Source organism: Roseburia sp. AF02-12 (genome assembly GCF_003461765.1).
Taxonomy (GTDB): Bacteria; Bacillota; Clostridia; order Lachnospirales; family Lachnospiraceae; genus Roseburia_C; species Roseburia_C amylophila.
In genome coordinates this window covers 94,968-152,638 of sequence record NZ_QTXS01000001.1, presented here as the reverse complement: position 1 = coordinate 152,638, position 57,671 = coordinate 94,968, and the positions used below count along the sequence as shown (strand labels likewise).

General features: G+C 42.3%; 50 protein-coding genes and 1 tRNA gene (1 of these 51 only partly in view). 6 read left to right on the top strand and 45 right to left on the bottom strand.

What is annotated here, in order from left to right; all coding sequences use genetic code 11:
- The 19 genes from rnr to gap form a co-directional block, all read right to left on the bottom strand.
- Positions 1-1,512, bottom strand: the 5' portion of a protein-coding gene (gene rnr, locus DV740_RS00685; protein ID WP_118087259.1) for a ribonuclease R. Its footprint begins 654 nt before the window's first position; only the first 1,512 of its 2,166 coding nucleotides appear in the window; its start codon is at positions 1,510-1,512; the stop codon falls past the left edge of the window.
- A 198-nt stretch (positions 1,513-1,710) separates the two neighbouring features.
- On the bottom strand, positions 1,711-1,950 hold the full coding sequence (gene secG / locus DV740_RS00680) for a preprotein translocase subunit SecG (RefSeq protein ID WP_117696942.1): 240 nt from the start codon (positions 1,948-1,950) through the stop codon (positions 1,711-1,713).
- A 112-nt stretch (positions 1,951-2,062) separates the two neighbouring features.
- Positions 2,063-3,328, bottom strand: a complete 1,266-nt coding sequence (gene eno / locus DV740_RS00675) for a phosphopyruvate hydratase (protein ID WP_118087258.1) — start codon at positions 3,326-3,328, stop codon at positions 2,063-2,065.
- A gap of 84 nt (positions 3,329-3,412) precedes the next feature.
- A complete protein-coding gene (purB, locus tag DV740_RS00670) occupies positions 3,413-4,846 on the bottom strand; it encodes an adenylosuccinate lyase (RefSeq protein WP_118087257.1) in 1,434 nt (477 codons plus the stop codon).
- A gap of 198 nt (positions 4,847-5,044) precedes the next feature.
- The gene (gene purF / locus DV740_RS00665) at positions 5,045-6,490 is read right to left on the bottom strand and encodes an amidophosphoribosyltransferase (protein ID WP_118087256.1); all 1,446 of its coding nucleotides are present in this window, start codon (positions 6,488-6,490) and stop codon (positions 5,045-5,047) included.
- Between the two features lie 21 nt (positions 6,491-6,511).
- The gene (locus DV740_RS00660; RefSeq protein ID WP_022242394.1) at positions 6,512-7,384 is read right to left on the bottom strand and encodes a phosphoribosylaminoimidazolesuccinocarboxamide synthase; all 873 of its coding nucleotides are present in this window, start codon (positions 7,382-7,384) and stop codon (positions 6,512-6,514) included.
- A 417-nt stretch (positions 7,385-7,801) separates the two neighbouring features.
- Positions 7,802-9,343, bottom strand: coding sequence for a 2,3-bisphosphoglycerate-independent phosphoglycerate mutase (gene gpmI, locus DV740_RS00655; RefSeq protein ID WP_117696935.1), 1,542 nt, complete (start codon positions 9,341-9,343; stop codon positions 7,802-7,804).
- 40 nt (positions 9,344-9,383) lie between these two features.
- Positions 9,384-10,811 carry a CapA family protein gene (locus tag DV740_RS00650; RefSeq protein WP_158561486.1) on the bottom strand — a complete coding sequence of 476 codons (1,428 nt, stop codon included), beginning with the start codon at positions 10,809-10,811 and terminating at the stop codon, positions 9,384-9,386.
- A gap of 406 nt (positions 10,812-11,217) precedes the next feature.
- Positions 11,218-12,042 (bottom strand): class I SAM-dependent methyltransferase, encoded by an 825-nt coding sequence (locus DV740_RS00645; protein WP_118087254.1) that lies wholly within the window; start codon positions 12,040-12,042, stop codon positions 11,218-11,220.
- Entirely contained in the window at positions 12,039-12,407 is a 369-nt protein-coding gene (locus DV740_RS00640) for a TetR/AcrR family transcriptional regulator (protein WP_118087253.1), read from the bottom strand. Before DV740_RS00640 ends, DV740_RS00645 begins: the two co-directional genes overlap by 4 nt.
- A gap of 35 nt (positions 12,408-12,442) precedes the next feature.
- The gene (sufU, locus tag DV740_RS00635; protein WP_117696924.1) at positions 12,443-12,871 is read right to left on the bottom strand and encodes a Fe-S cluster assembly sulfur transfer protein SufU; all 429 of its coding nucleotides are present in this window, start codon (positions 12,869-12,871) and stop codon (positions 12,443-12,445) included.
- Entirely contained in the window at positions 12,861-14,072 is a 1,212-nt protein-coding gene (locus DV740_RS00630) for an aminotransferase class V-fold PLP-dependent enzyme (protein ID WP_118087252.1), read from the bottom strand. The genes sufU and DV740_RS00630 overlap by 11 nt, the downstream gene beginning before the upstream one ends.
- 1 nt (position 14,073) lies before the next feature.
- Positions 14,074-15,150, bottom strand: coding sequence for a SufB/SufD family protein (locus DV740_RS00625; RefSeq protein WP_118087251.1), 1,077 nt, complete (start codon positions 15,148-15,150; stop codon positions 14,074-14,076).
- Positions 15,151-15,171: 21 nt separating this feature from the next.
- Positions 15,172-16,578 carry a Fe-S cluster assembly protein SufB gene (sufB, locus tag DV740_RS00620; protein WP_118087250.1) on the bottom strand — a complete coding sequence of 469 codons (1,407 nt, stop codon included), beginning with the start codon at positions 16,576-16,578 and terminating at the stop codon, positions 15,172-15,174.
- Positions 16,579-16,590: 12 nt separating this feature from the next.
- The gene (gene sufC, locus DV740_RS00615) at positions 16,591-17,334 is read right to left on the bottom strand and encodes a Fe-S cluster assembly ATPase SufC (protein ID WP_118087249.1); all 744 of its coding nucleotides are present in this window, start codon (positions 17,332-17,334) and stop codon (positions 16,591-16,593) included.
- A 17-nt stretch (positions 17,335-17,351) separates the two neighbouring features.
- On the bottom strand, positions 17,352-17,792 hold the full coding sequence (locus DV740_RS00610; protein ID WP_117696912.1) for an RrF2 family transcriptional regulator: 441 nt from the start codon (positions 17,790-17,792) through the stop codon (positions 17,352-17,354).
- Between the two features lie 202 nt (positions 17,793-17,994).
- Positions 17,995-18,747 (bottom strand): triose-phosphate isomerase, encoded by a 753-nt coding sequence (gene tpiA, locus DV740_RS00605; RefSeq protein WP_022242403.1) that lies wholly within the window; start codon positions 18,745-18,747, stop codon positions 17,995-17,997.
- Positions 18,748-18,813: 66 nt separating this feature from the next.
- On the bottom strand, positions 18,814-20,025 hold the full coding sequence (locus tag DV740_RS00600; RefSeq protein ID WP_022242404.1) for a phosphoglycerate kinase: 1,212 nt from the start codon (positions 20,023-20,025) through the stop codon (positions 18,814-18,816).
- 181 nt (positions 20,026-20,206) lie between these two features.
- Positions 20,207-21,223: a type I glyceraldehyde-3-phosphate dehydrogenase gene (gene gap / locus DV740_RS00595; RefSeq protein ID WP_022242405.1), complete on the bottom strand. Its 1,017-nt coding sequence runs from the start codon at positions 21,221-21,223 to the stop codon at positions 20,207-20,209.
- Positions 21,224-22,071: 848 nt separating this feature from the next.
- Here gap and DV740_RS00590 point away from each other — a divergent pair.
- The gene (locus DV740_RS00590; protein WP_118056916.1) at positions 22,072-22,884 is read left to right on the top strand and encodes a histidinol-phosphatase HisJ family protein; all 813 of its coding nucleotides are present in this window, start codon (positions 22,072-22,074) and stop codon (positions 22,882-22,884) included.
- 217 nt (positions 22,885-23,101) lie between these two features.
- Here DV740_RS00590 and DV740_RS00585 read toward each other — a convergent pair whose 3' ends face one another.
- The 7 genes from DV740_RS00585 to DV740_RS00555 form a co-directional block, all read right to left on the bottom strand.
- Positions 23,102-23,914 carry an HAD family hydrolase gene (locus DV740_RS00585; RefSeq protein WP_118056917.1) on the bottom strand — a complete coding sequence of 271 codons (813 nt, stop codon included), beginning with the start codon at positions 23,912-23,914 and terminating at the stop codon, positions 23,102-23,104.
- Positions 23,914-25,527, bottom strand: a complete 1,614-nt coding sequence (gene ptsP, locus DV740_RS00580; protein WP_118056952.1) for a phosphoenolpyruvate--protein phosphotransferase — start codon at positions 25,525-25,527, stop codon at positions 23,914-23,916. Before ptsP ends, DV740_RS00585 begins: the two co-directional genes overlap by 1 nt.
- Before the next feature lie 19 nt (positions 25,528-25,546).
- Positions 25,547-26,983 carry a glycoside hydrolase family 1 protein gene (locus tag DV740_RS00575; RefSeq protein WP_022242409.1) on the bottom strand — a complete coding sequence of 479 codons (1,437 nt, stop codon included), beginning with the start codon at positions 26,981-26,983 and terminating at the stop codon, positions 25,547-25,549.
- Between the two features lie 173 nt (positions 26,984-27,156).
- Complete coding sequence (locus DV740_RS00570) at positions 27,157-29,097, bottom strand: beta-glucoside-specific PTS transporter subunit IIABC (protein ID WP_118056918.1); 1,941 nt, start codon at positions 29,095-29,097, stop codon at positions 27,157-27,159.
- A 297-nt stretch (positions 29,098-29,394) separates the two neighbouring features.
- Positions 29,395-30,231, bottom strand: coding sequence for a BglG family transcription antiterminator LicT (gene licT, locus DV740_RS00565; RefSeq protein WP_022242411.1), 837 nt, complete (start codon positions 30,229-30,231; stop codon positions 29,395-29,397).
- A 230-nt stretch (positions 30,232-30,461) separates the two neighbouring features.
- Positions 30,462-31,541: a tRNA 2-thiouridine(34) synthase MnmA gene (gene mnmA, locus DV740_RS00560; protein ID WP_118056919.1), complete on the bottom strand. Its 1,080-nt coding sequence runs from the start codon at positions 31,539-31,541 to the stop codon at positions 30,462-30,464.
- 68 nt (positions 31,542-31,609) lie between these two features.
- A complete protein-coding gene (locus DV740_RS00555) occupies positions 31,610-32,776 on the bottom strand; it encodes a cysteine desulfurase family protein (protein WP_118056920.1) in 1,167 nt (388 codons plus the stop codon).
- 84 nt (positions 32,777-32,860) lie between these two features.
- Here DV740_RS00555 and DV740_RS00550 point away from each other — a divergent pair, with 84 nt between their 5' ends.
- Positions 32,861-34,183 (top strand): polysaccharide biosynthesis protein, encoded by a 1,323-nt coding sequence (locus DV740_RS00550; protein WP_118056921.1) that lies wholly within the window; start codon positions 32,861-32,863, stop codon positions 34,181-34,183.
- Here DV740_RS00550 and DV740_RS00545 read toward each other — a convergent pair.
- From DV740_RS00545 to DV740_RS00490, 12 genes are all read right to left on the bottom strand, one after another.
- Positions 34,180-37,380 carry an ABC transporter permease gene (locus DV740_RS00545; protein ID WP_242988739.1) on the bottom strand — a complete coding sequence of 1,067 codons (3,201 nt, stop codon included), beginning with the start codon at positions 37,378-37,380 and terminating at the stop codon, positions 34,180-34,182. The genes DV740_RS00550 and DV740_RS00545 overlap by 4 nt on opposite strands.
- A 28-nt stretch (positions 37,381-37,408) precedes the next feature.
- The gene (locus tag DV740_RS00540) at positions 37,409-38,110 is read right to left on the bottom strand and encodes an ABC transporter ATP-binding protein (protein ID WP_118056922.1); all 702 of its coding nucleotides are present in this window, start codon (positions 38,108-38,110) and stop codon (positions 37,409-37,411) included.
- 775 nt (positions 38,111-38,885) lie between these two features.
- Positions 38,886-39,284, bottom strand: a complete 399-nt coding sequence (locus tag DV740_RS00535; protein ID WP_022242417.1) for a hypothetical protein — start codon at positions 39,282-39,284, stop codon at positions 38,886-38,888.
- 17 nt (positions 39,285-39,301) lie between these two features.
- On the bottom strand, positions 39,302-39,592 hold the full coding sequence (locus DV740_RS00530; protein WP_022242418.1) for a hypothetical protein: 291 nt from the start codon (positions 39,590-39,592) through the stop codon (positions 39,302-39,304).
- Positions 39,593-39,611: 19 nt separating this feature from the next.
- Positions 39,612-39,845, bottom strand: a complete 234-nt coding sequence (locus DV740_RS00525; protein WP_022242419.1) for a helix-turn-helix domain-containing protein — start codon at positions 39,843-39,845, stop codon at positions 39,612-39,614.
- Positions 39,846-39,930: 85 nt separating this feature from the next.
- The gene (locus DV740_RS00520; RefSeq protein ID WP_117696893.1) at positions 39,931-41,301 is read right to left on the bottom strand and encodes an MATE family efflux transporter; all 1,371 of its coding nucleotides are present in this window, start codon (positions 41,299-41,301) and stop codon (positions 39,931-39,933) included.
- Between the two features lie 199 nt (positions 41,302-41,500).
- Positions 41,501-41,583: transfer RNA gene (locus DV740_RS00515), tRNA-Leu, on the bottom strand.
- 64 nt (positions 41,584-41,647) lie between these two features.
- Positions 41,648-42,928, bottom strand: coding sequence for a diaminopimelate decarboxylase (locus tag DV740_RS00510; protein ID WP_117696774.1), 1,281 nt, complete (start codon positions 42,926-42,928; stop codon positions 41,648-41,650).
- Between the two features lie 138 nt (positions 42,929-43,066).
- Entirely contained in the window at positions 43,067-45,040 is a 1,974-nt protein-coding gene (locus DV740_RS00505; protein WP_118087248.1) for a sensor histidine kinase, read from the bottom strand.
- Positions 45,037-45,735 (bottom strand): response regulator transcription factor, encoded by a 699-nt coding sequence (locus tag DV740_RS00500; protein ID WP_022242694.1) that lies wholly within the window; start codon positions 45,733-45,735, stop codon positions 45,037-45,039. The genes DV740_RS00505 and DV740_RS00500 overlap by 4 nt, the downstream gene beginning before the upstream one ends.
- An 87-nt stretch (positions 45,736-45,822) precedes the next feature.
- Positions 45,823-46,158 carry a branched-chain amino acid transporter permease gene (locus DV740_RS00495; RefSeq protein ID WP_022242693.1) on the bottom strand — a complete coding sequence of 112 codons (336 nt, stop codon included), beginning with the start codon at positions 46,156-46,158 and terminating at the stop codon, positions 45,823-45,825.
- A complete protein-coding gene (locus tag DV740_RS00490; protein WP_118056923.1) occupies positions 46,148-46,864 on the bottom strand; it encodes an AzlC family ABC transporter permease in 717 nt (238 codons plus the stop codon). The genes DV740_RS00495 and DV740_RS00490 overlap by 11 nt, the downstream gene beginning before the upstream one ends.
- A gap of 179 nt (positions 46,865-47,043) precedes the next feature.
- Between DV740_RS00490 and DV740_RS00485 the strand changes: the two genes are divergently transcribed.
- Entirely contained in the window at positions 47,044-47,721 is a 678-nt protein-coding gene (locus DV740_RS00485; protein ID WP_022242691.1) for a lytic transglycosylase domain-containing protein, read from the top strand.
- A 186-nt stretch (positions 47,722-47,907) separates the two neighbouring features.
- Here DV740_RS00485 and DV740_RS00480 read toward each other — a convergent pair whose 3' ends face one another.
- From DV740_RS00480 to DV740_RS00450, 7 genes are all read right to left on the bottom strand, one after another.
- A complete protein-coding gene (locus tag DV740_RS00480; protein ID WP_118087246.1) occupies positions 47,908-48,606 on the bottom strand; it encodes a 5'-methylthioadenosine/adenosylhomocysteine nucleosidase in 699 nt (232 codons plus the stop codon).
- Positions 48,607-48,696: 90 nt separating this feature from the next.
- The gene (locus DV740_RS00475; RefSeq protein ID WP_117946762.1) at positions 48,697-49,176 is read right to left on the bottom strand and encodes an S-ribosylhomocysteine lyase; all 480 of its coding nucleotides are present in this window, start codon (positions 49,174-49,176) and stop codon (positions 48,697-48,699) included.
- Between the two features lie 207 nt (positions 49,177-49,383).
- A complete protein-coding gene (locus DV740_RS00470) occupies positions 49,384-50,841 on the bottom strand; it encodes a glycoside hydrolase family 1 protein (RefSeq protein WP_118087245.1) in 1,458 nt (485 codons plus the stop codon).
- A gap of 11 nt (positions 50,842-50,852) precedes the next feature.
- The gene (locus tag DV740_RS00465) at positions 50,853-51,704 is read right to left on the bottom strand and encodes an MBL fold metallo-hydrolase (protein WP_118087244.1); all 852 of its coding nucleotides are present in this window, start codon (positions 51,702-51,704) and stop codon (positions 50,853-50,855) included.
- Positions 51,704-53,104 (bottom strand): PTS transporter subunit EIIC, encoded by a 1,401-nt coding sequence (locus tag DV740_RS00460; RefSeq protein WP_158561485.1) that lies wholly within the window; start codon positions 53,102-53,104, stop codon positions 51,704-51,706. The genes DV740_RS00465 and DV740_RS00460 overlap by 1 nt, the downstream gene beginning before the upstream one ends.
- A 112-nt stretch (positions 53,105-53,216) precedes the next feature.
- Positions 53,217-54,974 carry a BglG family transcription antiterminator gene (locus DV740_RS00455; RefSeq protein WP_118087243.1) on the bottom strand — a complete coding sequence of 586 codons (1,758 nt, stop codon included), beginning with the start codon at positions 54,972-54,974 and terminating at the stop codon, positions 53,217-53,219.
- Positions 54,975-54,980: 6 nt separating this feature from the next.
- Entirely contained in the window at positions 54,981-55,469 is a 489-nt protein-coding gene (locus DV740_RS00450; protein ID WP_117696752.1) for a DNA-deoxyinosine glycosylase, read from the bottom strand.
- Positions 55,470-55,569: 100 nt separating this feature from the next.
- Between DV740_RS00450 and DV740_RS00445 the strand changes: the two genes are divergently transcribed.
- The 3 genes from DV740_RS00445 to DV740_RS00435 form a co-directional block, all read left to right on the top strand.
- Positions 55,570-56,229 (top strand): alpha/beta fold hydrolase, encoded by a 660-nt coding sequence (locus DV740_RS00445; protein ID WP_022242683.1) that lies wholly within the window; start codon positions 55,570-55,572, stop codon positions 56,227-56,229.
- Positions 56,230-56,292: 63 nt separating this feature from the next.
- Positions 56,293-57,303, top strand: a complete 1,011-nt coding sequence (gene asnA / locus DV740_RS00440) for an aspartate--ammonia ligase (protein WP_117696745.1) — start codon at positions 56,293-56,295, stop codon at positions 57,301-57,303.
- 88 nt (positions 57,304-57,391) lie between these two features.
- Positions 57,392-57,671: hypothetical protein (locus DV740_RS00435; RefSeq protein ID WP_330415566.1), on the top strand; the 280-nt coding region annotated here is incomplete at its 3' end.

The following is a 57,671-nucleotide window of genomic DNA, read 5'->3' as shown; positions in this document are numbered from 1 at the left end:
GTGAATTTCCTCCTGGCTGATATGCAGTGTATATCCGAAATTTCCAATTAGTGTTGCAAGTTTTCGGATTTTTTCTTCGTCCGGTGTCTCATGGGTACGATAGAGAAACGGTATCTCCTGCCAGAAAAATTCCTGTGCCACCGTCTCATTAGCAATCAGCATGAAATCTTCAATTAATTTCGTAGCTGTATTTCTGTCATATGGCTTGATTTCCAATGGTCTTCCATTTTTATCCAGAAGGATTTTCGTTTCCGGGAAATCAAAATCAATCGAGCCGCGTTTCATACGATTCTTACGAAGCAGTGCTGCCAGCTCTCCCATTTTTTCAAACATCGGAACCAGTTCCCGATACTCTGCAATTGTTTCTTCGTTATGGTCTTCTAAAATTTCTTTTACCGCTGTATAAGTCATTCTGCGGTCAATTTTTACCACAGACTCTACAATTTTATGGTCAATGACTTTGCCCTTGGGGTTAATGGTCATGATGCAGCTCAATGCCAGCCGGTTCTCTCCTGCATTAAGGGAACAGATTCCATTGGACAATGCATGGGGCAGCATCGGAATCACGCGGTCAACGAGATATACACTGGTTCCGCGGTTCAGTGCCTCTACATCCAATGCGCTGTGCTCCTGCACATAATTGGACACATCTGCAATGTGAACGCCCAGAATATAATTTTCTCCATCCATGGTAAGGGATACCGCATCATCCAAATCTTTGGAGTCTTCTCCATCAATTGTCACCATCTGCCAGTCCCGCAAATCTTCCCTGCCTGCCATATCAGCCTCACTGACTTCTTTAGCTACATTTTCCACCTGTTTCATAATCTTCGGTGCAAATTCTGTCGGCAGGTCAAAGCCTCTTACAATGGATAAAATATCTGTTCCCGGGTCATTGATATGACCAAGTATTTCAACAATTTTTCCTTCCGGTTTCTTACCGTTTTTACCATAATCAGTAATCTCAACGACAACTTTGTGTCCATCTACTGCTCCTTTGGAGCGTTCGATTGGAATAAAAATATCCTGTGCCAGCTTCTGGTTATCCGGCACCACAAATCCGAAGTTCTTACTGCTCTGATAAGTTCCGACAATCTGATGCAGACCTCTGGATATAATTTTTATAATTCTGCCTTCCCGGCGTTTTCCGGTCTTCTGCGGATTTACTGCAACAGATACGGTGTCCATATGCATGGCTCCGTTGGTATTCTCCTCCGGGATATAGATATCTTCCTCTTCGCCCTCTACCGTCACAAAGCCAAATCCTCTGCTGTTTCCGGTATAAACACCGGTTAAGAATCTTCCGGAAGCCTTTACATATTTGCCCTTCTGGGTCAGCTCTACCTTGCCTTCTTCCAGCAAAGCATCCAAAACCGCATGCAGCTCTTCCCGCTGCTCTTTGGATACCTGCAGAATCATTGCAATCTCTTTGGCTTTCATCGGGACATATAAGTCATCACAGATAAACTCATATACAATTTTCTTTCTTTTTTCCAGTGCTTCTCTATCCATTCTTTTCTTTCCTATTTTTTCTTGCTGCTCACATAACTTCAAGAAACTGTTTTACACTTTTCTTGCGCCTGCGGCAGTCACTTGTGGCATCTACCTTATACACCGCAGTGTGCATCCTCGCGGAGCTTTTTTACTTTACAGGAAAGCAATTCCTGTAAAGTAAAAAAAGCTGTCGTTCACACGACAGCTCTTTGGTTCTTAGAAACTTCCAATATTCAGTACGATGGAAATTAACAGGAATAAGATTACCAGTACTCTAGTTACCTTTACCAACATTCCTTCCATAGAACGACCTTTATTCTTGCCCCAATAAGTATCAGCTGCTCCGCTGATTGCTCCAAGTCCTGCAGACTTACCTTCCTGAAGAAGAATAATTACTGTCAATGCGATAGATATAATAATAAATACAACTGTTAAAACCGTTTTTAAAACTGCCACGAATGACACCTCCTGTGGATTTATAATACTCGTAACTTTGACAGTATATCATACACACGGACAAATTACAACCACTTATTTCGCATTTATATTGAAATTTTGCTGAAATCTATTACGATTCTTCAATCCGAATCAGACGATTATATTTTGCCGTCCGCTCGCCACGGCACGGTGCTCCGGTTTTAATCAGGTCACTGCCAAGCCCTACTGACAAATCCGCTATAGTCGTATCCTCTGTCTCGCCGCTCCGGTGGGACATGATGGTCTCATAGCCATGTTCTTTTGCCATGCGGATGGCTTCCATAGTTTCTGAGAGAGTTCCAATCTGGTTTGGCTTAATCAGAATCGCATTACCGCATCCCATGGAAATTCCTTTATTCAGGCGCACCGGATTCGTGACAAATAAATCATCGCCTACCAGAATCACTTTATCTCCCACTTTTTCTGTCAGACGTTTCCAGCCATCCCAATCCTCTTCGTCCAGCGGGTCTTCAATGGAATAAATCGGAAAACGGCGAAGCATCTTTTCCCAGTGCACAATCAGTTCATCCGTGGTATAACGTTTGCCGGATTTTGGCAGATAATATTCTCCCAGTGCATTACCTTTCCATTCGCTGGCAGCCGCATCCAGAGAAATCATAAACTGTTTGCCTCTGCCACAGCTGTACCCTGCTTTGGTAATGGCTTCCATGATAAGCTGGATGGCTTCTTCCTCATTTGCAATGTTTGGGGCAAAACCGCCTTCATCTCCCACTGCCACAGACAACCCACGGTTCTTTAATAATTTTTTCAAATGATGATAGACTTCTGCACACCAGCGGATTCCTTCGGTAATGCTGTCAGCACCAATTGGAAGTATCATAAATTCCTGAACATCCAGATTGTTATCGGAATGTGCACCGCCATTTAAAATATTCATCATCGGCACCGGAATTGTTACTGCATTTACGCCGCCCACATAGCGGTAAAGCGGCATCTGCAATGCTTTTGCTGCTGCTTTGGCACAAGCTAAGGACACACTTAAGATTGCATTGGCACCAAGCTTTCCTTTATTTTCTGTTCCATCCAGTTCCAGCATCAGCGCATCCAAATTTTCCTGCCGCAATACGTTTCTGCCTATCAGTGCTTTTGCAATTCTTGTATTTACATTTTCTACCGCCTGCTGCACACCATTTCCACCATAACGCTCGCCGCCGTCTCTTAATTCAATGGCTTCAAATTCTCCGGTGCTGGCTCCGGAAGGTGCTGCCGCCCGGGCAGTCGACTTCTTTCCGGTTGTCTCCGTCTCCACAGTTACTTCTGTTTCTATTGTGGGATTTCCTCTGGAATCTAATATTTCTCTTGCATGAATTCGTGTAATCGTCATTTTTACAGCCATAAAAAAATCTCCTTTTGAAAATATTCTGAATTAATAGTTCAGTATCTCCAAAAGAAGATTTTTTATTCTTTCGAAATAATTCGATTATACGTTAATCTCGGCTGTCATACCAAGAATCTCTTTGTTGTCATCCAAAATCGGCTGTACCACATTCTTTAAGAAGGCATCTACCTGAATTGGTGCTCTTCCCACATATTTTGCAGGGTCCATATTCTGCTTCAACTCTTCTAAGGTTGTATGGAATGCAGGTTCTGCTGCAATCAGCTCAAGAAGATTGTTCTCTTTACCCTCCTGTTTTACATTTTTGCCTGCTTCCATGGAAAGTACACGAATCTTCTCATGTAATTCCTGACGGTCACCACCAGCTTTTACAGCATCCATCATAATATTCTCTGTTGCCATAAACGGAAGTTCGCTCATCATATGTTTGTAAATAACTTTCTCATATACTACAAGTCCATCTACCACATTTAAGCAAAGGTCTAAGATTCCGTCGATTGCAAGGAAGCCTTCCGGAATGGAAAGACGCTTGTTTGCAGAGTCATCAAGAGTTCTCTCAAACCACTGGGTTGCGGATGTAATTGCCGGGTTTAATGCATCAATCATGACATAGCGGGAAAGGGATGCAATACGTTCACTACGCATTGGATTTCTCTTATATGCCATTGCAGAGGAACCGATCTGGCTCTTCTCAAACGGTTCTTCCACTTCTTTCAGGTGCTGCAGAAGACGGATGTCATTGGACATCTTATGTGCACTTGCTGCGATGCCTGCTAAAATGTTGGCAACTCTGGTATCTACTTTTCTGGAATAGGTCTGTCCGGATACTGCATAGCACTCCTTGAAGCCCATTTTCTGTGCAATCATCGGATCAATCTTATCGATGGTTTCCTGATCTCCGTCAAAAAGCTCCTGAAAGCTTGCCTGTGTTCCTGTGGTTCCCTTGGAACCTAAAAGTTTCAGGCTGCCTAAGACATAATCTAAGTCTTCCAAATCCATAATAAATTCCTGGCACCACAGTGTTGCACGTTTTCCAACGGTAGTTGGCTGTGCCGGCTGGAAATGGGTAAATGCCAGTGTCGGCTGATTCTTATATTTATCTGCAAATTTTGCCAGTTCTGCAATGACATTTACTAATTTCTTACGAACCAGTTTTAATGCCTCTGACATAATGATGATATCGGTATTATCTCCAACGTAGCAGGAGGTTGCTCCTAAATGGATGATTCCTTTTGCTTTCGGACACTGTACGCCATAAGCATATACATGGGACATAACATCATGACGGACTTCTTTTTCTCTTGCCCTTGCCACATCATAGTTGATATCATCCTTATGTGCCTTTAATTCATCAATCTGTTCCTGTGTAATATCAAGTCCAAGTTCTTTCTCGGTTTCTGCCAGTGCAATCCAAAGTCTTCTCCAGGTACGGAATTTCATATCCGGGGAAAAGATGTACTGCATTTCTTTGCTGGCATAACGCTCTGATAATGGGCTGTTATATCTATCGGTACTCATATGTGTGCTCCTTTTTATTTTTTATATTTATAATTGCAGACTCAGCTCCACTCAAAAGTTTTGCTCCACTCGGAAGCTTCGCTTCCTCGTTGTCCGTTGCACCTTCGTGCACCGTACAATCCTTACAACCATACCGGCTGGTTCATACAAGCATGACAGCCGGTACGGTTATAAGGATTAGCCGCTGTGTCAGTCTGCTTACCGCTCATATTCGCCACGGATATCCTCTTTTGGCGGCTCCATCGGATATTTTCCGGTAAAGCATCCTTTACAGATTGGAAGTCCTCCTACCAGCTGTTCCAGACGCTCTATTTTTAAGTATCCCAAAGAATCTGCACCTATTATTTTCCGGATATCTTCGATGGTTCTGTTATAGGCAATCAACTGCTCCCGCTCCGGAATATCGGTTCCAAAATAACATGGCCATAAGAATGGAGGGGAACTGATTCTTACATGCACTTCTGTGGCACCGGCTTCTTTTAACATATTTACAATACGGTCAGATGTGGTTCCACGCACGATGGAATCGTCAATCATAATAACACGCTTGCCACGGACTGATTCTGCCAGTACATTTAATTTTACTCTTACGCTGGATTCTCTGCTGCTCTGCTTTGGTTTGATGAAGGTTCGTCCCACATAACCATTTTTTACAAAAGCAGTTCCATATGGAATTCCGGACTGCAGGGCATAACCCTGAGCTGCTGCATTTCCGGACTCCGGTACTCCTACTACCAGGTCTGCATCTACCGGTGAATCCATTGCAAGGAAACGTCCTGCCTGGATACGAGATGCATAAACGCTGACCCCGTCAATATGGCTGTCCGGTCTCGCAAAATATATGTATTCAAAAATACAACGTGCTTCCTGTTCTTTTGGAAGACACATGGTCATATCAGACTGAATGCCGCCTTCCGGTGAAATTGTTACCACTTCTCCCGGCAATACGTCTCTGACATACTCTGCATCAATGGTCTCCAAGGCACAGGTCTCAGAAGTAATGATATAAGCATTGTCACGTTTTCCGATTACAAGGGGTTTGAAGCCATATGGGTCTCTTGCGCCAATCAGCTTACGAGGGCTGGCTACAACCAAAGCATAAGCTCCTTTTAACTTCTGGCAGGCTCTGCGTACTGCTTCCTCGGCTGTCTTGGAATTCAGACGCTCTCTTGCAATGTGGTAAGCAATTACCTCTGAATCAATGGTGGTCTGGAAAATTGCTCCGGTATATTCCAAATCTTTGCGAAGCTCCTTCGCATTGATGAGGTTTCCGTTGTGTGCCAATGCCAGCGTACCTTTTACATAATTCAATACCAGCGGCTGTGCATTCTCACGGGTGGAAGAACCTGCAGTGGAATAGCGGACATGACCGACTCCGATATCACCTTTCATTGCTTCTAACTGTTTTCCGGTAAATACTTCGTTTACCAGTCCCATATCTTTATAGGAAGTAACTTTTCCCTTCGGTCCGTTTGTCTCACTTACTGCAATACCACAGCTCTCCTGTCCTCTGTGCTGTAATGCAAACAGACCATAATAAATACTGGAAGCCACATCATTTCCGTCAAAATCATACATGCCGAAGACGCCACATTCTTCATGCAGTCCGTCCCATGGGCCTTCCTTTAATTCATTGTTATTCATAGGGTTCTCCTGACTATATTTTTAAGCAAATTTCTTACCGGTCAGTAATTCAAATGCTTCTTCGTATTTCTCAATTGTCTTCTTAATTACTTCATCCGGAAGGAGATAATCACTGTCTGGATTTGCTTTTAACCAGTCTCTTACAAACTGTTTGTCATAAGAAGGCTGTCCCTGTCCCGGTTTATATCCTTCTAATGGCCAGAAACGGGAGCTGTCCGGTGTCAGCATCTCATCACCTAAAACTACATTTCCATTCTCATCGAGACCAAATTCAAACTTGGTATCTGCAATGATGATTCCTTTGCTTAATGCGTATTCTGCACATTTCTTGTAAAGTGCGATGGTATATTCTTTAATCTTTTCTGCGTACTCAGCACCCTTGCCCGGGAATGCTTTCTCTAATACGTCAATACTCTGTTCAAAAGAAATATTCTCGTCATGGTCACCAATCTCAGCTTTGGTACTTGGTGTGTAAATCGGCTCAGGTAATTTATCGGATTCTACAAGTCCTTCCGGTAATTTGATTCCGCAGACGGTTCCGTTCTCTTTGTAGCTTGCCCAGCCACTTCCGGTAATATATCCACGAACAATACATTCGATTGGAATCATTTCCAGTTTCTTGCACATCATGCTGTTGCCATCATATTTCTCATTCTGGAAAAATTCCGGCATATCTTTTACATCAACGGAAAGCATATGGTTTGGCACGATATCCTTTGTAAAATCGAACCAGAATCTGGACATCTGTGTCAGAATTGCGCCCTTATTGGTAACCTTGTTCTTTAAAATATGGTCAAACGCTGAAATTCTGTCTGTTGCAACAATGATAAGGCTTTCTCCATTATCATATACTTCTCTTACTTTTCCTTCTTTAAATGGTTTAAATTCCTGCATACTGCTTTTGTCCTCCATTTTATGCTTTCGCAAATTTTTGTTGTGATAAAAAACACTACTGGAAAATTATAATACAGTGCCTTTTAGAAAGTCAATGAATTTGGGCGAAGTGCGCCTTTTGCCCCATATAGAAAAATGAGCGAAATTTATTAGTTTTTTTGTCTAATATTTTCTATTTATAAGTATTATTAATATATGTGCCGGAAAATACTTATCTATAGCAAAAGATTCTGTACCTTACACTTGAGATACAGAATCTTTCTATTTACGCGAGTAGCGAGAAAAAATCTGCGAGAAAAGAAGGAGCCAGGCTTGCCTGAGCGAGCTTCTTTTCTCAGCAGATTTTGGCGAGCACCGCGATAACTCGAGAAACTCGCAAAGCGTGTTTCTCGTAGTTAGTATTTCGCCCTTACGGTCTTATTTTTTGATTAACAAAGATTTCCCTGTCATTTCTTTTGGCTGTTCCATTCCCATCAGCTCGATTAATGTAGGAGCGATATCTGCAAGACATCCACCCTCTCTTAAACCGTATGCTGGGTCTGCATTTACCAGAATGAATGGTACCGGATTGGTAGTATGTGCTGTAAATGGTTCGCCTGTTTCATAATCGATTAACTGCTCTGCATTTCCGTGGTCTGCGCAGATGAACATCTGTCCGTCAACCTCTTTTAATGCTGCAACAGCTTTGCCTACGCACTCATCAACTGCTTCTACTGCCTTGATTGCTGCAGCCTGAACTCCGGTATGTCCAACCATATCCGGGTTAGCAAAGTTGATTATGATTACATCATATTTTTCAGATTTGATAGCATCTACTAATTTATCACATACTTCGTATGCACTCATTTCCGGTTTCAAATCATAGGTTGCTACCTTTGGAGATTTTACCAGAATTCTTTCTTCGCCTTTGTTTGGCTCCTCTACACCGCCGTTGAAGAAGAAGGTTACATGAGCATATTTCTCAGTCTCAGCGATTCTTGCCTGAGTCTTGCCATTGTCTGCAAGAAACTGTCCAAATGTATTGGTAAGTTCTACCTTGTGGAATGCAACGGTTTTGTTTGGAATGGTTCCATCGTATTCTGTGAAACATACATAAGTTACGTTCTTTCTTGCGCCTCTGTCAAATCCGTCGAACTCATCTGCACAGAATGCTCTGGTAATCTCTCTTGCACGGTCAGGGCGGAAGTTAAAGAAGATAATGGTATCGTTATCCTGTACGGTTGCAGTTGGAGCACCATTTTTCATAATTACAGTCGGAACTACGAACTCGTCTGTTACATCTTTTGCATAAGATGCATCAATTGCTGCAACAGCGCTGTCTGCTGTCTCGCCAACACCTTCTGTAATTGCTTTATATGCTTTTTCTACACGATCCCAACGGTTGTCACGGTCCATTGCATAGTAACGTCCGTTGATGGTTGCAATTTCACCAACACCGATTTCTTTCATTTTTGCTTCCAGCTCTTCGATAAATCCTTTTCCGGAAGTAGGTGCGGTATCACGGCCGTCTAAGAAGCAGTGTACATATACTTTGTCTAAACCTTCTTTTTTTGCCATTTCCAGAAGTCCAAACAAATGTGTAATGTGGCTGTGAACTCCACCATCGGATAATAATCCATATAAATGAAGTGCAGAACCGTTGTCTTTTACATTTTTCATGCCGGCAAGCAATACTTCGTTTTTAAAGAAATCTCCATCTTCGATTTCTTTGGTAATTCTGGTTAATTCCTGGTATACAATTCTTCCTGCACCCATGTTCATATGTCCTACTTCGGAGTTACCCATCTGTCCATCCGGAAGTCCTACGGCAAGTCCGCTGGCATTTCCCTTTACCCATGGATAATCTTTCATCAGTGCATCAATGTTTGGCTTGTTTGCCTGGGCTACTGCATTACCCTCAGTTTTGTCATTCAGACCAAAACCATCTAAAATCATCAATACGGTTGGTTTTTTACTCATGTTTTTTCCTCTTTTCTTTAAAATCTTCTATTGAAACGGATTACTCCGTTGCTGTCACATAACCATCATCATCTATGGTAATTCCCACGGAAAGGGATTCCATAAAATCAAAAATACGTCTTTTCTCACTTTCATCTGTCACCAGTGAGGTCTTGTAATTCTTCTGTATACACGGCAGAAACCGAAAATCAATAGTTCCTTCATCCCGGATGATTACCTGGGATAAGCCGGTATCTAATGTTGACGCCGAAAACCAGAAATTGCCAAGACTGTAGATAATCGGCACGCCATCCATATATTCCATGCCCTGCAGGCAATGGGTATGTCCGCCGATAATGACATCCACACCGGCTTCCACAAACTGTTTTGCAAGAGCCACCTGGTCGGAACCAAAATAGTTATTTCCTTCTGTTCCCCAGTGTACAAAAGCAATCACATAATCGCTGTTGTCTCTTGCTTCTTCTATTACTTTCAGAAACTTGTCCGGATTTAAGGTCTTTAACACGCCCGGTGTCGTCTCAGTTGCTTCCTTCGTATAATTTAAAGAGCGTTCAATCTGTGTAGCTGATACAATTGCTATTTTCTTTCCATTTGCCACAAAATATACCGGACGCATGGCATCCTTTAAATCTTTTCCTGCTCCTACATACGGAATTCCTGCCTCTTCCAGTGTATCTATGGTATCAATCAATGCAGCTTCGCCATAGTCATAGACATGATTATTGGCAAGACTGACAATATCTGTTCCAAATGTTTCTAACAAGTAGACACGCTTTGGATCTGCCCGGAAAGTATAATCCTTGCCAGCTAAAGGTTCCCCTCTTGTACTGTAGGTGAACTCATTGTTTATCATCATAATGTCTGCATTATTCATTTCCTGCAATAAATCTTTGGAAAAGCAGTCATTGATTCCATTTGGCTGTCCATCCATGTGTTCCGTTGTGCCCCAGCCTTCTGCAAAATTAATATCGCCGGTAAAATCCAGCACAATCTCATCCTCAGAGCTGCATGTCTTCCAGTAAACCTGCTGCAGATCCTCTTCATTCATTCCTGTTGCCTGACAATAAAGAAGCCACAACACATGAATCGAATTTCCGGTCTCTTTATACCAGATATTTACATCCTGTTCTTCCTGGGACTCTTTTGCAATATTAAGCACTGCATCTTTTCCGTAGTTGGCATAAATCCAGTTCAGAAAGCTCTCATCAATCCGGTAATCCCCGATAAACTCTTTACTGCAGGAATCTAATAATGCCTCGTATGCATCATCCAGATCTTCTATTACCAGCTTCTTCGTCTCCTGCTTCTCTGATTCCGAAGCTGTTTCTGTAGATTCTGTTGCTGCATATTCTATTTGTTCACTGTCTTTCTGTTCTGCATTTACTGCCGTCTTCTGCCGGCATCCGCTGCAAATCATTCCAAACAATAATATTGTCAGCCCTGCTATCTGCAAAGTTTTTCTTCTCAAACCGGTATCCTCGCCCAACTCCTCTTTTCTCTCTTGTATGCCCTGCTTTATTGCCGATAACATTATACACTATCTTTCTTTTTCTAACAATCCTTATTTTGCAAGCGTATTCTGGTATAGACTAAATTATCTGTGCAGGTCGTTCGTCGACAATGCCACGTAAGGGCAGAAAGGGGTACTAAGAATTTCCTCTATACGCCTTTTCTTCCCGCAACCGGTGCATATTCGCATCCATGCTCAGATGCACCTCGCAGGTACATCCCTGTGCCTGCGTTGCTAAATTGTATAGGAAATTCCAAGTACCCCTAACAGCCCTTACAAGGCTTGCCGACGAATGACCCGCACAGATAGTTTGCTGTATACCAGAATTCGATTTTCAAAATTCTACTATTAGGCTTCAAAAATATCACACTTCTTTTAACTCTATGATTTGGTTCGATATGTTGCGGACTGCCGGTATTTTCCCAATTATTCCATAGATTGGATAGAGCTTTTTCATACCCTCCACCAGGCTTACGTCCTTTACCGGTTCAAAACCCGGCAATTCTTTTGCCAGTATGCGTCCGTTCTTTACACCCCAGGTAAATTTCGCTTTGCTGGCTTCTATGGATTTTTCTTTGATGTGTTTTACTACAAATGGAGACATGGTTTCCACCAGTACAGTTGCATCGGTAAAATGTTTTCGGATAATTGTAAATATCTTCTGCACATTCTCCTTGGAAAGATACATGGTCAGCCCTTCGATAATCACAAGAGTCGGACGTGTTTCATTGTGTAAATCGGTCTCAGCATCAAGTGTCTTATGAACCTCTTCTGCCCACGCCTCATTCATCGCAGAATAAGGAAGGACGGATACCCGCCCAGTTTCTTCTAAGAATTTTTTACGCACTTCTATGGTCACTGGCAAGTCCAGATTAAACCAGCGTAATTTCCCGTTATCTACCCGATAAAATCTGGTATCCAGACCACAGGCAATATTAATTACAACAGCATTCGGATGTGCTGTGACATAGTTTTGTACCAGTTCATCCAATACAATGGTTCGTGCCACAACGCCATTTCGCATCATGGCATCTTCCTTTGCCTTTGTGAAATCATAGTCCATCTCTTTTACGATTTCCATTGCCTTCTTATCATAGATAAGATGTCCCTCTCTTTCAGACTCCATGGCTCTTGCATAGAGTGTCTGAATCATGGTTTCCGGTACTCCGGTCATTTCAATTTTCTTCATGTGTGCTCTCCTTTCGCAACATAACAAAAGTTATATTCTGTTATGGTAAAGAAAAAAGGACACCCTCCAGATTTACATCCAGAAGGCATCCTGTCATTTTCGATTGCTGTCTCAGGATTTGCTGCCTCTCTTACATATAATTCCTGCATCAGCTTCTGATACTGTTCCACTGCCGGTCCTAAGATTGCATGAAGCAATGCTTCCTTATTGGCAAAGGAAAAGTAAAAGGCTCCGGTGGTCACATTTGCCCGCTTGCAGATGTCCCTAAGACACGCCTGCGTATAACCCTTTTCTAAAAATTCTGCTTTTCCTGCTTTGATGAAACATAATCTTGTCTGTTCTCTATTTCTTTCATTCTCACCCATAACACTCGCTATGTTAGTATAGACTAACCATTTTGTCAAGCTTCATCATTTAACATTTCTTCTAAGGTATGCCAGCCTAATACGGCACATTTTACCCGGGCAGGCATATGGGAAATATCCTTTAATGCCGAAGCTTCTTCCAGCTCGTCGATTTCTTCATCCGAAGCTTCTCCTTTAATCATTTTTAAGAATAATTCTCCTAAATGCAGTGCTTCCTCTTTCTTCTTTCCGACAATCATGCCCAGCATAATATCGGCAGATGCCTGGGAAATAGCGCAACCATCTCCTACAAATGCACCGTCTACGATTTCATCACCATCTAATTTTAATTTTAAAAAGATATCATCTCCGCAGTTTGGATTCACGCCCTCTAATACCAGGTCGGCATCCGGAAGGTCATGCTTGAACTCCGGGTGAATATTGTGTTCGGTAAGGATTTCATTATAAAAACTTCTACTCTCCATATCCCATTCTCCTTCTGACTCCTGCCACGCTTTTTACCAGCGCATCGACTTCTTCTTCTGTATTGTAGAACATCAGGCTTGCTCTTGTAGCGGAGCGGACGCCCAGATACTCTAACAATGGCTGTGCACAATGATGACCTGCACGGACAGCCACACCGTCGGATTCCAATACCGCACTGACATCATGCGGATGCACGTCTTCAATGGTAAATGTCAGGATTCCGGTATGCTCTTCTGCCAGTTCCGAACCCAGCACATGAACCTTTGGAATTGCTTTCAGTCCTTCCAAGGCTCTTTTCGTAAGTGTAAGTTCCCGCTCCTGCATGGTTTCAAAACCGATTTTGTTAATATAATCAATGGCGGCAGCCAGTCCCACTGCGCCTGCTGCATTGACGGTTCCTGCCTCAAACTTATGCGGAAGCTCTGCATATTTTGCACCGTCTCTTGTTACAGAATCTATCATTTCTCCGCCGGTAAGGAATGGTGGCATTGCCTTTAAAAGTTTTTTCTTTCCATATAAGACACCGATTCCCATCGGTCCCATTAACTTGTGACCGGAAAATGCCAGAAAATCCACATCCAGCTTCTGCACATCAATCGGCATATGTGGGGAGCTCTGGGCGGCATCCAGCACGACTACCGCATTGCTCTTTCTTGCTCTTCGCACAATTTCCTCTACCGGAGTCGGACGTCCCAGCACATTGGACACCTGTGTGATTGCCACCAGTCTTGTTTTATCAGAAAAAGCTTCGTCTAACTTTGCTTCGCTTAAACTACCGTCCTTTTCACATTCCAGATAAATAAGCTTTGCGCCGGTCTGTCTTGCCACCATCTGCCACGGCAGCATATTGCTGTGATGTTCCATAATGGAAACCACAATTTCGTCCTCTGGGCAAAGGTTATTTAAGCCATAGCTGTACGCTACTAAATTCAGGCTCTCTGTGGTATTTCTGGTAAATATAATTTCTGTCTCAGATGCAGCATGGATAAACTGCTGAACTGTTTTTCTCGCTGCCTCATAGGCATCGGTTGCTTCCAGGCTCAAAGGATAGAATCCACGCAGCGGATTGGCATTATGTTTTTCATAAAATTCCTTTTCCGCTTCAATGACGCATGCCGGCTTCTGTGCGGTTGCTGCATTGTCAAGATAGATAACATCCCGGTCTTTAAAAAGAGGAAAATCCTTCTTAAAATTGTACATCCTAAATCACCTCTTCCAGCGCTTCCTTCGCAATTTTTTCTGCTGCTTCATCCTTCATCAAATCACAGATATGCTCCAATTTTGCACCTGTCACAATACGTTCTGCAGCTTCTTTATCAATACCTCTTGCTCCAAAATAGAACATGGTATCTTCATCTAATTCTCCAATGGTTGCTCCGTGATTTCCCTTTACGTCTTCCTGTGCACATAAAATCAGCGGAATGGTCTTATTTTCCACATCATCACCCAGCAGAAGTACGCTTTCCTCTTCCTGTCCTTCTGCGCCGGAGGAACCACGTTTAAAATCAATGGTTCCGCGGAAAACTTTATGTGCCTGTCCGCGAAGAGCTCCGTCAGAATTAATATAGCTCATGGTTTTCTCGCCAAAATGATTGGCTACCATATTATAGTCTAAAATCTGCTGTGCCTGGCCAAGATATCCAGTCTCTGTGGCAAACTTACTTTCTTTTCCATTCAAATCCATGCGGCATCCGGAATAGAGATTTCCTTTTCCAAGGAACAACTGGATATATTCCACCTTTGCTCCTTCGCCAATTAAATTGCCGCCTATATCACTTAATAAAGTCTCATGCTCCTGCGGCATCTGAACCTGAACTAATCTTACAGATGCACCGCTTTCGACTTTCATCTTGACACGGACTGCCAGAGATGCTTCTGCGGTACTGTCTTCCTCTTTTGTGGCATCCGGAGCCACACGGCTGTCCATCACAACAGTAAGTGTACTGTTTTCTTTTGCAACTATCTCTACACAGCCTGCCGTATGTGCATCTTTTTTACCGGAAATGTGCAGTCTTACGGTTTTATCCTGTCCTGCATTATCTGCAAGAATCTGATATTTTGCAGTATTTTCTGTTGCAAAGATTGCATCTGCTTCTCTTCCGGCACCGGTTTCAATGTCCGAAAGCTGCTCTGTTTCAGTAGCTACTGCATCTCCCTCTGCTGCAATCTCACAAGGTTCTATCTTCGTGCTCCATTTTATCGGAGTTTCATTTACCTTCAGCCAGTTCCAGGTAGGAGAAGGCAATTCATTGATTTTCATACTTACATTTTGTTCCATGCTCTTTCCACATCCCTTCTGCTATCCTATGCTGCCCTTCATCTCAAGGCGAATCAAATTGTTCATTTCCAGTGCGTACTCTAAAGGCAGTTCCTTGGAAACATTATCCGCAAATCCGCTGACGATGCAGGCTCTTGCGTCCTCTTCGCTCATGCCTCTTGACATCAGATAAAAAATTGCTTCATCACTGATGCTTCCAATCTGGGCTTCATGTCCCACATTAGCATCCTTGGTACGGATGTCCATTGCCGGAATAGTATCGGAACGGGACTCAGAATCTAACATCAGAGACTGACAGGATACTGCTGACTTCGTGCCTTTCGCTTCCTTCGTTACCACAACAGAACTACGGAAAGTACTGATACCACCATCCTTGGAAATGGAACGTGTATTCATATAGGAGCTGGTGTCCGGTGCGCAGTGTACCACTTTGGCTCCGGTATCAAGGTTCTGTCCTTTTCCTGCAAAAGTTACACCGGTAAATTCCATGCGGGCGCCCTTTCCTTTTAAGACACTCATCGGATACAGATAGGATACATGGGAACCAAAGGAACCGGATACCCATTCAATGGTTCCGCCCTCTTCTACCAGTGCCCGCTTGGTATTTAAGTTATACATATTCTTTGACCAGTTCTCGATGGTGGAATAACGAAGTTTTGCATTCTTGCCAACATACAATTCCACGCATCCTGCATGCAGATTGGCTACATTATATTTTGGTGCGGAACATCCTTCGATGAAATGAAGGGATGCTCCCTCATCTACGATAATCAGTGTGTGTTCAAACTGCCCTGCACCTTTGGCATTCAGTCTGAAATAGGACTGCAGCGGAATCTCTACGTCCACACCCTTGGGCACATAAACGAAAGAACCGCCGGACCAGACTGCACCGTGCAGTGCTGCAAATTTGTGGTCATTTGGTTTTACCAGCTTCATAAAGTGCTTCTGTATCATATCTGCATATTTGCCATGCATTGCACTTTCCAAATCCGTATAAATAACGCCCTGTGCGGCAACTTCTTCTCTTACATTATGATAAACCAGTTCGGAATCATACTGTGCGCCAACACCTGCCAGTGACTTTCTTTCTGCCTGTGGGATTCCAAGACGCTCAAAGGTATCTTTAATGTCCTTTGGCACCTCAGACCATTTTCCCTTCATCTTTGTGTTTGGGCGGACATAGGTTACGATATGGTCCATGTCCAGTCCTTCAATCGATGGTCCCCAGTCTGGCACTCCCATTTCATTGTAAATCTGTAACGACTGTAAACGGAAATTCTGCATCCAGACGGGGTCATTTTTCTCTTTTGATATCTGCTCTACGATTTCAGGAGTAAGACCTTCTTTCAGCTTATAAGCATCCTTCTCATCGTCCCGGATATCATATATGCTTCTGTCGATATCTTCTACATAGCTTTTCTCTTCCATTCCTTACACTCCTTACTCGTATTTTGCAAAACCATTCTCGTTTACTTCATTAATCAAGGATGCATCTGCGGTCTTAACAATGTGTCCTTCCACCATGATGTGTGTGAAATCTACGTGTAATGCCTCTAAAATCTTGGTGCTGTGTGTAATAATCAAAAGGCTTCCCTTACTGCTCTTCTGGTATTCTTCGATTCCCTTTGATACGGTTCTTACTGCATCTACATCCAGTCCGGAATCGGTTTCATCCAGAATCGCAAGCTCCGGCTTTAACATCAACATCTGTAAAATTTCAGCTTTCTTTTTTTCGCCGCCGGAAAATCCTACATTCAAATCACGTTCTGCATAAGACGGATCCATCTGTAAAAGTTCCATTTTCTCTGCCAGTTCTTTCTTAAAATCATAGAAACGGACTCTCTTTCCAGTCTTCTGTTCCAATGCACTACGGATAAAGGAACTTAAGGTAACGCCCGGTACTTCCAGTGGGTTCTGGAAAGATAAGAACATGCCGCTCTTTGCGCGTTCATTCACCGGCTCTCCGGTAATATTTTTTCCCTGGAAAAAGATTTCTCCGCTCTCTACCTGATAACGTGGATTACCAACCAGTGTATAACCCAGTGTAGATTTACCGGTTCCGTTTGGTCCCATCAGTACGTGTGTCTCATGTCTTCCTATTTCAAGATTTACGTCATGTAAAATATGTTTTTCTTCTACACTGACATTCAGATTTTTAACCTCTAAAAGTAATTCTTTGCTCATTTTTCTTCCTCCTGCATCTATTGTTTCTTCTTCGCTGCTTTCTTCTCCGCTTCCTGCTTCGACTGCAGAACATCCGCCAGCGTCATTTCATCAAAATATTTATCTATCAAATCTGCCAGTCCCTTCCAGATTGGAAGTGTACAGCAGGAATCTGATTTTTCACATGGCTCCTGGTCTTCTCTTAAGCAGGATACCGGTGCTAGCGTTCCTTCTGTCAGCCGCAGGATATCACCAACCCTGTATTCTTCCGGTTTCCGCTTCAGACGATAACCGCCCTTCTTGCCGCTGACTCCTTCTATCATATGTCCCTTGGAAAGAATGGCCGAAATACTCTCTAAATATTTCTGGGAAATATTCAGTTTCTCGGCAATTCCTTTTAACGGAATATATTCTTCCGCATCATGCTCCGCCAGCTCGACCATGACCTTTAATGCATACCTTCCTTTGGTTGAAATCATGCTCTGCATTCCTCCTTTTCTGGTTCATTCGCATCATATACCCATTCGCCTACTATGTCAATGGGTGAATCCGTTTTCGTTTGTTCTTTTCGGGGAACAAAAAACGCCACCAAATGCATTTCACCGGTAAATACTACCAATGTCATAATGCATTTCGTGACGTTTCTTCTTTCTTATGAAAATATACTATTTTCCAAAAAGCTTATTTATTGTAATTTACAATCTTTCCAAAGTCAGCCTTTAAGGAAGCGCCTCCTACCAGACCACCATCGATATCAGCTTTTGCGAACAGCTCTGCTGCATTTCCTGCATTTACAGATCCACCGTACTGGATACGGATAGACTCAGCTGTTGCTTCATCATATACTTCACGGATGCAGGCACGGATTGCGCCACAAACTTCTTCTGCCTGATCAGAAGTAGCTGTTTCACCGGTTCCGATTGCCCAGATTGGCTCGTAAGCAATAACTGCTGTTGCAGCCTGCTCTGCTGTTACGTTCTGGAATGCAATCTTAATCTGCATACGGATCCAGTCAAGGTAAATACCCTGTTTTCTCTGTGTTAAAGTCTCTCCACAGCAGATGATTGGTGTAATACCATGTTCGAAAGCTTTTAATACTTTCTTATTTACAGTCTCATCTGTCTCTGCGAAGTATTCTCTTCTCTCAGAATGTCCTAATACAACGTATTTTACGCCAGCGTCTGTAAGCATTGCCGGAGAGATTTCTCCTGTGTATGCTCCGCTCTCTTCAAAATACATGTTCTCTGCACCGATGCAGATGTTAGAACCTTTTGCTGCTTCCATTGCTGGAATAATATCAATTGCTGGTACGCAGAATACTACATCTACGTCTTCGTTTGCTACTAATGGTTTTAATTCATTTACCAGTGCAACTGCCTCGCTAGGAGTTTTGTTCATTTTCCAGTTGCCGGCAATAATTTTTTTTCTTGCCATTTTAAAATGTCCTTCTTTCTTAAATATATAAGCTTTTGCCTGCATACAGGCATGTGCTTTGATTACTTATTTATCATTTGCTGCTGCAACGCCTGGAAGCTCTTTACCCTCTAAGAACTCTAAGGATGCTCCACCACCTGTTGAGATGTGGCTCATCTTGTCACCGAATCCAAGCTGGTTAACTGCTGCTGCAGAATCTCCACCACCGATGATGGTTGTTGCATCTGTATCAGCTAAAGCTTTTGCTACAGCGATAGTACCTGCTGCAAGAGTTGGGTTCTCGAATACACCCATAGGTCCGTTCCAAACAACAGTCTTAGCAGTCTTAACAGCATCTGCGAAAAGTGTCTGTGTCTTAGGTCCGATATCACAGCCTTCTCTGTCTGCCGGCATCTTGTCTGCATCATAAGTTTCTACTTCAACTGGAGCATCGATAGGATTTGGGAAATCTTTGATCGTTACAGCATCTACCGGAAGAAGAAGTTTCTTTCCAAGTTTCTCTGCCTTTGCCATCATTTCTTTACAATAATCGATCTTAGTATCATCTACTAAAGAGATTCCGATTTCATATCCTTTTGCTTTTAAGAATGTGTAAGCCATACCACCACCGATGATTAAGGTATCACATTTCTCAAGTAAGTTGTTGATTACATTTAATTTATCAGCAACTTTTGCACCACCAAGGATTGCAACGAATGGTCTTACCGGATTCTCTACTGCATTTCCAAGGAAGTCGATTTCTTTCTGCATTAAGTATCCAACTACTGCAGTGTCAACTAACTGTGCAACACCTACGTTAGAACAATGTGCTCTGTGAGCTGTTCCGAATGCATCATTTACAAATACATCACAGATAGAAGCAAGGTCTTTAGAGAAAGCTTCTCCGTTCTTTGTCTCTTCTGGTCTGAAACGTGTATTCTCAAGTAAGATAACATCGCCATCGTTCATAGCTGCTACTGCTGCTCTTACGTTCTCACCAACAACTTCAGGGTCAACAACGAATTTAACTTCCTGTCCTAATAACTCTGTAAGTCTTGCTGCTACTGGTGCAAGAGTTTTGGTCTGTTTGTCTTCTTCTGTTTTTACTTTTCCTAAATGGGAGCAAAGGATAACCTTTCCACCATCAGCGATTAATTTCTTGATTGTAGGAAGCGCTGCAACCAGACGGTTCTCGTCTGTAATCTTTCCTTCTTTTAATGGTACGTTGAAATCACATCTGCAAAGAACGCGAAGTCCTTTTACATTAATATCATCTATAGATTTTTTATTTAATGACATATTAAGTAGTCTCCTTTAAATTTTATTTCTAATAGCAAGAAAGAGCCCGGTCCTAAAAGACCGGACCCTTTTCCTGAGTCTTATCTGCACTCTGGCAGCCTGTCGCTTAAAAAAGTAGTCTACCGTGCAGTGATTGTTCGTTAAACTACGGGAAACACGCTTTGCGGGTTTCTCTCGTAAATTATGCTAACTCGCTGAAGTATTTGATTGTACGAACCATCTGAGATGTGTAGCTGTTCTCGTTATCATACCAAGAAACAACCTGTACTTCGTACAGATCATCAGATACCTGGTTAACCATGGTCTGTGTTGCATCGAACAGAGAACCGAATCTCATTCCAACGATATCAGAAGATACGATTTCGTCTTCGTTGTATCCGAAGGACTCATTAGCTGCTGCTTTCATAGCTGCATTGATATCTTCTTTTGTAACGCCAGCTTTCTTAACAACTGCTGTTAAGATTGTTGTAGATCCTGTAGGGGTTGGAACACGCTGAGCAGATCCGATTAATTTTCCGTTCAGTTCTGGGATAACAAGTCCGATAGCTTTTGCTGCACCAGTGCTGTTTGGAACGATGTTAACTGCTGCTGCACGAGATCTTCTTAAATCACCTTTTCTCTGTGGTCCATCAAGAGTCATCTGATCACCTGTGTAAGCATGGATTGTTACCATGATACCAGACTGGATTGGAGCATATTTATTTAATGCATCAGCCATAGGTGCTAAGCAGTTTGTTGTACAAGAAGCTGCTGAAATGATTGTATCAGATGCTTTTAATGTCTCATGGTTTGTGTTGTATACGATTGTAGGAAGGTCATTACCTGCTGGAGCAGAAATAACAACTTTACGAGCACCTGCATTGATGTGTGCCTGTGCTTTTTCTTTGCTTGTATAGAAACCTGAACACTCTAATACAACGTCAACTTTTAATTCACCCCATGGGCAGTTGTTTGCATCTGGGAATGCATAGATTTTGATTTCTTTTCCACATACGATGATAGAATCATCTGTGCAGGATACTTCATCAGCATGCTCATATTTACCCTGAGAAGAATCATATTTTAACAAGTGTGCTAACATTTTAGGGCTTGTTAAATCGTTGATTGCTACTACTTCGTATCCTTCAGCACCAAACATCTGTCTGAATGCCAGACGACCAATACGGCCGAATCCATTAATTGCTACTCTTACTGCCATTATTAATTCCTCCTAGAAATTTAATATAAAATATCTTTATTTGGGATTGTACCCAATCTGGTATTATTCTAACCAATTTTTGTCGAAAGTTCAAGTAGTTCCCATCACTTTGTTAATTTTTTCACTATTTTTATTTCTTCTTTCTCATTTTCAAACAAATGTTACAATAGCTTTTCCATTTTTCATACTGTCTTTTGACAGATTGTCAAATTTCTATTATAGTATTCTGTGTATTATATACAAAGATTTTACTATACTTGTGAAAATGTAACATTTTTCTTAGTAGAAATGTGTAAACACTGGGTAAGGTTTGTGCAATATGTAGGGGAAAGGAATAGGAAAGCTTCTTCCCGAAAACACTGGAGCGGTTATAATGTGAGAATCCGCAGCACTTCACGGGCAGTATTTTTCTTGAAATTAGGCTGTCTTTCCGGCTGCTTTGACCGGATACTGCTTTTGTCTGCCAGCAGCGGATACCACACTTTGTCTGAAGGGACTCTAAGAATTCCTGCAAAGATATTTGATTTGCGGCAACCGGCACAAATTCATATCCATATTCAGATTGTGCCTCGCTGGTACATCCATGTACCAGCGTTGCCGGGTTGCAAAAGGAATTCTACGAGTCCCTAACAGACGCTGTTCACGGTATCCGCATGCCGGCAGACAAAATGCAGTATACTGTCAAACATTGGAAAGACTGCTTATTATAAAAGAAAGAAAAATACTGCAGGTTGAAGTGCCGGCTTCTTACATACAAACGTTCCGGTGCTTTTGGGAAGAAGCTTTCTCATCCAGTTCCCCACCTGCACAACCTTACCCGCCATACACCCCACAGAAAGGAGTACACTATGCTTTGGGACACACATATGCACACTGCTTTTTCTACCGACAGTGAGACCTCACCAGAATCCATGATTAAAGCCTCTATCGAACTGGGACTTGGCGGAATCTGCATTACCGACCATATGGATTATGATTATCCAAAAGAACATCCGGAGGATGAACCGGAATTTATCTTAGACACTCCGGTCTACTTCCCAACTATCCAGAAGCTGGGCCAGCAATACAAAGATAAAATAAAAGTGCTGACCGGCATTGAGCTTGGATTGCAGCCTCATCTTGCAGCGAAACATCAGGAACTGATAAGCCGATATGACTTTGATTTTGTCATCGGCTCTTCCCATGTAATCCACGGCAAAGACCCTTACTACTCCCGCTTTTTTGAAGGAAAAACCGAACAGCAGGCTTACCAGGAATATTTTGAATCTATCCTGGAAAATCTTGCGGTATTTGATCATTTTGATGTATATGGACATATCGATTATGTGGTACGCTACGGTCCAAACCGGAACCTTGAATATTCTTATCAGAAATATGCCGATGTCATTGATGCGATTTTAGAAAAGCTCATTGATATGGGAAAAGGAATTGAAATCAATACCGGTGGTTTCAAATATGGTCTGGGACATCCGAATCCAACAGAAGATATTATAAAACGTTATCACGAACTAGGCGGTGAAATCATTACCATCGGTGCCGACGCCCACAAACCGGAGCATGTTGCATTTGATTTTGCAAAAGTACCGGACATTTTAAAGGCAGCGGGCTTTCAGTATTTTACTGTATTCGAAAAGAGAAAACCGGCTTTTCTTCCGTTGTAAACTATGGGAATCACGCTTTACGAATTTCTCTTCTTATTGCGGTGTTCACCAAATCTGTATGCAGGCATGCGATTTTTCCTGTGTATGCAAAAGTAACGGCGCGGTTCGTCAACTGCGGAAACAACATAAATACAGTAAAGGGCACTTATCATGTCTCCTAAGTTGACAAACCACGCCGCCTTTTTCTATCATAAGAAAATTGTTTTTACTTCAAATCCTACCCCAGCAGATGCAGCCGTTCGAATGCATGATACAGTCCGTCTTCATCAATCTTATCTGTAACCATATCCGCATACTGTTTTACTGCCGGAATCGCATTTCCCATTGCCACTCCTGTTCCTGCAAATTGCAGCATTTCCACATCATTTGGTCCATCACCAAAAGCAATGGTATCTTCCCTGCCTATCTTTAACTCATCCATAAGCCGCTGCATTCCGGTTGCCTTGTTGACTCCCATCTTCGTCATTTCACCGGACATCTGACGATCCTTGCCAAAGCTTGCTCCGGTTATCTTGATATAATTTCCGACTTCCTTCTGCATCACATCCACCGGAATATCGGCATCAAAATACATTCCACTTTCAAGAGCCGGCATCTGTTCCGGATGTTCAACAAGCGTCAATCCGTTTAGAGCACCGTCAATATCAAGTCCAAGCCGCATACAGCGTTCTCTCATTTTCTTTGCATTCTCTTCATCCACATAACGTCCGTTGATTCCCTGCAGCATAAAGCATGCACCGTGCTCCTTCAGCACCTCTACCATATCCTGCACCTTATCATTTGCCAGAACGCTATGGTAAATCACCTTATCATTTGCAGACACATAAGCACCTGCCGAAGCCACAATGGCATCAAATCCAAACTCTAAAAGCCATGGATACACATTCGTTACAGTTCTTCCGGTACATAACGAAATCAGATGTCCCCGCTTTCTGGCCATGCTTAATGCTTCCCTGGCAGATTCCGGCATGTGCATGGTGAAATCCACCAGGGTTCCGTCTACATCCAAAAAAATCAGTTTACGGCTCATTATTCTGCATCCCGAATCGCTTTTCGAACCGGAAGAACACAGCCAGGAGAAACAGATAATTCATCTACCCCCATCTCTAAGAAACGCTGGGTCAGAGTTGTATCTGCCCCAAGTTCTCCACATATTCCTGCCCAGATGCCCGCCTTGTGTGCATTTTCCACGGTCATCTGAATCAGCCGGAGCACTGCTTCATGATGCGGATTATAGAAGCTGTCAAGCTTTGCATTCTGACGGTCAATTGCCAGTGTATACTGGGTCAGGTCGTTGGTTCCGATACTGAAGAAATCAACCTCTTTTGCCAGTTCATCACTCATTACTGCTGCTGCAGGAGTTTCAATCATGATACCCTGCTCCACATTTCCAAAAGGAATCCCTTCCTTTGTAAGTTCTTCTTTCACTTCTTCTGAAATTGCTTTAATCTTACGCACTTCATCTACCGAAATAATCATCGGATACATAATTGCAATATTTCCGTAATTGCTTGCGCGGAATAAAGCACGAAGCTGGGTCTTAAAAATTTCCGGCTGGGTCAGGCAGATCCGGATGGCACGATATCCCATTGCCGGATTGTCTTCTTTGTCGAGGTTAAAGTAGTCCACCTGCTTATCGGCTCCGATATCCAGGGTACGGATAATAACCTTCTTTCCTGCCATGGTCTCTGCGACCTGCTTATAAGCCGCAAACTGTTCTTCTTCTGTTGGGAAAGTATCTTTTTCAAGATAAAGAAATTCACTACGGAAAAGTCCGATTCCACCGGCATCATTTTTAAGTACTGCCGCTAAGTCAGAGACATTTCCGATGTTGGCATAAAGATTGATTTTCTGACCACTCTTTGTCACATTTTCCTTTCCCTTTAAAGTCAGCAGTAATTCCTTCTGCTTTGCATCCTCTTCTGCTTTTTTCTTATATTCTGCCAAAGCTACTTCATCCGGTTCAATGATAAGAGTTCCGGTATAGCCATCCACAATTGCCTGTTTTCCGTTCCACTCTTCCTTGATTTCCACACCAATCAGTGCCGGGATGCCCATAGTTCTTGCTAAAATTGCAGTATGTGAATTCGTAGAGCCCAGCTGTGTTACAAATGCCAGCAGCTTACTTTTATCCATCTGTACGGTTTCACTCGGAGCTAAATCCTTTGCTACGATAATAACCGGCTCATCTCCAAGGTCGCTTCCCATATCATTTCCACATAATACATTGATGACACGCTCAGAAATATCCTTCATATCAATGGAACGGGCTTTGAAATACTCGTCATCCATATTTGCAAATACTTCTGCAAAGTTATCTCCGGTAACACCTACCGCATACTCTGCATTTACGCTCTGGCTCTCAATAAGATTGTGAACGGAATCATTATAATCTCCATCCTCTAACATCATGGCATGCACATCAAAAATCTGTGCATTTACTTCACCCACTTCTTTTAATGCTTTCTTGTAAAGCTTGTGGAGCTGTTCAATTGCAGTCTGCTTTGCTGCTTCATAGCGGGCAATCTCTGCTGCCGGGTCTTCTATTCTCTTTCTTACCACCTGATTTTCAGCTTTTAAAAGGAGTTTTACCTTTCCAATTGCAATACCGCTGAATACCTTTTTTCCATTAAACTTTTCCATAGTCCATACCTTCTTTCTTTTATAAGTTTTCTCCATTTGAAGCAATTACTTCTTTATACCAGTCGAAGGATTTTTTCTTTCTTCTTGCAAGAGTTCCGGTTCCATCATCATATTTTTCTACATAGATGAAGCCATATCTCTTTGCCATTTCTCCGGTGGATGCACTTACTAAATCAATGCAGCCCCATGGTGTATATCCCATCAGGTCAACGCCATCTTTTACCGCTTCTTTCATCTCTTTGATATGATCCCGCAGATAATCGATACGGTAATCATCCTGAATGCTTCCATCTTCTTCTAATTTGTCATAAGCGCCAAGGCCATTTTCTACTACCATAACCGGAATCTGATAACGGTCATAAATTTCATTTAAGGAATAATGTAAGCCCTGTGGGTCAATCTGCCAGCCCCAGTCGCTTGCCTTAAGATATGGATTCTTAAGACCGGCAATCAGGTTTCCATCCGTCTGCTCGCCATTTGGATCTTTTGATACACAACTGCTCATATAATAGCTGAGGGTATAGAAATCCACACAGCCTTCCCGCAGAATTTCTTCATCGCCCGGTTCCATTTTAACATGAATATTATTTTCTTCAAAATACCGCTCCATATACGCCGGATATTCTCCTCTTACCTGCACATCGGAACAGAACCAGTTCATAATCCGCATTTCCTTCTGTGTTGCTAACACATCCTCCGGATTGCAGGTAAATGGATACTTGGTCATAAAGACATTCATATCACCGATAAGATATTCCGGATATTTTTCATGTGCTAATTTTACTGCTTTTGCGCTGGCAACAAACTGATGATGCAATGCCTGGAAACGAACCTTCGGGTCATCCGGAATCTCAGTAATTTTTCCCTCATAGCCTTTTACAGTTCCAAGGGAAAGCAGGTTGCCAAGCGGTGTGGTTCCACCATTGATTTCATTGAAGGTCAGCCAGTATTTTACTTTGCCCTGATATCTTTCGAAAATTGCCTTGCAGTAATTCAAGAAATAATCAATACATTCTCTGGCTTCCCAGCCATTGTATTTTTCAATCAGTGCATATGGCATTTCATAATGGGAAATGGTTACCAGCGGCTCAATGCCATATTTTAAACATTCATCAAATACTTTATCGTAGAATGCCAGTCCTGCTTCGTTTGGTTCATTCTCCATTCCGGTCGGGAAAATTCTTGTCCATGCAATGGATAAACGGAATACTTTAAATCCCATTTCTGCAAATAATGCAATATCCTCTTTGTAATGATGATAGAAATCAATTGCTTCGTGGCTCGGATAGAGATATTCCGGATGAATGGTTCTTGTTACCTTTTTCGGCTCGGTATGGGAACCATTCGTACACATATCAGAAACAGATGCTCCTTTTCCATCTACATCCCATGCTCCCTCAAACTGATTGGCTGCGGTTGCACCGCCCCAGAGAAAATCTTTACGAAATGTCTTCATTGCTTTTTCCTCCTGCTTCTTATTATTTTTATTTGTAAAAATTTATAATTTCTGTTTTTATATTTTTCTTTTCTCATTCTGCCCTGCAATAAGGCTTCTGATTTTGTTGGATAGAGCACGAGCCCTTTATCAGAGCCCGCACCCTTAGGTATAAAAAACTATGGAAAACTAATTTATAAAACGGTAATCAATGCGTCCAACGCTGCAACTTTCTTTGCATCTGTCGGAACTACATCTGCGTAATCTGCTGTGTTGCTGATGATAACCGGAGTCAGAACAGAATATCCTGCTCCTGTAATCTTTGCAATATCAAATTCCAATAAAAGGTCACCTTTCTTTACTTTGGCTCCCTGCGCTACCTTCGGTGCAAATCCTTCTCCATCTAATTTCACGGTATCCATGCCCACATGAATCAGGATTTCTGCTCCGCCATCGGATACTATTCCAATGGCATGACCGGTTGGGAAGAAGGTTACTACTTCGCCATCACATGGTGCATATAATTTGCCTTCGGACGGGAGAATAGCAACACCCTGACCTAATGCTCCGCTTGAAAATGCTTCATCTTCTACTTCTTCCAAGGCTTTTACTTCTCCGGTAAGAGGAGATGCAATTACCTGGTTTGCTGCGGTTTTTGTGCCTTTCTTTTCTATTTTTGCTTCATCATTCTGTGGAGCATCATCATGATAGGTAATGTAAGTTGCTACGAATGCAACTACCATAGCTACTGCCATACCGATTAATACCCAGATCAAACTGTAAACGCTCTTTGACTCACCATCGATGAATGCCGGAAGTCCGAAGAATCCAAGACCACCCATCATATAAGTTTTAACTCCGGCAAATCCTATGATTCCACCACCAATAGCGGATGCAATACAGGAAATTACGAATGGTTTTTTCTTTGGAAGTGTAATACCATAAATACATGGCTCTGTTACACCAAAGAGTCCTGAGATAAACGCCGGTAATGCAATATTTCTAAGTTTCTTATCTTTTGTCTTTAATACAATTGCCAGTACAACCATGGACTGCGCAAAAGATGCTGCGAAATATGGAGAAAGGATGAAGTCATATCCTAAAGTTCCATAATTAATCATTGCCAGTGGAACAAGTCCCCAATGTAATCCGAAGATTACCAGTACCTGCCAGAATGCTCCGACTAAGATACCTGCTACAAGACCTCCTACAACCGGAAGGTTATAGATTGCTCCGAAAATAATACCGATAATGTTGCAAAGGAAAGTAGATACCGGTCCGATTACCAGATAGGTAAGTGGAACCATTACTGCCAAAGTTACAACCGGAACGATAAATGTTTTAATAACGTCCGGAATTACTTTCTTTAATCTCTTTTCCAGCCAGGCAGCACAAGCCACTGCAATAACAATTGGTACTACTGAAGAAGTATAACCACTGGATGGCATAATAACAGGAATTCCAAAAAAGGTTGTATAATAATTCATTTCAAAGGAAGTTCCTGCAAACAGGGAACCTATCAGTTCTCCTGAAGTCAGATTAACCAGTGCCGGATAGGTAAGTGATATACCAAGTGCCATTCCGATAAATTCATTCATCTTAAATTTCTTTGCTGCAGTGTATCCTAAGATAATCGGCAGGAAATAAAAGAATCCGTCTCCAATGGAATACCAGAGCTGATATGCTCCGCTTGTGGTAACATCAATTCCTGACTGACTTGCGATAAAAGACCACAGCGCCAAAAGACCTTTGATAATACCTGCTGCACAAAGCACACCAAGGAATGGCTGGAATACACCGGAAATCAAATCAATGAGTCTTGCACCAAGCCCCATCTTCTCTCCGCTGTCTTCTGCATCCTCGAAAACAGCTCCGTTTCCGGCCAGATGTGCATGTTCACAAACCACATCATAGACATCCGGTACATGATTTCCGATTACTATCTGATACTGTCCGCCAGATTTCATTACTGTCACAATTCCTTCCGTTGCTTTTAATACTTCGGTGTTAGCCTTGGACTCGTCTTTTAATTTAAAACGAAGTCTGGTAACACAGTGCGCAAGGCTTATGATATTCTCCCTGCCGCCTACGTTCTGGATAATAATTCTTGCCAGTCCATCATACTTACTTGCCATAACAATCCCTCCATTTTTATTTTTTATAGCATGTTCATTTTTATCTAAAACACTCTTGTGTTTTATTCATTTTGTTAAAAACAACGAATGTGCCTTGGCACATTCTCGCGCCTGCGGCGGTCGCTTGCGACATCTACCTTATACGCCGCAGTGTGCATCCTCGCGGAGCGTTTTTTAATTTACAGGAAAGCAATTTCCTGTAAATTAAAAAAGCCCAAACAAATAAAACTCTTCCTATGAGTCTTATTCGTCTGGGTTTTGCCGTCTTAACGTAACAATCCCTTGCCGAAAGGGTATTTACTTATTCATACTGTGAATCACACGATGAATGTGTACTGCCAGATAGGAAATCTCTACATCCGAGACTTCATAATCAAGCTTCTTCTTCATGTAACTCTTTATCTTCTGTGCACATTCGTAGGAACGCGGGAAACGATCCGCAATCAACTGGTCAAATTCTTCATCATTACGTTCACTGTCTTCCCGACTGATTACCCGCTGTACAAAGAATCTTAAATGCGTTACAAAACGCTCATAGGACAGGCTCTTTTCATCCAATTCCACCTGAAAGGTATATCTGACTATATTGAGTATATCCTTTATCATTGCCGGCATGTTCCTGGACTGATTCATCTGACCGCCCATCTGTGCATTTACCAGATGCATCGCAATAAATCCAGCTTCATCCTCCGGCAGCTCCACGTCTAGTTCCTGTTTTACAATATCTAAGGCTTTCAATCCCACCTGAAATTCTGCATTGTAGAATTTCTTCATCTCCCAGGAAAGCTCATTCGCAACAACGATGCCCTGCTGCTTTCTCTCTATGGCGTATCCCAAGTGGTCTGTTAATGTCACATAAATATTTTTACTTAAATGATAACCTAATGTTTCTCTGGCATATGCGATAACCAGCTCGGCTGTCCGGATATATTCATACGGCATGTCCTTTACCACCTGCATGAACTGGCTGGTACTTTCGTCCGGAAGGGAGAATACTTTTTCTATCTTTGTCTCATCTATTTCTTCTCCGGCTTTCTTTCCGAAGCCTATGCCCTTTCCCATAACGATGATTTCTTTACCTTTATCGTCCTCGGAACTGATTACATTATTGTTAATTACTTTGATAATCTGCATTACGTTTCACCTGTTTATGATATAAAAAAAGCTGCATTACACTCTAAATAATCCGACCTAACAATTATCTTAAAGTGCAATCCAGTCTTGCCTATCTCTAGTAACAATCCGGTTTGCGTCCCTGCTTATTACATTACAAATGTACTATATTTTATCAGAAACGTCAAGTCCGGAATGTAAACTTCGTATATAATATATAATTTTATCATTTCATTTTTGTGCACAATTCACTATTTTCCTATAATGATTCCACCGCCTGCGACAAATTCCCCATCATAAAATACCACCGCCTGACCCGGTGTCACAGCACGGACCGGTTCTTCAAAATGACAGCGGATCCTGCCCTCTCCGATATTTTCCACGGTACACATGGCTCCTGCATGTCCATAACGGATTTTACCTAAGAGACGTCTGCCATCAAAATCGGTAAGTCCCATATAATTGACATGGTCTGCAACCAGTGTATCCGTAAATACATCCTCTGGCGAACCTACCACTACTTCATTGGTTTCCGGTCTGATCTCTGTTACAAAAATCCGTTTGCCATATGGTATATTCAAGCCACGGCGCTGTCCTACGGTATAGTGGGTAATTCCTTTGTGCCGTCCGATAATTTCACCATCTTTTGTCACAAAGTTTCCCTCTCCCGGAACTGCATCTCCAACCTCACGGTCAATAAAACCTGCATAGTCATTATCCGGGATAAAGCAGATTTCCTGACTGTCTCTCTTATGAGCCACCGGAAGTCCCACCTCTTCTGCGATTTTGCGGATTTCATCTTTATGATAAGCACCTACCGGCATCAATGTATGGGATAACTGCTCCTGTGTCAGGTTATATAATGCATAGGTCTGATCCTTGGCTGCTGTTACAGATTTTGCCACTGCGAAACGTCCGTTGTCACATTTTGCAATTCTTGCATAATGTCCGGTTGCAATATAATCTGCTCCGATGCTTAAGCTTCTGGCAAGAAGTGACTCCCATTTCACATAACGGTTACAGGCAATGCATGGATTCGGCGTTCTTCCTGCCAAATATTCTGCCACAAAATAATCCATTACATACTGTTTAAATTCCTGTTTAAAGTTCATCACATAATATGGTATTTCCAACCGGTCAGCCACTCTTCTGGCATCATCCACGGCACTTAGGCCACAGCAGCCACCATTTTCCTGCTGCTGTGTCTCTTCCTCATCCTGCCAGATCTGCATGGTTACACCAATCACATCATAGCCCTGTTCCTTTAAAAGATATGCCGCAATGGAAGAATCCACTCCGCCGGACATTCCAACTACTACTTTTTCCTTCATATATTTAATCCTATCCTACAGGCAAATTTTTAGCTGCACTCACAGTTTACCCACACTGTCAGCATCCGTCAAGTGAATTTTACGGTTTCCTTCTGTCCCCTTAGGATTGTGACATTCTTTTTGATGCAGGCAGTCACATAATCAATCTGCTCTGCCGTAATTTTTTCATTTAAAGTAAGCCGCAATGCTCCCCTTGCAATTTCCGGCGGTACACCGATGGCTGTTAACACATGGGATGGCTCATGTTCTCCGGAAGAACACGCTGAACCTGCCGATGCACAGATTCCATCCATATCCAGCATAACCAAAAGATTCCCACCTTCTAACTCATCAAAACAAAAGTCCACATTATTCGGAAGGCGGTTGTTCCATTCCCCATTCAGCCTTACCTTCGGCACCTGCTTTAATACTGAATAAATCAAGTAATCCCGCATCCTTGTCTCGATTTCCATCCGCTCTTTTAAGCTTTCCATTGCCATGGCTGCCGCTTTTCCCATGCCTACAATTCCCGGCACATTCTCAGTTCCTGCCCGGACACCGCTTTCCTGGCCTCCTCCATGGATAAAAGGAGGTATCCTCTTTTTCTTTCGCACATATAAAAATCCGGTTCCCTTAGGTCCGTTGAATTTATGTGCGCTGGCACTCATCATATCAATATTCATTCTGTTGACATCAATGGGAATATGTCCATATGCCTGTACGGCATCCGTATGAAAACAGATTCCATATCTCCTGGCAAGCATACCGATTCTTGTTATAGGTTCTATGGTGCCAATTTCATTATTTGCCATCATAACAGAAATCAATATGGTATCCGGCCGGATTGCCCGCCGCACCTGCTCCAAGGAAACCGTTCCCTTGTCATCTACCGGAAGGTAAGTAATCTCATAACCATTCTGTTCCAGATATCCGCAGGTTCTTAAAATGGCATGATGCTCTATTTTCGTGGTAATGATATGCCGGCCTCGCATAACCATACTTTCTGCGGTACATTTCAATGCCCAGTTATCAGATTCACTTCCTCCGGCTGTGAAATATATTTCCTCCGGCTGCGCCCCGATGCTCTGCGCAATGATCTGCCGGCTTTCTTCTATGGCATCATGACTTTTTTGCCCCAGATCATACAGGGCAGATGGGTTTCCATAACGACGCTCATAAAAGGGCAGCATTGCTTCGATTACTTCCGGTGCTGTCGGTGTTGTTGCTGCATTATCAAGATAAATCATTTTCTTCATGCTTCTTTCCCTCTGAGAATAGTTCTTTCTGCCTCTGATTTATCATATACTTTTGACAAATCTGCTTTTTCATGGAGGCTCCAATTGAAACCGTTGAAATCCATTTCAAATCCACTGATTGCCGGTACTCTCCTGCTTACTGTGACCGGACTTTCCAGCAGAGTAATCGGTTTCTTCTATAGAATATTCCTCTCCCGCATAATTGGTGCGGAAGGTCTTGGAATTTATCAGCTTATTTTTCCGGTTTTTGCCCTCTGTATTGCCTTCAGTTCCTCAGGCATCCAGACCGCTGTCTCCCGCTTTGTTGCTGCAGCCGACCATAAAAATACCGGCATGAGTTACCTCTATGCCGGTCTGGTTCTTTCTGTGGGAATTGCACTCTCACTTACTGTTATTCTGATTTCTTATTCTGATTTTATTGCCATTCATATTTTAGATGAAGCCCGTTGTGCTCCACTCCTTGTTATTCTTTCCTACTGCCTGATTCCTGCCAGTGTCCATGCCTGTATCAATGGTTATTATTATGGGAAGAAGAAAACTCTGGTGCCATCCGTAAGCCAGCTTATGGAGCAGGTTGTCCGGGTCTTAAGTGTCTATACACTTTATCTTATCTGCCTGGAAAAAAGTTATCCCATCACCCCATCCATTGCTGTCTGGGGTGTTGTCTGCGGTGAACTGGCTTCTTCACTCTTTTCCGTAAGCTGCCTTCATTTCAAAAAGTGCAGCAGGCATATAAAAAGAATTTTTAAGGAGCTTTCCCTCTTTGCGCTACCCCTTACCACCAATCATGTAGCATACCATTTATTTTCCAGTATCGAAGCCATTCTGATTCCCATCTGCTTAAAAAAATATGGCTACAGCAATCAGGATGCCTTGAGCGTCTTCGGCATTTTTACCGGAATGGCAATGCCAATGATTCTTTTTCCCAATGTCCTTGTAAATTCTGTCTCGGTGCTGCTGATGCCTGCTATTTCAGAAGCCTATGCAAGAAAGGATTTTCACTTAATCCGCCTTACTATAAAAAAAACAGTGTTTTATTGTCTGCTTCTTGGCTTTTCCTGTACCTTTGGTTTTCTTCTGACCGGAAAATGGATTGGACAATTCATTTTCCAGAACACATTAGCTGGCAGTTTCATACTCATATTAAGCTGGATCTGCCCTTTCCTCTATCTGTCCACCACCCTTACTTCCGTTCTTCATGGTCTAGGGAAACCGGGGCGTGCGTTCTACATTAATATGAGCGGCTGCACTTTACGCATTTTCTTTATCTATGCACTGATTCCAACATATGGCATCCGCTGCTACCTCTATGGCATGCTTGCAGGCGAACTGCTGACTACTTTTTTATCCTTTCTTGCGCTCCTTCGGTTTGCCAGAAAAAAATCGCAAAAAAACAGTCTGCTTTAGTCTATTGATTTTAAGGATTCTGCCATGTTGATGCGTTCTAATTTGCCTGTCATCATACAGTTTACAATCCATGCAAAGCCCATCGTCAGCAAAACACTAAAGAGATAACTTACTGCATTAATCTGTACATTAAAGGATACCATATCAATCTGTATCTCACCCATTACAAAACGATGGAACCATTTTCCTAAAATCAGTCCCAGTCCGCAGCCGATAGCAGTTAAGACCATATTCTCCCGAAACACATAAGATGCCGTTTCCTTTGGATAGAAGCCTAATACTTTAATGGTAGCTATCTCCCTCACCCGTTCTGTAATATTGATATTATTAAGATTATATAATACGATAAATGCCAGTGCTCCGGCACAGATAATAATGATAATGACAATATAATTCATACAGGACATCATTTGTGAAATCCGGCTTAACATATCGGAATTAACGGTTACTGCCGTCACACCATCTGCTTTCATCAGTACCGCACTCACTTCATGAATATCTGACGCATCCGGCAGTCTCACATACACGTTTTTAAATACCACATCCCCAATCTGTTTTTCATAGGATTCCGGTGCAATGTATACATAATTATAAATATGATTCTCACAGATTCCGGTGACTTTTAAGTGCATCTCATTGTTGTCACTGTCACGCAGCAGAATCGTATCGCCTTTTTTGACTGCATAGGTTTCTGCCACTTTCTTCGAAAGTACTGCTTCTCCTTCTTTTGGATAAGCAATCGGCTCCTGTTTCTTTGTATGCAGCGAAATAAAGTCTCCTACTTCATCCGGATTTTCCACTGCCACCATATGAATCGACTTAGTTCCTTTATCTGTCACCAGGTCAATGGTCTTTTCCATGGCATACATGCCTGCTGCATTTTCCTTTTCCAATGCAGAATCTAAAGATTTAAGGTCGGCCTCTCCCGGCATCTTTCCAGCTTTTAATGTAACTCCGATGTCGTAAAGCTGGATTTCTTCATACTGCTGGTCTGCCACTGCCACTACAGAATCTCTTACACCAAAGCCCATCACCAGCAATGCCGTACAGCCGCTGATTCCGATTACCATCATAAAGAAACGCTTCTTATAGCGGACAATATTTCTTACGGATACCTTCTGCAAGAATTTAAGTCTCTTCCAGATAAATGGTACATGCTCTAAGAATACACGTTTTCCGGCTTTTGGTGCTTTCGGCCGCATCAAATCTGCCGCCACTTCTTTTAACTCTTTATGGCAGGACAGCCAGGTCGTCCCAACGGAGCAAAGTACTGCAACGGTAAGTGAAACCAGTGCCAGTGGCAGGTCAGACACATAATAAATCCCACCCATTTTATAGACAATTCCATAGGCGGTTATGATGACTAACGGGAAGAAATGGATTCCCAGCACATAGCCGATTAACGTTCCGCTGATGGCTGCAGAGCCGGAATAGAAAAGATATTTTCCCATTATCTTTCCTTCACTAAAACCCAGTGCCTTTAATACTCCAATCTGTGTCCGCTGTTCTTCTACCATACGATTCATGGTCGTCATGCAGATTAACGCTGCCACCAGAAAGAAGAATACAGGAAATACATTGGCAATTCCTTTTACTACACCGGAATCATTTTTCAGGCACACATAACCCACATTGGTATTCCGGTCCAGTACATAAGTCTCTGGTTTCTCGATTTCATCTATCTTACTCTGTGCATCTGCTATCTGGTCATCCGCATCCTGCATCTGCTCATCAAATTCACTCTGATTCTCCTGATACTGCAATAAGCCGTCTGCCAGCTCTGTTTCTGCAGCCTCAAGCTGATCTTCTTTTTCTTCTATCTGTTCTTTTGCTGCCGCAAGCTGCTTCTCCCCATCCGTAAGCTCTGCCTCGGCAGCTGCCAGTGCATTTTTTCCATCTTCTATCTGCTGCTTTGCGGCTGCCAGCTGGCTTTCCGCAGAAGAAAGCTGACCTGCGGCTGCTTCTAATTCCGCATTCTTTGCATTTAATTCTGCTTCTGCACCGGCAACCTCCGTTAAACCAGCTTCAATCTGTGCCAGCATCTCTTCATAGCCCGGAGTATTTTCCGTCAACTGTGCTTTTGCAGCCTCAAGGCTGTTTCTCTGATCTGTCACCTGCTGCTTTGCTGCCAAATAAGCATTCAATCCCTGCTCATACTCTGCCTTTTTTGCTGCCAGTGCACTTTCCTGCCCGGAAATCTGCTGCGATGCGCTCTCTAATTCTGCCGCCTTAGAAGACAATGCATCCTTCCCGGACTGCAACTCCGATGCTTTAGCAGAAAGCTCGGTCTTTGCAGAAGCAATCTGATTTTTTCCATCGGAGATCTCTGTTTCTCCATCCGTAAGCTGCTGCTTTGCCGATTCTAATTCCACTTCCGCTTCTGCCCGCTTTTCCTCTAACTCTTCCTTCTTCTCATCCAGTTCGTCCTGTGCGTCTTTTACAATCTTTTCATAACGGATATCTGCCTGTTCCTTTGTATAGGCCTCCCAGTCTGCTTCCTTTGCGTCCATATAGGAATCATACTCATCGGAATAGATGTCATAATCTTCATCAAATTTAATATAGATTTCTGTGTCATAATCTACTGCAAATCCATCTTTTAATATATAGGCAAATCCGCTGATTCTGCCATTTCCAATGGATGTATTGCCACGTTCAAACTGGATATAGCACGGTGACTGTACCAGTCCGGTAATCGTATATTCTTTGTATGCAAATTTATCTAAATCATCTGTTGTATTATTTTCCGAAAGAACCAGCTTGCTTCCAATGGCATCTTCTGAAAAAAGTGCGGAATCTACCACACATTCATCAGCGGACTGCGGCATTTCTCCGGCAATCAGCTTCAGTTTATTGACCTTCTCTGTGATGGAATGCATCTTGATAACGCGCTCATTTTCTCCGGCATCCTTATAAAGAACCTCTGCCGATATGGCACCCTCTGCCGCCCGGACATCTTCTTTTTCTGCCAGTGCTTCTACATTTTCTTCTGTAAAGCCAAGTGTGGATACCAGACGATAATCATAGAATTGCAAATCCTTTAAATAGACATCCGCAGAATGCACCATGACCGACTGGGTAATCTTAAGGCCGGAAAAAAATGCAACACCCAGTGCAATAATGGCAAGGATAGCAAAATATCTTCCAAAGCTTTTCTTTATCTCACGAAATGTATTTCTCTTCATCATGGATTTCATATTTCAAACCCTTTCTTTTCCACATGGACTACCATTCAATCTCATCGACATCCACGATATGTTCATTTTTCTCTATCTTTTGAATGGTTCCGCTCTTTACGGTAATGACACGGTCTGCCATTGCAGTCAGTGCCTGATTATGTGTAATTACAATGACGGTTTTGCCCTGTTTTCTGCAGGTGTTCTGCAGCAGTTTTAAAACGGCTTTTCCGGTATTATAATCCAGTGCGCCTGTCGGTTCATCACAAAGCAGCACCTTCGGATTCTTTGCCAGTGCTCTCGCAATTGCCACTCTCTGCTGTTCTCCACCGGATAGCTGTGCCGGGAAATTGGCTTTCCGTTCACTTAAGCCCACCTCTTCTAAAACTGTTGCTGCATCTAACGGTTCCTTGCAAATCTGTGCTGCAAGTTCAACATTTTCCAATGCTGTAAGATTCTGCACCAGATTATAAAACTGGAATACAAATCCCACATCATATCTCCGGTAACTGGTAAGCTGCCGCTTATTATATGCTGAGACTTCTTCTCCATCCAGATATACTTTTCCGGTGGTCAGATAATCCATTCCTCCCAATATATTTAATATTGTTGTCTTTCCTGCTCCGGACGCTCCTACGATAACGCAGAATTCTCCCTTTTCTATTTCAAAATTCACATCATGTAATGCTTCTATCGTAACTTCTCCGGTTTTATATACTTTACTTACATTCTGAAAGGATACAAATGCCATTTGATAGCTTCCTCCTTTTATTCTGGTTATTCAGGTGATTGTGCAAACGGGATAGCGAACTTTGTTCCAATTATATTACGCTGATGCGCAGGGGATTATCTTCTGCTATGAAATGCCATGGTTCTAAAATACGTGTTTTCCTTGTTGTTATAAAAACCGTCTTTCCAATGTTTGTCAGAAGAGCTACACGGTTCGTCGAAATACAGATGCCTGATAAGGGCTGTTTAGGGACACTTGGAATTTCGTCTGGCAACAGGCAACGCTGGTGCACGGATGCACCAGCGAGGCACTACTGAACAAGGATGTGAATTTGTGCCGGTTGCCAGATGCGATTACATATAATATCGAAATTCCCAGTGTCCCTTGCAGGCATTATGTGGCATCTGCCTTCGACGGACAGTGCAGCTATTCCGCCAAAGCAACCGGAAAGACAGTTTACAAACAAGAAAAACACGCATTCTAAGAACGATCGGCATTTCATATCGAATAAAGATAATCCCTCTGTGCATCCCGTAATATTTTCAGGACAAAATCTATCCCCTTCACAATCACCTGTTACCTGCTTATTGTAATGGTAGCACAATCTTTTCACTTTTTGAAATTAAATTTTTCTAAAGTCAGGAAGTACGCTTTCCAAATTACACCTACAAAACCTGCCACCAGCATTTTCTTATGAATGCCTGACAACGAAAAAATCCACTTTCTTAGAATCACAGTCAGAATCTGCTATTCTAAAAAAGTGGATTATACATTCAAATATCCGAAAAATTTTTTCTTATAACAACGGAGCTATCACTGCATCAAACATACAATTTAAACTTTCTTCATATATCTCCTGATACGTGCGGTGAAAAGTCTCAGTAATTGCCATTGCCTGCTTTGGTACTTCTTCGTAAAGTCCAAATGCCGCCTCATATACTTCCGGATTCTTATCGTAAAATGCTTCTGTCATGGCATTTTCAAATTCAAATCGTGCGCCCTTGGAAAGATGCTCTTTAAAATCCTCTTTCCGTACATTTTTCACATAATCATCCTGAAATATATTTAATCCTTCTGCCTTGACTAATTCCTCTAAGCCTTCTTTTACATCTTCGTAAGTCATGGTCTTGAAATTCTCTACAAAGAATTTGTCAAAGGTCTCCTTATCCGGAAACTGCTTTGTTAAGCTCTCCATCTCTTTTTCCTCCTGTCTTATACCGCATGCAAAATCATGCGTTCCCGATATACCACTTCCATATGGTCTAATACTCTTCTCGCCCGCTGATACTGGTTATAATGTGTGCTGATAACGCAGACTTCCTTCGCCCCATTATAAGCAACTCTCTTATAAAATGGAACTCTCACCCAGTTCTGTGTAAATGGGATCTCATGGCTTACCAGTGTCCGCATCATCTGACTGCTGACTCTGGCATTGGTAGTTCTGCATAATTCCACATCCCGGTCAATATTTTTCCCCATGGTCTTCGGTTTGTTCTTCTTCATAATAATACCCTGTCTCCTTCTATTTGTCCATAATCTGAATCTCTACGGTCTTCCCCAGACAGCCTGCTACCTTCACTAGAAAATCCAGACTTGGATTATATCTTCCGCTCTCCAATCTGGAAATATTGGATTTCTTCGTGCCTGCCCGCTCTGCAAGCACTTCCTGGGTAATATGCTGTTCCTTGCGCACCGCCTTCAACTGACGCACCACATCCGAACGCGTCGACTGCTCCCTGCTCTTATTCTTCTCCATTTCTCACCTCAACAACTGTCTCTATGTTATCATATATGATAACTTATTGTCAACGAAAAAGAGCCTCAAAAAGGCTCTTTTTGAACTATTCTTCTATCTGACGCAGCACCTTGCGGAACTGGAAATAGAACAGTACAGACGTAAAGCTTACCGCCAGCACATCCGCTACCGGCTCTGCCATATAAACTGCCATTGCCTGATTGCCGGTAAAAATGTGCGGCATAATATAAATAAGCGGCAGTAATAATACGAATTTACGCATGACCGCTACAATAATGGAAGATACTGCTTTTCCCAGTGATGTAAATGCCATCTGACACGCCATCTGGATTCCGAATATCATAATTGCCATAAGATAAATCCGGAGTGCATTTCCCGTATATGCAATCAGTGCCTCATCCGAGGTAAACATGGCTGCAAATGCTCTTGGAAATGCCATCACCAATGCCCACAAAACAAAGGAAAATCCAACATCAATTTTCAATAATAAAAAATAGGCTTCTTTTACCCTGTCTGCTCTTTTGGCTCCATAATTATAGCTGATAATCGGCTGCGCTCCCTGACCCAATCCCTGTAACGGAAGTAGTGCAAACTGCATGACACTGGTTAATATGGTCATGGCTCCTACTGCCATATCTCCGCCATATCGTAATAACGAAGAATTAAAGCAGACTGAAATCACGCTCTCGCTTGCCTGCATAATAAACATTGCTGTTCCAAGTGCAATACTCGGCCAAATAATATTTGCCTGCAAAACCATATTTTTTCCTTTCAGGCGAAGATGCGTTTTCTTTCCGCATAAGAAAGCCAGCACCCAGATACAGGAACATGCCTGGGAAAGAACCGTTGCCAGCGCTGCTCCTTTTACACCCATTCCAAATCCAAAGATAAATACCGGATCCAGCACAATGTTAATCACTGCACCAATCAGTACCGACAGCATACTGGTTCTGGCAAATCCCTGCGCCGTAATAAATGCATTCATCCCCAGGGTCAACTGCACAAAAATCGTTCCTATAGCATAAATATTCATATAATCAGCAGCAAAAGAAATTGTATTTTCGCTGGCTCCAAATGCCAGAAGAAAGCCTCTGTTTCCAGCCAGCAGAAATGCAGTCAGTATCAGCGATACAATAATCTGGGTGCAAAAACAGTTCCCCAGCGTTTTTTCCGCCTTGTCCTTCTCTCCTTTTCCCATAAATATGGTTGCCCGTGGAGCACCACCATTGCTAATCAGTGCTGCAAACGCAGATACTACCATAATAAGCGGCATGCATACACCAACTCCGGTTAGTGCCATTGCACCATCCCCCGGAATATGGCCGATGTACATACGATCTACTATGTTATACATCATATTAATCAACTGGGCTGCAACGGTAGGCAATGCCAGTTTTAATAACAGCTTTCCTACCGGTTCTGTTTCTAAAAATGTTCTGTCATTGGTCTGTTCCATGTAATTCTCCTTACCTTCTACTCGCGTAACTACGGGAAACACGCTTAGCGAGTTTCTCGAGTTATCGCGGTGCTCGCCAAATCTGAACAGAAAAGAAGTTCGCCAAAGCGAGCTTGGCTCCTTCTTTTCTCCCAGATTTTTCTCGCTACTCGCGTAAAAAAAGAACCGACCAGTAGTCGATTCTTTTCCAAAATTTTAATGCCGGCAGCGGGACTTGAACCCGCACGTGGTTGCCCACAACAGATTTTGAGTCTGCCTCGTCTGCCATTCCGACACGCCGGCATTTATTCGGTTCCGTCGAACCGAACAAATGAAAGTTTATCATATTTTCTAATAGATTGCAAGTTTATTTTTCCGGGTCTTTCATATTTTTCAAAATGTCAAAGCAGTCAAATGTTGCAAAATAATCCTTCGGTGTCTCTGCACGACGGATAAGCTGTACGGAACCATCTTCCTTCAGAAGTAACTCAGCGGATTTTAATTTACCATTGTAGTTATAACCCATGGAATAACCATGTGCTCCGGTATCATGAATTACCAGATAATCGCCCATGTCAATCTTCGGCAGCATACGGTCCACGGCAAATTTATCATTGTTCTCACAAAGAGAACCGGTTACATCATATTTGTGGTCGCATACGCTGTTGTCCTTGCCCAGCACGGTAATGTGATGATATGCACCATACATTGCAGGGCGCATCAGGTTTACTGCACAGGCATCTACACCAATGTATTCCTTGTGTGTATGTTTCTCATGAATTGCCTGCGTCACAAGGCATCCATAAGGTGCTAACATAAAACGGCCCATCTCAGTATAGATAGCTACATCGCCCATACCTGCCGGAACTAAAATTTCATCATAAACCTTGTGTACGCCTTCGCCGATAACACGGATGTCGTTTGGTTCCTGGTCTGGTGTATAGTTCACACCAACTCCACCGGAAAGGTTGATAAAGCTGATATGGCAGCCTACTTCTTCTTTTAATTTAACAGCTACTTCAAAAAGCTGTTTTGCAAGCATCGGATAATACTCGTTGGTTACCGTATTACTTGCCAAAAATGCGTGGATACCAAAATTCTTTGCACCTTTTTCTTTTAAAATCTTAAAGCCTTCAAATAACTGCTCCGTTGTAAATCCGTATTTTGCATCTCCAGGATTATCCATGATACCGTTGCTCATTTTGAACACTCCGCCCGGATTGTATCTGCAGCTTATGGTCTCCGGAATCTTTCCGATTGTCTTCTCTAAGAAGTCGATATGGGTAAAGTCATCCAGGTTGATGATTGCGCCAATCTTGTCTGCAAATTTATATTCATATGCAGGAGTATCATTGGAAGAAAACATAATATGCTTTCCGTCAAAGCCCTGGGAATCAGCTAACATCAGCTCTGTCTGGGATGCACAGTCGCAGCCGCAGTCATACTCTTTTAAAATATCTAAGATAAATGGGTTCGGGGTTGCCTTTACAGCAAAATACTCACGGAATCCCGGATTCCATGCAAACGCCTCTTTTACTGCCTTTGCATTTTCACGGATGCCTTTTTCATCATAAAGGTGAAACGGTGTCGGATATGTTTTTACAATTTCTTCAATCTGTTCTTTTGTCACAAATGGTTCTTTCTTCATAATAGTTAGTCTCCTTCTCGCCTGCAGGCTTCCCGCCGCAGACCTCTTGCCTCAGCTAAGTAGTATTCTAAAATTCCCATTGTGACTTGTCAACCCGTCATTATCATTTTTATATTGTATCTTAAGACTTTTTCTCAATTATGATTCATTTCCCACATGATGTGGAAATGTCAGCGTCACTTTAAAGAAATCCCCATCGATAAGCAGCCCGAACGTTCCATTCATAAGTTCTGTCAGGCTCCGTGCGATAGATAATCCAAGTCCGCTTCCTTCCGTATTTCTTGAGCTGTCTCCCCGGACAAAGCGTTCCTGTAATTCCTCTCCGCTCATATGCAAAGGATTCTTAGAAACATTACGGAATATGATGGAAACATTTTTCTCATCCTGCTCCAGGTCAAGATATACTCTGGTTCCCGGCTGTGCATATTTATAAATATTGCTCAGCAGATTATCAAAAACTCTCCACAGATGTCTTCCATCTGCCAGAACAACAAGCTCTTCCTGCGGATGATGAATCACCAGTTCCAGATTCTTTTGTTCCAGCCGTTCTTCATATTCGCCTGCTGCCTGTGTCAGCAATACCTCCGGTACACATTTCTCCCAGTTCACCTTCAGCACTCCGGATGAAGCTTTGGATGCCTCAATCAGATCTTCAATCAATTTCTTCAGGCGGGTAGACTGTCGTGTCAGCACTTCTAAGTATTCCTGCACCTTCGGATTTTCCACATCCTCTTTGGTCAGCAAATCCACATAATTAATAATAGAAGTAAGCGGTGTTTTAATGTCATGGGATACATTGGTAATCAGCTCTGTTTTAAAATGCTCGCTCTTCATCCGCTCATCCAGTGCTGTCTGCATTCCGCTTCCAATCTGATTCAGATGCTCTGCATAATTTTTAAATTCTCCACGCATATGGCTGGTGTCCATCTGATAATCATAGTCACCCTCTGCAATCTTCTCACCACCCTGCTTCAACTGATTGAGATTTGCCAGTATGATGCAGAATATCAGGAAAAGTGCTGCCTTTTCTACCAGAAATACCAGGAAAATTCCCTCCCAGTTGTAACTGCCTTCCAGTATCAGAATACCGATAAATTCTATAAATATAATGCCCAGTGCAATCACTACACCTTTATAAATAAACGGCATATGCTTTTTAATATAAGACAATGCCTGTTTCAGCCATTTTACAAACCGGCATAACAGCGTGTTGCTCCACAGCGTCTTTGTCTTATGCCTTACTGAGCAGCTCATGAGCAATGCTAAAAGCAGGGTCGCTGTCAATACTGCCAGTATCACAATGGCAGCAAGGGAGCCTATGTTCGTTCCGTAAAATCCCCATATGTTTCCAAAAAATCCTGCCACACCGGCTTCAACAATATAAAGCATCAGTCCATAAAGTTCCAATGGAATCTTATCGATAAAACTTTTCTGTATCCTGCCCTCTTCATCCTTCTTTCCGGCAGTCCGTACCAGCGTAACCAGTAAAATAACTGCTCCAATCGTACTTCCTGCAAGTACCGCAAAGATTGCATAGCGGACCTTATATGCAAAATCAATATATTTCATTTTAAAATACAAATCATCATGATAAGTCAAATCCCCCAGCGGGAAGAATGCCACTGCATAAATATCTCCTCTTGAAAGATTTGCATCCTGTTCTTCTACTTCCGTAAATATCTGCTCCGGACTGTTTAAAACATCTATGGAAATTCCCGGATAGCAATAACTGTCATAATTTCCCACGATTGCCATGTATTCCGGAATGACGCTTGCCAGATTTCCGTTTTCTATGGTACAGATTCGTTCCACGGAAGTATCTACACTCTTTTTAAATACATAAAAATTAAAGTTCGTCTCATCAGCCAGGCTGTATGCAAAAGACCGCGCATCCTCTATATCATAATTTACAAAGTCTGAAAAAATTTCTGCTGCCAGATAGGAGCCAATATGCTCCTGAAAGTCTGCCGCTGTTTCCTCCTGGCTGTTTCGATAGATCTGGCTGTCTATCGTTTCCAGCGTAAATACTGCAGATAAAAATGCAATTGAAGTCAGTTGAATAAATGCAATGACTGCAATTGCTCTTCTGATGCCTCTTTTTTTCTTTTTCATGGCGTGTTTCCTCTTTCCATCTTATAGCCCTGTCCCCACACCACTTTTAAATACCGTGGATTTGCAGGGTCATACTCTAATTTTTCCCGAAGATGGCGAATATGCACTGCCACTGTACTTTCTGAGCCAAACGGCGCATCTTTCCATACTTTGCGATAGATATCCTTTGGAGAAAATACAACTCCGGGCTGTTCCATAAACAGTTTCAAAATATCATACTCTGTAGGGGTAAGACTCACCGCATCTCCATCCAGCGTCACAACCTTGGCACTATCATCTAATTCAATGCCACCGATGGCAAGATTCTTCTTTGTCATGTTTCCACCTCCCAGCTGCATATAACGGCGCAGCTGGGATTTTACTCTTGCCTGAACCTCCACCGGATTAAATGGCTTGGTAATATAATCATCTGCTCCCACCATAAGTCCTAAAACCTTATCGTTGTCTTCACTTTTTGCAGTCAGGAAAATCACAGGGACATTGCTGTTCTCACGAATCTTCACCATGGTCTGGATGCCGTCCATTTCCGGCATCATAATATCCATGAGCACAAGATGTATCTCTGTTTTCTGCATCATTTCAATTGCTTCCCGACCGTTATAAGCCTCGTAAATTCCATAGCCATCCGATGCAAGATAGATTTTTAACGCGGACACGATATCCGGTTCATCATCACATATCAATATGTTATACATTTTCTTTTCCCCTTTCCAAGTACACCATTATTGTATCGAATGAACCTTTAAGAACCAAGGCACCAAGTCTTTAAGATTTCTTTAACATCACGCAAATACTGTCTGTATCAACACCATATAAAGCACGGTTCCCACACCGATGCTCAGTAAATTATTTCTTTTCCACACATGTAAAACGATAACTACGAAAACTGCAATAAATTCTGGCAGACCAAATGGAAACTTCACTACATTTACTGCCTTTAAGCAATAAATAACAAGCATTCCCACAACTGCAGGCGGCAGCACTTTTCCAAGATATTTTACGATTTCCGGGATTTCTTTTTTCCCGCTGAATAATACAAACGGAATTGCCCTTGTTGTAAATACAACCAATCCACAAACCACAATAATTAATAATGACCGTTCCACACTAATCGGCATTTTCCGCTACCTCCTTTTCTTCCATCACCTTACGACCGGATAACAGAATTATCATAATACAAATCATGGATGGCAGAATGAAATTATCACTACCAAAGATAAGCAGGCAGATAAGAGATGCTGCAATTCCGGTCAGCGCCGGCAAATGATTCCTGCTGGTCAGCCACTGCTCCACAAAAATTACGACAAACAATGCTGTCATGGCAAAATCAATACCCGTTGTGTCAAACGGAATCAGCGTTCCGGCAATGGCTCCGATAGCCGAGCCAGTAATCCAGTAAAGCTGGTCTAACAATGCTATGGAGAATAGGAATTTGTGCTCATCCACGCCCTCCGGCACTTTTGTAATAAAGAATAAGGAATAGGTCTCATCTGTCAGGGAAAAAATCATATATAATTTCTTTTTTCCCATATCACGGAATTTTTCTATTAAAGACAGTCCATAAAAGACATGCCGGATATTTACCATAAATTCTAAGAATATAATCTGCAGGAAACTGACTCCCGGTGCAAAGAAATTAACCGCCAGATACTGTCCGCTTCCGGCGTACACCAAGATACTCATCAGGATTGCCCAAAGAAAATTGTAGCCTTTTTCCTGATACATCACGCCAAATGCAATTCCTATAAAAAGATAACCTGTCAATACCGGTATCGTATACGGAAATGCTGCTTTCACTGCTTTGACATAGCCATTTTGTTTCATTCTGTAATCCTTCTTTCTAATTCGCCCTTTCTACATGAAACACAATAACTCTACAATATGAGACTTCAAAAAACAAGTTTTTTATGCTATACTAGCATAAATTGTAATTTTAATACACAGCCTGGAATTCGCATCTTAATGAGAAAAAAGAATTTCAGATTATGAAAGGAGTTCTATTCATGCAGATTGATCCGATTACCGCTGCGCTTGGAAGTACCGCTGCTTCCACAACCTCTGTAAACGGTGTAAATAATTTTGAATCCTATTTAAATAATGCAGGCAACAATTCCCTTGCATCTATCTTTCAAAAAGCCGCCGATACCTATGGTGTCTCTGTTTCTCTTCTGACCGCCATGGCAAAGCAGGAATCCAATTTTCAGGCAAATGCCACTTCAAAATCAGGAGCCATGGGCATCATGCAGCTAATGCCTTCCACTGCTTCTTATTTTGGCTGTACCGACCCTTATGACCCGGAACAGAATATTATGGCAGGTGCCAAATATATCAGCGAGCTTTTAAATAAATACAACGGAGATACCTCCCTTGCTCTTGCCGCCTACAATGCAGGCAGCGGCAACGTAGCAAAATACGGTGGAATTCCTCCATTTAAAGAAACCCAGAATTATGTAGCCAAGATTACCGGCTATATGCAGGAAGGTGTCACTCTTCCGGACGGAACAGCCGTTGCTGCAAGTGCGAACAGCAATGCTGCCTACAATGCAGGCACTGCAGATAATTCCCTTTCTGTTGACCAGTGGGATTCCCTTGAACAGGATGCCCTGCAGGATATTCTTGACCGCTTCTTTAATTATGATGACTATTTACGGTTTTTGAATATGTTTATGAAATTTATGTAAGATGACTGCAAAAATGCAACCCGGATATTTGTTGCTTCCTAAAAAGCATAGTTTTAGGGGCATTACAAATATCCGGGTTGTATTTTTTTTGCGGATTCCTGGAGGAGCTGGGAATTCTGGCTTCGCTGACTCTTGTCAGGGTAAAAGGCTGGCATTTCTGCGGTTTTTTACCCAATTCAAAGATTCTTACAGCTCCTTCATCATTTCCTGTACTAACTTTGCACAATGCTCTGCTGCTTTCTTTTCAAAAGTTGGATAATCCTCCTGTGCAGAGCCATCTGCTTTATCTGAAATTGCACGAATGACTACATATGGGATGTTATTTAAAGTTGCTGCCTGCGCGATGGAAGCTCCCTCCATTTCCGTGCAGTCCGGATGAAATTCTGCAATCAATGCATCCTTTATCTCTTTGCTGGAAATAAACTGGTCTCCACTTACTACGCGGCCTTCTGTTACATGAATATCCGGATTTACTTTTTTACATACCTCTACAGCAGTCTTACACAACTTTTCATCTGCCACAAAAGCAAGCTGCTCTAATCCCGGAATCTGTCCTTTTGCATAGCCTAATGGTGTCACATCCATGTCATGTTGAATAGCATCCTTAGATACTAAAATATCTCCGATATCCAATGCAGGATTCAAAGAGCCTGCTACACCGGTATTGATAATATGTGTTACATCATATAAATCTGCAAGGATCTGCACGCACATTCCTGCATTTACTTTTCCTACGCCACACTGTACCACTACTACCGGCATTCCGTTTAAATTGCCCTCATGGAATTCCATACCGGCTTTCTTTGTAATCTGGTCTGTATCCATATTTTTCTTTAATGTTGCTACTTCTAATTCCATAGCTCCGATAATTCCGATTTTACTCATGTTTTCTTTCCTCTTTCTGCTGATTTCCTACTTATGCATTACGCAATACATTTTTCATATCTGCTTTAAAGCCAATTTTCCAAGCATCCTCTACGCCGGATAATTCAGGTGTGCATCATCAATATGATAGAGCACATTATTTAAATAGCGGTCTGCCAGATAGTTTGCCATACCAAGGTTCATATCAAGATAGTTGCCGCAGTCTTTTGGACTTGCGCCCGGTACCTCACCTTTAAAGTCACGGATGAACTCAAACATGCGAATCATCAGTGGCACGATATCTTTGGATGTATAGTCTCCCGCCAGCAATAAATAAAAGCCGGTCCGGCAGCCCATTGGTCCAAAGTATACGGTCTTGCTGGCATACTCTGCGTCGTTTCTTAAAAAGGTTGCACCAAGATGTTCTATGGTATGCACCTCTGCGGTATTCATAACCGGTTCATCATTTGGTGATGTCATTCTTAAATCAAAGGTTGTTACTGTACTGTCTCCTACTGCATCCTTTCTTGATACATAGACACCCGGCTGCAGTTTAATATGGTCAATTGTAAAGCTTGCGATTTTCTCCATGTGCTTCTTCCTTCTTTCTCTTTTTTCAGAGTAAATTTATCATGCATTTTCTATTGTGTCAAATTTTCTAACAGCCCCCCAGATTTCTCGCTACTCACCTGCAGAACCTGCCACCGGCAGCTTCTTACGGATGCGTTGCAGCGTAAAAAAGTAAGATGCATACCCAATACCCGCTGTACGCATCTTACTTTTTATCTCCACAATCCTTTATGCGGTAATATTTTTTCCATTTTCCTGAATGCACTTTGCATACCAGTAATAGCTGTCTTTTGGGATTCTCTTAAAATCTCCGCTGCCGTCATCATGTCTGTCCACATAAATGAGCCCGTAACGCTTTTTCATTTCGCCGGTTCCGGCACTGACAAGATCCATGGCTGACCAGATGGTATAGCCGAACAGGTCTACACCGTCCTCGATTGCCTCACCCATTGCTGCGATATGGTCATTGAGATAGGAAATACGGTAATCATCGTGGATGCTTCCATCTGCATCGACTTCATCCGGTGCACCAAATCCATTTTCCACCACCATCATTGGAAGATGATAGCGGTCCCAAAGTTCATTTAATGTATAGCGCAGTCCCTTCGGATCTATCTGCCAGCCCCATTCACTAGCGGTCAGATACGGATTCTTGGCTCCCTCTAAAAGATTTCCATCGGTCTGCTCTGCTGCGACATCTATCGTAGCGCAGTTTGTCATGTAATAACTGAAGGTGTAGAAGTCCACGCAGCCGGCTTTTAATATTGCATCATCCTCCGGCTCCTTCTGAATCGTAATTTGATGTTCTTTAAAATAACGGTTCATATAGGACGGATAACTGCCGAACACGGCTACATCTCCGGCAAATTTATTTAATAGCCGGTCTTTGTGCTGGCACTCTAACATATCTTCCGGCCGGCAGGTCAGCGGATACTGCGTAATGTGCCCAACCATACAGCCCACCTTTATTTCCGGGCTGATTTTCCTTGCTTCTATCACCGTTTTTGCTCCGGCAATAAACTGGTGATGTAATGCCTGGAATCTTACTTTTTCGTCTACGGTCATGGATTTAAGAGAAATAAATGCTTCCCCGCCGAGATATTTCCCATCAATCAGCCCCAGCGACTTATAAGCACCCATTGGCATTACGCCAAAGTTAATCTCGTTAAATAAAAGCCAGTAATGTACCTCTTCTTTAAAATAATTCATTACACAACAGGCATAACGAACAAAATCATCAATTACTTCCCGGTTTGCAAAACCGCCCTTTTCTTTTACCAGATACCATGGCATTTCAAAGTGGCTTAAGGTCACCACTGGCTCTATGCCATGGGATTTGCACAGGGTAAAGATGTTTTTATAAAAAGAAAGTCCTTCCTGATTTGGCTCCTCTTCGCATCCGGTTGGAAAAATTCTTGCCCAACTGATACTCATGCGATAACATTTGCAGCCCATCTCCGCCAAAAGGCGGATATCTTCCTCATAATGATGATAATGGTCTACCGCATCATGGCTCGGATAGAATGCTCCTTCTTCCATGGTACTGCGAAACATCCGTGGCTTTCCGATTCCACCACCTTTGACATAGTCCTGTATGGTAAGTCCTTTTCCTCCTTCTAAATATCCTCCCTCGCACTGGTTCGCAGCAGTGGCCACGCCCCATAAGAAATTTTCTTTAAATTCCACTTACACTCCCCCTATCGCTCTATTTTCCTTCCGAGGAATTCACCCAGCCGCTCATCAGAATATATAAGATTTACAGTCTGATAAAAATGCTGATAGCCGTCTCCTGCAAAGGAATGGAATGGTGCATCCTTTTTATAATTCTCCTGCAGTTCCCATTCGAAACAGTCTATCAAATCTGTCAGATAATTTTTCTGAATCGGAATAATGTCATGTGCCGGATAAATTTTATAATCCTCTGTTACTTTTAATGCCAGCTCCTTCAAGCTGTGAAGTGTACTCCGGAAGGGAGCCTGCACATCATTTCCCTGAAAATGCCAGATGTTGTGTGCAGATATCTGGTCTCCGGAAAAGAGCCATTTTTTCTCCTCTTCCAGCAGCATAATATGTCCATAGCTATGTCCCGGCGTATGTAATACCATAAATTCAATATCTCCCAGTGAAATCCTGTCTCCATGACAGAGAAAATGAGGTTTCGTCTTACTGCTGATTCTCCACTCTGGGAACTCTTCCGGTATCAGTTCTTTTGTCCAGGGCATTTTATTTACCCTGTAATCCATTGCTTTTTTACGCATCTCTGTAGTGTCATTCCAAAGAAGCTTTCCCCAGTCCAAAGGATGTATCCAGACTTCATCAAACCATTTTGTTCCTAATCCATGATCCGGGTCACCGTGGCTTAACACAAGCATAACCGGCAAATCTGTAATTGTACGAACCAGTGGCATAATATTTTCATAGCCATAGCCGATGTCAAAGAGCATTGCCTTATCACTTCCTATAACAAGATAACAATGCACACTCTCTGTCTCCGTAATCACATAAAGCTGATCCGATAATTTTTCCACTACATTCAGACTTTTTTCCATTAAGCTGCTTCCTCTCCATAAATGCTGTCATCAAATCCTAATACCCAGGTTGATACAAAGCTTACTACAATGGTAATTGCTGCTGCAACAATTGCAAAATAGAAGTTACTCATCGTTCCATCTGGATTTAAGAAAATCGGCATTGTAAAGAAGGATGGAGCGCCGAAGCTGTATACTCTTACGCTGAAGATTGCGCAGAAGATTGCGTTTACGATACATGCAATCCAGGTAGCAATCAAAGGTTTCTTCATTCGTACACAGATTCCATAAAGGGTAGGCTCTGTAACTCCTGCCAGGAATGCTGTAATTGCACAGGAAGATGCCAGTGTACGAAGGTTTTTATTTTTAGTTTTTAACATACAAGCTAATGCTACACCGAACTGTGAGAAGTTCATTCCGATAAATGCAACGAATAACATATTATCATATCCTGCTGTTGCAAACATGGACATTACAAGCGGAATCAATGCAAGATGCATTCCGGTTAATACTAAAAGTGGTGCAAGACAGCCAACAATTAATACAGAAGACCAAGGTGCTACGTTATTGATTGCGGTCAGTGCTTTGCATAAAAGGTCTCCACAATAGCTTCCGATTGGTCCGGTAATACATAACATAACTGGAATCATGATAATAACAGACAGTAACGGTTTAAATACAAATTTAACTGCTGCTGGAACAATTTTAACTACCAGCTTCTCTACATAGCTGAAGATCCAGATAGTTAAAATAATCGGAATTACGGTAGAGCTGTAATTTACTGTTTTCACCGGCAGTCCAAAAAGTGATACAAAGCTTCCCTGCTCCGTTAATCCAATCAATGTCGGACTAATCATAATTGCGCCAAGGAAAACACTGGTCATAATATCACAGCCGAATTTCTTGGCAGAAGTATATGCCAGTAATACCGGCAGGAAATATAATGCTGCATTTCCAACCATGCTGATGATGGTATAGGTTGTGCCTTCTGTACTCAGTCCGCACTTGGTTAAAATAATCAGTAATGCTGAAATCAATCCACTACACATAATCAGTGGAATTGCCGGTCCTAAAATGGCAGAAAGCACATTGAGAATTTTTGATACAATTCCATTTTTCTCCGGTGCTGCATCTGCTTTTTCAACCATCTTGCCATCACCGCTGTTTTCAATCTTATGCTTTGCTACAATTGCAGCATAAGCGGATGCTACATCATTTCCAATGATAACCTGAACACCGCCAACACTTTCTACTACGCCCATGACATCCGGCAGCTTCTTGATTCCTTCCAGGTCTGCCTTAGACATATCTGCAAGCTGAAAACGAAGTCTTGTAGCACAGTGAAACAGCTTGGTAATATTTTGTTCTCCTCCCAGCCGGGTAATAATTTCATCTCCCAGTTTCTCATAATTTTTTCCCATAAACATTCTCCTTTCATAAATGACCCGCATTTATTTTGTTAAGCTTATTATACCGTGCTTTTATGTTTCAGGAAATTTATACTTTTGCGTCACTAATAGCGAAATCCTCTGCCTAGCTCTGTCCACCTAACAGCTCTTTTACATAGTCAAAGAATTCTATCATATCCTCTTCTCCGCCATAATGTGCCGCAATAACTTCTGTAATCTGCTTACCGCCATAAGAAAATGGCTTTTTAAGATAAATACGATAAATCTTATTTCTGCCATCCTGCTCATGGTCAATCATAGAAAGACGGCTGCTTCCGATGGTCTCCTTCGACACCTTCTGTTCCGGATATCCATAACCGATTCTTTTCTTTAAATCATCAAAGTCTGCCACTTCTTCTATCAGATACAGACTGTCCTTTGTGCCATATTTTTTCCGGAGCTTTTCTTCCTTTTCCTTCCAGTAGTTATTTTCAAGCTTATCAACATTTCTCCCCAGCCGCATAATCTGCTCATTGTCTGCAAAGAGGTCGAGATAAGTAAAGGAAGCATCCTTTAATACCAGCTCCTTTTCCGATGTAATCCGAAGCTGGTAATTCCGGCAATACCACTCCTTTCTCTGTTCAAATAAATATTCCGGGATAACTGTTATCTCACTGATTCGCTCCCCTAAGAAGCCTTTTAATTTATTCTGTACATTATAAATGCTGCTGGCACTCTGGTCACTGATAAATAAAATATCCGGCTTTCTTCTGTTACGTTCAATTGCAGATGCAAAATAAAGCACCAGATAGCCCATTTCCGCATCCGGAATCTCTGTATTTAAAACAGGACTTAAACAGGTTCTTAAAAGATGCATTTCCAGCGGATACCGCTTTGCCATTTCTTTGGTATGATTACCGATATTATTACGTCCATTCTGAATCCGGAGTTCCATTCTTGACACATGGTCTGATAAAACCTCTAAAAGGTCCCGCTCCACCTGCAATTTAAGTCCGGTTTCCTCCTGCACCCGCTGGATAAATACTTCTAATTTCTGCAGCATATCCAGTTGAATGTCCGTCTCCTTACAGACCATATTCAATTCCTTTAACCGTGCCTCTACATTCTGCTTTTCCTTCTCCTTAAACCGATAGGTGCACACCTTTTCGATTTCATCTACCAGCTCAGTAGAAAGTCTGCCAGGCATTTCAGTTGTGCCATCCTCTTCCTCTGTTACCGGAAATCCCATCTGGCTTCGCATCATGCATACTGCCAGATAACGTGCAAAATCATGATAGGCTTCTCCCGATACGATAAACTGGTTTCTGGTAAATACTTCTGCCAGAACAGCCTGTAACTTTTTCTGATTTTCTGCAAACTGCTCCATCTCTTCTTCCGAAAACAACATATGATAATCCTGTCTGCTCTGCATGGTCTTCATGCACATGATTCTCTTTACATTCTCCGATGCCTGAATCTTAAGTCCATATTGTCCGGATACCAAAAGATTTACCCCCGGCGTGCGGCTTATAATCCGCTTTACCTGCGGCAGGTCAGAAGTTACAGATGACCGGGAAAGGAATAATCGCTCAGAAATCGTTCCAATACTGGTATACTCCTTTTCAAACAGCAGCAAAGTAATAATCTGCTTGGAATGCACATAGTTCTCCTGTCCGTAACTTTTCTGTTCCTGCTCTAATGCAATCTTATTTTTCAAAAGATACCCCAGCCGATTATTAGACTGTATCAGAGGCTCTCCTGACTGTTTCTCATTGATTGCCCTAATATCCATCTGCAGTGTCCTGCTGCTCACCCCGATATTTTCCCGCAGAAGGGAACCGCTCATCCAGTCATCTGCGCTTTTTAAGATCGCTATAATCTTTAACTGTCTGTCTGTATACATTTCATCCTATCTCCTGATTTTCTTCCATTCTTCTATCAGCCGCTCCAGACTCCATGCAGCATTGGCAGGACTGGTGGACGGCAGCTTGCAGATTTCTGCCTTATCCTTACAGGAACAGTATTTCATAAATAATTCGTATGCTTTTGCGCCATTTAGGAAAACAGCCTCGATGGGAGCCTCCGTTAACAGCCGTTCAATATCATTTGCCACAACATTTGTTATGCTGCTGTCTGAAGATCCTGCTATGTCGCAGGATGCAATAACATCCCAGATAGCAATATGATTTTCAAGAAGAAATGCCTTCTTTTCTTCTATCGTCTCCGGGACCTCACAGCCGCATACTGCCGCCGTTACTTTCCAGAAGCGGTTTCTCGGATGGCCGTAGTAAAACCGGTTCTCTCTCGACTTGACCGACGGGAACGTGCCTAAGATTAATACTCTGGATTTTTTATCGTATACCGGGGCAAAAGTATGCATAACATGTTCTGTCTCCATCTTGTTTTCTCCTTTATAAAATGCTACACTAAAAAAGTTGAATTACCTTTACTATAAAATAGAATGACAAAATAATCAATTTTAAAGGACGATAATCATTATGTATATTCAATTAAATGGTCAGATTCTCTATTATGAAAAATATGGCGAAGGGCAGCCTTTCCTGCTGGTGCATGGAAATGGCGAAACCCACGAAATTTTTGATGTACTGATTCCGGAGCTTGCCGAACATTACACCGTTTATGCCATCGATTCCAGAGGTCATGGTCTTTCTGCTTCTCCAAAAGAACTTCATTACATGGATATGGCAGACGACATGGCAGCTTTTATTGATGCCTTAGAATTAAAGGCCCCTCTCTTTTATGGTTTCAGTGACGGCGGTATCGTCGGACTTCTCTTAGCTTCGAAATACCCGGATAAGCTCTCCAAGCTTATGATCAGCGGTGCAAACCTGACGCCAAAGGACATCAAAGGAAGAGACTACCGCCGCATCCGCAGGGAATGCAAAAAGAATCCGAATCCTTTTTCCACAATGATGCTCAATGAGCCAGATATCCAGCCGGTGGACTTACATAAAATCAAGATTCCAACCCTTGTCTTAGCCGGTGAAAAAGATTTAATCAAGAAAAAGGTTACAAAAAAGATTGCAGAAAATATTGAGCATGCCACTCTGGTTATTGTTCCGGGAGAAGGTCATGGAAGTTATATTGAACACAGTGATAAATTATATCCGCTTCTGTACTCTTTTTTAAACAAATAATCCATTGCAAACTCGGATTGCTGTGCTATAATAATTGCAGACTAAAATGAAAAAGGAGCTATTATGGAACATCTGATTATACCAAAAAATTATCAGTCTCAACTTAACCTGCATGATACACAGATTGCGATTAAAACAGTGAAAGATTTCTTCCAGAATCTGCTTTCCCTGCGTTTAAACCTTTCCCGTGTTTCAGCACCACTTTTCGTTGACCCTGATTCCGGATTAAATGATAACTTAAATGGTGTGGAGCGTCCGGTTACGTTCACCATCAAAGAACAGAATGAGCGTAAAGCAGAAGTTGTTCACTCTCTTGCTAAATGGAAACGTTATGCCTTAAAGCATTATGATTTCAAAGAGGGCGAAGGTCTTTACACCGATATGAATGCTATCCGCCGCGATGAGATTGCAGATAATATCCACTCTATCTTCGTAGACCAGTGGGACTGGGAAAAAGTCATTGCAAAGAAAGACCGCAGCATGGAAACTTTAAAAGATACTGTCCGTACTGTATACAAATGTCTTCGTAAAACAGAAAAATATATGGCTATCCAGTACGATTATATTGAAGAGATTCTTCCGCATGATATCTTCTTCATTACCACTCAGGAATTAGAGGATATGTTCCCTGAAAATACTCCAAAGGAGCGTGAATATTACATAACCAAGGCAAAGGGTGCTGTCTGCATCTTACAGATTGGTGATGTCTTAGAATCCGGCGAGCGTCATGACGGACGTGCCCCGGACTACGATGACTGGTCTTTAAATGCCGACATCTTAGTATACTATCCTGTCCTTGATATTGCACTGGAATTATCTTCCATGGGAATCCGTGTAGACAAGGTTGCACTGCTCTCACAGCTTGATAAAGCAGGCTGCCCGGAACGTGCTAAGCTTCCTTTCCAGAAAGCAATCATTGATGGCAAACTTCCATATACCATCGGTGGAGGAATCGGACAGTCCCGTATCTGTATGTTCTTCCTTCGTAAGGCCCATATCGGAGAAGTCCAGTCTTCTCTCTGGCCGGAAGACATGTGCAAGGCTGCAGCAGATGCAGGTATCCAGTTATTGTAAAACGAACTATGCGTAAATATTAAATCCCCGGTATCATATCTTTGATATGTACCCTCTTTACTGGACAACCAGTAAGGAGGGTGTTTTTATGCGTTATAGTTATGAGTTTAAACTGATGTGTGTTGAATTGTATCATTCAGGTTCGTATCCAGATATCCCAGAGGGTACGAATCCAGATACTCTCAAAAGACATATACGAGAATGGTCTGGATTGGTTGATTTACATGGTCCAGAAGTTTTAAAACATAAGGTGTTCAATAAAGTGTGGACACCAGAAGAAAAGCTTGAACTGGTTTTAATGGTTATTGCAGGTATACCAAGGAGAAAAGTTGCCATAGAAGCAGGAATCAGCGCAGGAATGCTTTATC

Bases quoted from the DNA above. Each gene is read 5' to 3' on its own strand.
- eno (WP_118087258.1), bottom strand. From the start codon at position 3,328: ATGGCTGTAAAAATGACGATTACACGAATTCATGCAAGAGAAATATTA.
- purB (WP_118087257.1), bottom strand. From the start codon at position 4,846: ATGAGTACCGATAGATATAACAGCCCATTATCAGAGCGTTATGCCAGC.
- purF (WP_118087256.1), bottom strand. From the start codon at position 6,490: ATGAATAACAATGAATTAAAGGAAGGCCCATGGGACGGACTGCATGAA.
- DV740_RS00660 (WP_022242394.1), bottom strand. From the start codon at position 7,384: ATGCAGGAATTTAAACCATTTAAAGAAGGAAAAGTAAGAGAAGTATAT.
- gpmI (WP_117696935.1), bottom strand. From the start codon at position 9,343: ATGAGTAAAAAACCAACCGTATTGATGATTTTAGATGGTTTTGGTCTG.
- DV740_RS00645 (WP_118087254.1), bottom strand. From the start codon at position 12,042: ATGAAGAAAATTGAAATGACCGGAGTACCGGAAACCATGATTCAGACA.
- DV740_RS00640 (WP_118087253.1), bottom strand. From the start codon at position 12,407: ATGGGTGAGAATGAAAGAAATAGAGAACAGACAAGATTATGTTTCATC.
- sufU (WP_117696924.1), bottom strand. From the start codon at position 12,871: ATGGAGAGTAGAAGTTTTTATAATGAAATCCTTACCGAACACAATATT.
- DV740_RS00630 (WP_118087252.1), bottom strand. From the start codon at position 14,072: ATGTACAATTTTAAGAAGGATTTTCCTCTTTTTAAAGACCGGGATGTT.
- DV740_RS00625 (WP_118087251.1), bottom strand. From the start codon at position 15,150: ATGGAACAAAATGTAAGTATGAAAATCAATGAATTGCCTTCTCCTACC.
- sufB (WP_118087250.1), bottom strand. From the start codon at position 16,578: ATGGAAGAGAAAAGCTATGTAGAAGATATCGACAGAAGCATATATGAT.
- sufC (WP_118087249.1), bottom strand. From the start codon at position 17,334: ATGAGCAAAGAATTACTTTTAGAGGTTAAAAATCTGAATGTCAGTGTA.
- DV740_RS00610 (WP_117696912.1), bottom strand. From the start codon at position 17,792: ATGATTTCAACCAAAGGAAGGTATGCATTAAAGGTCATGGTCGAGCTG.
- tpiA (WP_022242403.1), bottom strand. From the start codon at position 18,747: ATGGCAAGAAAAAAAATTATTGCCGGCAACTGGAAAATGAACAAAACT.
- DV740_RS00600 (WP_022242404.1), bottom strand. From the start codon at position 20,025: ATGTCATTAAATAAAAAATCTATAGATGATATTAATGTAAAAGGACTT.
- gap (WP_022242405.1), bottom strand. From the start codon at position 21,223: ATGGCAGTAAGAGTAGCAATTAATGGATTCGGCCGTATTGGTCGTCTG.
- DV740_RS00590 (WP_118056916.1), top strand. From the start codon at position 22,072: ATGCTTTGGGACACACATATGCACACTGCTTTTTCTACCGACAGTGAG.
- DV740_RS00585 (WP_118056917.1), bottom strand. From the start codon at position 23,914: ATGAGCCGTAAACTGATTTTTTTGGATGTAGACGGAACCCTGGTGGAT.
- ptsP (WP_118056952.1), bottom strand. From the start codon at position 25,527: ATGGAAAAGTTTAATGGAAAAAAGGTATTCAGCGGTATTGCAATTGGA.
- DV740_RS00575 (WP_022242409.1), bottom strand. From the start codon at position 26,983: ATGAAGACATTTCGTAAAGATTTTCTCTGGGGCGGTGCAACCGCAGCC.
- DV740_RS00570 (WP_118056918.1), bottom strand. From the start codon at position 29,097: ATGGCAAGTAAGTATGATGGACTGGCAAGAATTATTATCCAGAACGTA.
- licT (WP_022242411.1), bottom strand. From the start codon at position 30,231: ATGCAGATTATCAAAGTAATTAACAATAATGTAATCAGTTCCGAGGAC.
- mnmA (WP_118056919.1), bottom strand. From the start codon at position 31,541: ATGAAGGAAAAAGTAGTAGTTGGAATGTCCGGCGGAGTGGATTCTTCC.
- DV740_RS00555 (WP_118056920.1), bottom strand. From the start codon at position 32,776: ATGAAGAAAATGATTTATCTTGATAATGCAGCAACAACACCGACAGCA.
- DV740_RS00545 (WP_242988739.1), bottom strand. From the start codon at position 37,380: ATGAAATCCATGATGAAGAGAAATACATTTCGTGAGATAAAGAAAAGC.
- DV740_RS00540 (WP_118056922.1), bottom strand. From the start codon at position 38,110: ATGGCATTTGTATCCTTTCAGAATGTAAGTAAAGTATATAAAACCGGA.
- DV740_RS00535 (WP_022242417.1), bottom strand. From the start codon at position 39,284: ATGGAGAGCTTAACAAAGCAGTTTCCGGATAAGGAGACCTTTGACAAA.
- DV740_RS00530 (WP_022242418.1), bottom strand. From the start codon at position 39,592: ATGAAGAAGAACAAACCGAAGACCATGGGGAAAAATATTGACCGGGAT.
- DV740_RS00525 (WP_022242419.1), bottom strand. From the start codon at position 39,845: ATGGAGAAGAATAAGAGCAGGGAGCAGTCGACGCGTTCGGATGTGGTG.
- DV740_RS00520 (WP_117696893.1), bottom strand. From the start codon at position 41,301: ATGGAACAGACCAATGACAGAACATTTTTAGAAACAGAACCGGTAGGA.
- DV740_RS00510 (WP_117696774.1), bottom strand. From the start codon at position 42,928: ATGAAGAAAGAACCATTTGTGACAAAAGAACAGATTGAAGAAATTGTA.
- DV740_RS00505 (WP_118087248.1), bottom strand. From the start codon at position 45,040: ATGAAAAAGAAAAAAAGAGGCATCAGAAGAGCAATTGCAGTCATTGCA.
- DV740_RS00500 (WP_022242694.1), bottom strand. From the start codon at position 45,735: ATGTATAACATATTGATATGTGATGATGAACCGGATATCGTGTCCGCG.
- DV740_RS00495 (WP_022242693.1), bottom strand. From the start codon at position 46,158: ATGCCGATTAGTGTGGAACGGTCATTATTAATTATTGTGGTTTGTGGA.
- DV740_RS00490 (WP_118056923.1), bottom strand. From the start codon at position 46,864: ATGAAACAAAATGGCTATGTCAAAGCAGTGAAAGCAGCATTTCCGTAT.
- DV740_RS00485 (WP_022242691.1), top strand. From the start codon at position 47,044: ATGCAGATTGATCCGATTACCGCTGCGCTTGGAAGTACCGCTGCTTCC.
- DV740_RS00480 (WP_118087246.1), bottom strand. From the start codon at position 48,606: ATGAGTAAAATCGGAATTATCGGAGCTATGGAATTAGAAGTAGCAACA.
- DV740_RS00475 (WP_117946762.1), bottom strand. From the start codon at position 49,176: ATGGAGAAAATCGCAAGCTTTACAATTGACCATATTAAACTGCAGCCG.
- DV740_RS00465 (WP_118087244.1), bottom strand. From the start codon at position 51,704: ATGGAAAAAAGTCTGAATGTAGTGGAAAAATTATCGGATCAGCTTTAT.
- DV740_RS00460 (WP_158561485.1), bottom strand. From the start codon at position 53,104: ATGGGAAAAAATTATGAGAAACTGGGAGATGAAATTATTACCCGGCTG.
- DV740_RS00455 (WP_118087243.1), bottom strand. From the start codon at position 54,974: ATGTATACAGACAGACAGTTAAAGATTATAGCGATCTTAAAAAGCGCA.
- DV740_RS00450 (WP_117696752.1), bottom strand. From the start codon at position 55,469: ATGGAGACAGAACATGTTATGCATACTTTTGCCCCGGTATACGATAAA.
- DV740_RS00445 (WP_022242683.1), top strand. From the start codon at position 55,570: ATGTATATTCAATTAAATGGTCAGATTCTCTATTATGAAAAATATGGC.
- asnA (WP_117696745.1), top strand. From the start codon at position 56,293: ATGGAACATCTGATTATACCAAAAAATTATCAGTCTCAACTTAACCTG.